Annotated in this window: 56 protein-coding genes (2 of these 56 cut by a window edge); 27 read left to right on the top strand and 29 right to left on the bottom strand. The window is 54.2% G+C overall.

The window, feature by feature from the left end:
• Together nqrF and TA5113_RS04320 are read left to right on the top strand one after the other, a co-directional pair.
• A protein-coding gene (gene nqrF / locus TA5113_RS04325) for an NADH:ubiquinone reductase (Na(+)-transporting) subunit F (protein WP_058313468.1) crosses the window boundary here: on the top strand, positions 1-229 show its 3' end. The gene continues 995 nt to the left of window position 1, outside the view; the window shows 229 of its 1224 coding nt (coding positions 996-1224); its start codon lies beyond the left edge, outside the window; it ends in the stop codon at positions 227-229.
• 122 nt (positions 230-351) lie between these two features.
• A complete protein-coding gene (locus TA5113_RS04320; protein WP_058313467.1) occupies positions 352-1371 on the top strand; it encodes a LacI family DNA-binding transcriptional regulator in 1020 nt (339 codons plus the stop codon).
• On the opposite strand, the gene TA5113_RS04315 is transcribed toward TA5113_RS04320, so the two are convergent.
• The 5 genes from TA5113_RS04315 to TA5113_RS04295 all read right to left on the bottom strand — a co-directional run bounded on the left by TA5113_RS04315 (position 1368) and on the right by TA5113_RS04295 (position 7827).
• Entirely contained in the window at positions 1368-2294 is a 927-nt protein-coding gene (locus TA5113_RS04315) for a hypothetical protein (RefSeq protein WP_058313466.1), read from the bottom strand. The two genes, TA5113_RS04320 and TA5113_RS04315, sit on opposite strands and share 4 nt — an antisense overlap.
• Positions 2291-3301, bottom strand: a complete 1011-nt coding sequence (locus tag TA5113_RS04310; protein ID WP_058313465.1) for a glycosyltransferase family 32 protein — start codon at positions 3299-3301, stop codon at positions 2291-2293. The genes TA5113_RS04315 and TA5113_RS04310 overlap by 4 nt, the downstream gene beginning before the upstream one ends.
• A gap of 25 nt (positions 3302-3326) precedes the next feature.
• Positions 3327-5555, bottom strand: a complete 2229-nt coding sequence (locus tag TA5113_RS04305) for a glycosyltransferase family 2 protein (RefSeq protein WP_058316620.1) — start codon at positions 5553-5555, stop codon at positions 3327-3329.
• 34 nt (positions 5556-5589) lie between these two features.
• Positions 5590-6642, bottom strand: coding sequence for a glycosyltransferase family 2 protein (locus tag TA5113_RS04300; RefSeq protein WP_058313463.1), 1053 nt, complete (start codon positions 6640-6642; stop codon positions 5590-5592).
• A 114-nt stretch (positions 6643-6756) separates the two neighbouring features.
• A complete protein-coding gene (locus TA5113_RS04295) occupies positions 6757-7827 on the bottom strand; it encodes a zinc ABC transporter substrate-binding protein (protein WP_245627096.1) in 1071 nt (356 codons plus the stop codon).
• Between the two features lie 84 nt (positions 7828-7911).
• Here TA5113_RS04295 and TA5113_RS04290 point away from each other — a divergent pair, with 84 nt between their 5' ends.
• Genes TA5113_RS04290 through TA5113_RS04280 form a run of 3 tightly spaced genes read left to right on the top strand, consistent with a single transcriptional unit; the run spans position 7912 to position 9912 of the window.
• Positions 7912-8385: a Fur family transcriptional regulator gene (locus TA5113_RS04290; protein ID WP_058313772.1), complete on the top strand. Its 474-nt coding sequence runs from the start codon at positions 7912-7914 to the stop codon at positions 8383-8385.
• Entirely contained in the window at positions 8382-9122 is a 741-nt protein-coding gene (locus tag TA5113_RS04285; RefSeq protein ID WP_058313462.1) for an ATP-binding cassette domain-containing protein, read from the top strand. The genes TA5113_RS04290 and TA5113_RS04285 overlap by 4 nt, the downstream gene beginning before the upstream one ends.
• On the top strand, positions 9115-9912 hold the full coding sequence (locus TA5113_RS04280) for an iron chelate uptake ABC transporter family permease subunit (RefSeq protein ID WP_058316619.1): 798 nt from the start codon (positions 9115-9117) through the stop codon (positions 9910-9912). The genes TA5113_RS04285 and TA5113_RS04280 overlap by 8 nt, the downstream gene beginning before the upstream one ends.
• Here the strand turns inward: TA5113_RS04280 and TA5113_RS04275 are convergent.
• From TA5113_RS04275 to serB, 5 genes are all read right to left on the bottom strand, one after another.
• Positions 9893-10396, bottom strand: coding sequence for a DUF2478 domain-containing protein (locus TA5113_RS04275; RefSeq protein ID WP_058313460.1), 504 nt, complete (start codon positions 10394-10396; stop codon positions 9893-9895). The two genes, TA5113_RS04280 and TA5113_RS04275, sit on opposite strands and share 20 nt — an antisense overlap.
• Positions 10397-10459: 63 nt before the next feature.
• Positions 10460-11239: an isocitrate lyase/PEP mutase family protein gene (locus tag TA5113_RS04270; RefSeq protein ID WP_058313459.1), complete on the bottom strand. Its 780-nt coding sequence runs from the start codon at positions 11237-11239 to the stop codon at positions 10460-10462.
• Positions 11236-12297: a bifunctional transcriptional activator/DNA repair enzyme AdaA gene (locus TA5113_RS04265; protein WP_058313458.1), complete on the bottom strand. Its 1062-nt coding sequence runs from the start codon at positions 12295-12297 to the stop codon at positions 11236-11238. The genes TA5113_RS04270 and TA5113_RS04265 overlap by 4 nt, the downstream gene beginning before the upstream one ends.
• A gap of 106 nt (positions 12298-12403) precedes the next feature.
• A complete protein-coding gene (locus TA5113_RS04260; protein ID WP_058313457.1) occupies positions 12404-13162 on the bottom strand; it encodes a TSUP family transporter in 759 nt (252 codons plus the stop codon).
• Positions 13163-13165: 3 nt separating this feature from the next.
• On the bottom strand, positions 13166-14041 hold the full coding sequence (gene serB, locus TA5113_RS04255; RefSeq protein WP_058313456.1) for a phosphoserine phosphatase SerB: 876 nt from the start codon (positions 14039-14041) through the stop codon (positions 13166-13168).
• A gap of 237 nt (positions 14042-14278) precedes the next feature.
• On the opposite strand from serB, the gene TA5113_RS04250 reads away from it, so the two are divergent.
• From TA5113_RS04250 to TA5113_RS04240, 3 genes are all read left to right on the top strand, one after another.
• A complete protein-coding gene (locus TA5113_RS04250) occupies positions 14279-15424 on the top strand; it encodes a phosphoserine transaminase (protein ID WP_058313455.1) in 1146 nt (381 codons plus the stop codon).
• 94 nt (positions 15425-15518) lie between these two features.
• Entirely contained in the window at positions 15519-17114 is a 1596-nt protein-coding gene (serA, locus tag TA5113_RS04245; RefSeq protein ID WP_058313454.1) for a phosphoglycerate dehydrogenase, read from the top strand.
• A gap of 99 nt (positions 17115-17213) precedes the next feature.
• Complete coding sequence (locus TA5113_RS04240) at positions 17214-17837, top strand: hypothetical protein (protein WP_058313453.1); 624 nt, start codon at positions 17214-17216, stop codon at positions 17835-17837.
• Here TA5113_RS04240 and TA5113_RS04235 read toward each other — a convergent pair whose 3' ends face one another.
• The 5 genes from TA5113_RS04235 to TA5113_RS04215 form a co-directional block, all read right to left on the bottom strand.
• Positions 17838-18242 (bottom strand): gamma-glutamylcyclotransferase family protein, encoded by a 405-nt coding sequence (locus TA5113_RS04235; protein WP_058313452.1) that lies wholly within the window; start codon positions 18240-18242, stop codon positions 17838-17840. It abuts the gene before it with no gap.
• A complete protein-coding gene (locus TA5113_RS04230) occupies positions 18239-18691 on the bottom strand; it encodes a DUF4760 domain-containing protein (RefSeq protein WP_058313451.1) in 453 nt (150 codons plus the stop codon). The genes TA5113_RS04235 and TA5113_RS04230 overlap by 4 nt, the downstream gene beginning before the upstream one ends.
• 389 nt (positions 18692-19080) lie before the next feature.
• Positions 19081-20109: an L-threonine 3-dehydrogenase gene (tdh, locus tag TA5113_RS04225; RefSeq protein WP_058313771.1), complete on the bottom strand. Its 1029-nt coding sequence runs from the start codon at positions 20107-20109 to the stop codon at positions 19081-19083.
• A gap of 26 nt (positions 20110-20135) precedes the next feature.
• A complete protein-coding gene (locus TA5113_RS04220; protein ID WP_058313450.1) occupies positions 20136-21323 on the bottom strand; it encodes a glycine C-acetyltransferase in 1188 nt (395 codons plus the stop codon).
• 394 nt (positions 21324-21717) lie between these two features.
• Positions 21718-22281 carry a helix-turn-helix domain-containing protein gene (locus tag TA5113_RS04215; RefSeq protein ID WP_058313449.1) on the bottom strand — a complete coding sequence of 188 codons (564 nt, stop codon included), beginning with the start codon at positions 22279-22281 and terminating at the stop codon, positions 21718-21720.
• 120 nt (positions 22282-22401) lie between these two features.
• Between TA5113_RS04215 and TA5113_RS04210 the strand changes: the two genes are divergently transcribed.
• Entirely contained in the window at positions 22402-23577 is a 1176-nt protein-coding gene (locus tag TA5113_RS04210) for an acetyl-CoA C-acyltransferase family protein (protein ID WP_058313770.1), read from the top strand.
• Here the strand turns inward: TA5113_RS04210 and yaaA are convergent, their stop codons facing one another.
• The 3 genes from yaaA to TA5113_RS04195 form a co-directional block, all read right to left on the bottom strand.
• The gene (yaaA, locus tag TA5113_RS04205) at positions 23578-24354 is read right to left on the bottom strand and encodes a peroxide stress protein YaaA (RefSeq protein WP_058313448.1); all 777 of its coding nucleotides are present in this window, start codon (positions 24352-24354) and stop codon (positions 23578-23580) included. It abuts the gene before it with no gap.
• A gap of 31 nt (positions 24355-24385) precedes the next feature.
• The gene (recQ, locus tag TA5113_RS04200) at positions 24386-26425 is read right to left on the bottom strand and encodes a DNA helicase RecQ (RefSeq protein ID WP_058313447.1); all 2040 of its coding nucleotides are present in this window, start codon (positions 26423-26425) and stop codon (positions 24386-24388) included.
• A 77-nt stretch (positions 26426-26502) separates the two neighbouring features.
• Positions 26503-26784 carry a YggT family protein gene (locus TA5113_RS04195; protein ID WP_058313769.1) on the bottom strand — a complete coding sequence of 94 codons (282 nt, stop codon included), beginning with the start codon at positions 26782-26784 and terminating at the stop codon, positions 26503-26505.
• Positions 26785-26914: 130 nt separating this feature from the next.
• Here TA5113_RS04195 and TA5113_RS04190 point away from each other — a divergent pair, with 130 nt between their 5' ends.
• The 5 genes from TA5113_RS04190 to arfB all read left to right on the top strand — a co-directional run bounded on the left by TA5113_RS04190 (position 26915) and on the right by arfB (position 31480).
• On the top strand, positions 26915-27451 hold the full coding sequence (locus TA5113_RS04190) for an acyl-CoA thioesterase (RefSeq protein ID WP_058313446.1): 537 nt from the start codon (positions 26915-26917) through the stop codon (positions 27449-27451).
• Positions 27452-27545: 94 nt separating this feature from the next.
• Positions 27546-28934, top strand: a complete 1389-nt coding sequence (locus TA5113_RS04185) for an MFS transporter (RefSeq protein ID WP_058313445.1) — start codon at positions 27546-27548, stop codon at positions 28932-28934.
• An 80-nt stretch (positions 28935-29014) separates the two neighbouring features.
• Positions 29015-29830, top strand: a complete 816-nt coding sequence (mepA, locus tag TA5113_RS04180; RefSeq protein WP_245627103.1) for a penicillin-insensitive murein endopeptidase — start codon at positions 29015-29017, stop codon at positions 29828-29830.
• Entirely contained in the window at positions 29803-30693 is an 891-nt protein-coding gene (locus TA5113_RS04175; protein WP_058313443.1) for an esterase-like activity of phytase family protein, read from the top strand. The genes mepA and TA5113_RS04175 overlap by 28 nt, the downstream gene beginning before the upstream one ends.
• A 367-nt stretch (positions 30694-31060) precedes the next feature.
• Positions 31061-31480: an alternative ribosome rescue aminoacyl-tRNA hydrolase ArfB gene (arfB, locus tag TA5113_RS04170; protein WP_058313442.1), complete on the top strand. Its 420-nt coding sequence runs from the start codon at positions 31061-31063 to the stop codon at positions 31478-31480.
• Between the two features lie 36 nt (positions 31481-31516).
• Here the strand turns inward: arfB and TA5113_RS04165 are convergent, their stop codons facing one another.
• The 3 genes from TA5113_RS04165 to TA5113_RS04155 form a co-directional block, all read right to left on the bottom strand.
• Positions 31517-33181, bottom strand: a complete 1665-nt coding sequence (locus TA5113_RS04165; protein WP_058313441.1) for a putative glycosyltransferase family protein — start codon at positions 33179-33181, stop codon at positions 31517-31519.
• Positions 33182-33250: 69 nt separating this feature from the next.
• Positions 33251-33955 carry a winged helix-turn-helix domain-containing protein gene (locus TA5113_RS04160; protein WP_058313440.1) on the bottom strand — a complete coding sequence of 235 codons (705 nt, stop codon included), beginning with the start codon at positions 33953-33955 and terminating at the stop codon, positions 33251-33253.
• Positions 33927-34205, bottom strand: coding sequence for a hypothetical protein (locus tag TA5113_RS04155; RefSeq protein ID WP_245627095.1), 279 nt, complete (start codon positions 34203-34205; stop codon positions 33927-33929). Before TA5113_RS04155 ends, TA5113_RS04160 begins: the two co-directional genes overlap by 29 nt.
• A gap of 191 nt (positions 34206-34396) precedes the next feature.
• Here TA5113_RS04155 and TA5113_RS04150 point away from each other — a divergent pair, with 191 nt between their 5' ends.
• The 3 genes from TA5113_RS04150 (at position 34397) to TA5113_RS04140 (ending at position 36867) form a co-directional block, all read left to right on the top strand.
• Entirely contained in the window at positions 34397-34834 is a 438-nt protein-coding gene (locus TA5113_RS04150; RefSeq protein WP_058313438.1) for a hypothetical protein, read from the top strand.
• 139 nt (positions 34835-34973) lie between these two features.
• Entirely contained in the window at positions 34974-35606 is a 633-nt protein-coding gene (gene rnhB / locus TA5113_RS04145; RefSeq protein ID WP_058313437.1) for a ribonuclease HII, read from the top strand.
• 151 nt (positions 35607-35757) lie between these two features.
• Positions 35758-36867, top strand: a complete 1110-nt coding sequence (locus TA5113_RS04140) for a site-specific DNA-methyltransferase (RefSeq protein ID WP_058313436.1) — start codon at positions 35758-35760, stop codon at positions 36865-36867.
• 217 nt (positions 36868-37084) lie between these two features.
• Here TA5113_RS04140 and TA5113_RS04135 read toward each other — a convergent pair whose 3' ends face one another.
• Positions 37085-37696, bottom strand: a complete 612-nt coding sequence (locus tag TA5113_RS04135; protein ID WP_058313435.1) for an enoyl-CoA hydratase/isomerase family protein — start codon at positions 37694-37696, stop codon at positions 37085-37087.
• On the bottom strand, positions 37693-38445 hold the full coding sequence (locus TA5113_RS04130) for an SDR family oxidoreductase (protein ID WP_058313434.1): 753 nt from the start codon (positions 38443-38445) through the stop codon (positions 37693-37695). Before TA5113_RS04130 ends, TA5113_RS04135 begins: the two co-directional genes overlap by 4 nt.
• Positions 38446-38574: 129 nt before the next feature.
• Here TA5113_RS04130 and TA5113_RS04125 point away from each other — a divergent pair, with 129 nt between their 5' ends.
• From TA5113_RS04125 to TA5113_RS04115, 3 genes are all read left to right on the top strand, one after another.
• Entirely contained in the window at positions 38575-40083 is a 1509-nt protein-coding gene (locus TA5113_RS04125) for a DUF2125 domain-containing protein (protein WP_058316618.1), read from the top strand.
• Positions 40084-40205: 122 nt separating this feature from the next.
• Positions 40206-41552 (top strand): TldD/PmbA family protein, encoded by a 1347-nt coding sequence (locus TA5113_RS04120; protein WP_058313432.1) that lies wholly within the window; start codon positions 40206-40208, stop codon positions 41550-41552.
• Positions 41539-42321 carry a 3'(2'),5'-bisphosphate nucleotidase CysQ gene (locus TA5113_RS04115; RefSeq protein WP_058313431.1) on the top strand — a complete coding sequence of 261 codons (783 nt, stop codon included), beginning with the start codon at positions 41539-41541 and terminating at the stop codon, positions 42319-42321. The genes TA5113_RS04120 and TA5113_RS04115 overlap by 14 nt, the downstream gene beginning before the upstream one ends.
• On the opposite strand, the gene TA5113_RS04110 is transcribed toward TA5113_RS04115, so the two are convergent.
• On the bottom strand, positions 42318-43061 hold the full coding sequence (locus TA5113_RS04110; RefSeq protein WP_058313768.1) for a glutamine amidotransferase: 744 nt from the start codon (positions 43059-43061) through the stop codon (positions 42318-42320). The two genes, TA5113_RS04115 and TA5113_RS04110, sit on opposite strands and share 4 nt — an antisense overlap.
• A gap of 204 nt (positions 43062-43265) precedes the next feature.
• Here TA5113_RS04110 and TA5113_RS04105 point away from each other — a divergent pair, with 204 nt between their 5' ends.
• Positions 43266-44426 (top strand): 3-deoxy-D-manno-octulosonic acid transferase, encoded by a 1161-nt coding sequence (locus TA5113_RS04105; RefSeq protein WP_165589379.1) that lies wholly within the window; start codon positions 43266-43268, stop codon positions 44424-44426.
• On the top strand, positions 44426-45424 hold the full coding sequence (gene lpxK, locus TA5113_RS04100) for a tetraacyldisaccharide 4'-kinase (RefSeq protein WP_058313429.1): 999 nt from the start codon (positions 44426-44428) through the stop codon (positions 45422-45424). The genes TA5113_RS04105 and lpxK overlap by 1 nt, the downstream gene beginning before the upstream one ends.
• Before the next feature lie 50 nt (positions 45425-45474).
• Here the strand turns inward: lpxK and TA5113_RS04095 are convergent, their stop codons facing one another.
• Together TA5113_RS04095 and TA5113_RS04090 are read right to left on the bottom strand one after the other, a co-directional pair.
• A complete protein-coding gene (locus tag TA5113_RS04095; RefSeq protein WP_058313428.1) occupies positions 45475-46131 on the bottom strand; it encodes a thioredoxin domain-containing protein in 657 nt (218 codons plus the stop codon).
• A gap of 14 nt (positions 46132-46145) precedes the next feature.
• Positions 46146-46646: a DUF721 domain-containing protein gene (locus tag TA5113_RS04090; protein ID WP_058313427.1), complete on the bottom strand. Its 501-nt coding sequence runs from the start codon at positions 46644-46646 to the stop codon at positions 46146-46148.
• An 86-nt stretch (positions 46647-46732) separates the two neighbouring features.
• Here TA5113_RS04090 and mutY point away from each other — a divergent pair, with 86 nt between their 5' ends.
• The 4 genes from mutY (at position 46733) to TA5113_RS04070 (ending at position 51637) form a co-directional block, all read left to right on the top strand.
• The gene (gene mutY / locus TA5113_RS04085) at positions 46733-47794 is read left to right on the top strand and encodes an A/G-specific adenine glycosylase (RefSeq protein WP_058313426.1); all 1062 of its coding nucleotides are present in this window, start codon (positions 46733-46735) and stop codon (positions 47792-47794) included.
• Between the two features lie 61 nt (positions 47795-47855).
• A complete protein-coding gene (locus tag TA5113_RS04080; RefSeq protein WP_058313767.1) occupies positions 47856-49004 on the top strand; it encodes an alkane 1-monooxygenase in 1149 nt (382 codons plus the stop codon).
• Between the two features lie 156 nt (positions 49005-49160).
• On the top strand, positions 49161-50483 hold the full coding sequence (locus TA5113_RS04075; RefSeq protein WP_058313425.1) for a mechanosensitive ion channel family protein: 1323 nt from the start codon (positions 49161-49163) through the stop codon (positions 50481-50483).
• The gene (locus TA5113_RS04070; RefSeq protein WP_058313424.1) at positions 50480-51637 is read left to right on the top strand and encodes a TIGR03862 family flavoprotein; all 1158 of its coding nucleotides are present in this window, start codon (positions 50480-50482) and stop codon (positions 51635-51637) included. The genes TA5113_RS04075 and TA5113_RS04070 overlap by 4 nt, the downstream gene beginning before the upstream one ends.
• A gap of 66 nt (positions 51638-51703) precedes the next feature.
• On the opposite strand, the gene holA is transcribed toward TA5113_RS04070, so the two are convergent.
• Genes holA through leuS form a run of 3 tightly spaced genes read right to left on the bottom strand, consistent with a single transcriptional unit; the run spans position 51704 to position 55771 of the window.
• Complete coding sequence (gene holA / locus TA5113_RS04065; RefSeq protein ID WP_058313423.1) at positions 51704-52729, bottom strand: DNA polymerase III subunit delta; 1026 nt, start codon at positions 52727-52729, stop codon at positions 51704-51706.
• A complete protein-coding gene (gene lptE / locus TA5113_RS04060) occupies positions 52726-53223 on the bottom strand; it encodes an LPS assembly lipoprotein LptE (protein WP_058313422.1) in 498 nt (165 codons plus the stop codon). The genes holA and lptE overlap by 4 nt, the downstream gene beginning before the upstream one ends.
• On the bottom strand, positions 53210-55771 hold the full coding sequence (gene leuS / locus TA5113_RS04055; protein ID WP_058313421.1) for a leucine--tRNA ligase: 2562 nt from the start codon (positions 55769-55771) through the stop codon (positions 53210-53212). Before leuS ends, lptE begins: the two co-directional genes overlap by 14 nt.
• Before the next feature lie 181 nt (positions 55772-55952).
• Between leuS and TA5113_RS04050 the strand changes: the two genes are divergently transcribed.
• On the top strand, positions 55953-56797 hold the 5' portion of the coding sequence (locus tag TA5113_RS04050) for a glycosyltransferase family 4 protein (protein ID WP_058313420.1). The gene runs 415 nt beyond the window's last position; 845 of the gene's 1260 nt are visible here — the first part of the coding sequence; it begins with the start codon at positions 55953-55955; its stop codon lies beyond the right edge, outside the window.

Raw genomic sequence — 56797 nt, 5'->3', positions numbered from 1 at the left:
CGAATGGCACGTGGCGCTTTCTGACGCGCTTCCAGAGGACGATTGGGGCGGCCTGACAGGCTTTATCCACAACGTTCTGCACGATGAATATCTCAAAGATCACCCGAACCCTGAGGACTGCGAATACTACATGTGTGGTCCACCCATCATGAACTCGTCGGTCATCAACATGCTCTTGGAATTGGGCGTGGACCGGGAAGACATCATGTTGGATGACTTCGGTGGCTAATAACAAAGGGTCAGAGCATTGCTCTGGCCCATTTTTCTTTTTAAGCCCTTAAAGGCGCGTGCCGCTTGAAAAAGGCGAAATGCTCACGATAACATAGCGCTAACAGTCAAAGGATTATTTTAGTGGCCACAGACGACAACCGTTCCCTGACATTGCGCGATGTATCCGAAGCTTCTGGCGTCTCAGAAATGACCGTGAGCCGGGTTTTGAGAAACCGGGGAGATGTGTCTGATGCGACCCGCCAGCGGGTTTTGAAAGCTGCGAAAGAACTGGGCTACGTGCCCAACAAGATTGCCGGAGCACTGGCGAGCCAACGTGTGAACCTAGTGGCAGTCATCATTCCGTCTCTTTCGAACATGGTGTTTCCAGAAGTGCTGAGCGGCATCAGCGAAGTGCTGGAAGACACGGAACTTCAACCTGTTGTCGGCGTGACCGATTACCTTCCTGAAAAAGAAGAGAAGGTGCTGTATGAGATGCTGTCATGGCGCCCGTCCGGCGTGATCATGGCAGGTCTTGAGCACACCGATGCGGCCAAAGCCATGATGCGCGCTGCTGGCATTCCAGTGGTAGAAATCATGGACGTGGATGGTAAGCCAGTGGATGCGGCTGTGGGCATTTCACACCGTCGAGCGGGCCGTGAGATGGCGAAAGCAATTTTGAAGGCTGGTTATGAGAATATCGCCTTCTTGGGCACCAAGATGCCGCTCGATCACCGTGCCCGTAAACGGTTTGAGGGCTTCACCGAGGCGCTGGCCAAGGGTGGCGTCGAAGTGATGGATCAAGAATTCTATTCGGGCGGCTCGGCACTGGCGAAGGGCCGAGAGATGACCGAAGCGATTTTGGAACGTTCTCCTGAGATCGACTTTCTTTATTACTCCAACGACATGATTGGCGCAGGTGGTCTCCTTCATCTGCTGGATAAAGGGGTCGATGTGCCGGGCGAGATTGGTCTTGCGGGTTTTAACGGCGTTGAATTGCTTCAGGGCTTGCCGCGTCAGCTGGCCAGCATGGATGCGTGCCGTCGAGAGTCTGGGCGTAAAGCCGCAGAGATCATCGCGGCGCGGGTCAAAAATGAGCCTTGTGACCAGATTGTCGAGCTGACGCCAAAGATCGCCTTCGGAGACACGCTGAAGCGCCGTTAACGGCGCTTCCGACGTTTCTTTAGCTTTGCCTTCGCATCATTCAGGGCCTGTCGGAAACGCGGGCCGCGGCGGCGGTTGAGCAATGCTTCGCAGAAATAGGCAATCCGGCGCGGGTTGTCCTTCTGCTCTAGCGTTGTCAAAAACTCACGCATGTAGCGCCCGCTTTTGCGGCGTTCTCGCATCAACGCGTAGAACCGGTTTCGATCAAGTGTGCCTTCCACGCAGCCATCAATGATGTCTTTGAGAACACCCATCTGCAGCCAGAGTGACGCCATCCGATGCCCAAAAAAGCGACAGCGGAATTTGGTGAGGTTCTCTCCTCCAAATAGCGTTGCATGCATCGCGTCTTGCGGCATGCGCGGATCATAGAAAAGATAGGCTGCTTTGGCTTTGTGAAGGTAGTCCGGGGCGTAGCCGTAGCGGGAATTGAAGTCCCGCCGCCAAGCTTTCACATAGCGGTATTCCCACGGCGCAATTTCGCGGCAGAGGGTGGCCTGTGGTGAGATTAGGATAACTGTCGCGCCCGGAGCGGCAGAACTAAAGCCAGCCGCTGCATATGCACCCATCGATGCCCCATAGAACACCACTTGTTTGAAGCGATCAAAGAAGCCTTCGTCGCGCAGTCGGTCAAAAAAATCAAAGACGGCTTCATCGCGGTACCACGTCCAATCATGAGCCATCAGCCCAAGCATCGACCAACCCCGCCCAGTCACAAACCCATAACCCCAAGGCATGCGGTCATCGGTGAAGTTGTAAACATGGTCGAGGTTTTCAAAGGTGACGATGAGTGTATCACCGCCTTCGACGAACAAAGCTGTGTGTTGATCACCTAGGTCTTCATAAAACCCTTTTTCGTCGCCGAGCTTCCGCAGTGATTGGCGCCAATCGGATTTAGGGATTTCAACCGGTGTTGCTTCATTCATGAGCGTTGCTCCTGAAACAGCTTTTGAGCGTTGCGCACCAGCGTCGTGCGCCATTCACGAATTTCGTGCGGTTCCACGTTGTTGTTTTTGGCGAGCTGCGCAACGGGTTCGTCGCCTTTCAAAGCCTCGATCGCCAGAATTGCGCGGAAACGAGGGTCGTCACTTGAGCCAAAGAGTTTGGTGGTTTTCGGCTGGATGGGTGCGTCCTTGGGATCAATCTCGTGCTGCTTTAGCATCCGGTCGAGGAACGACCCACGGCGTGGCTTGTTGTTTTCATCATCACGCAGACGTGGTTTCAGGCGTCTTGCCCAAAGGTGCACCCCGCGGGTTTTGTCAGTGAACTTTTCTTCCGGATTGTGGCGACTGATGATGAAATGATTGCGGTCTTTGAATGTGACCGCAAAGAACGCCTCTGCTTTCTGTGCATGTTCAATCTCACCGGATTGATTAAGGAACCAAGTGACTGCTTTGGGCCCCGTGAACCCCCAATCCTGCTGCGTCATATGAACAGGCCGACCCGCATCCCGCTCGGCTTCTAAAGCGGCTTGTTGATGAGGTTTCAGCCAGCGTCCGATTGCATATTCATCGTCAAAAAAAGACATGAGGCTATCAAGAGCCGGGCTGTCTTTTGGCAGGCCGAGAACCGCGTTGCAGACGAGGTTGTGTTTCTCCCATCCAAAGACATGTTCCTTGTCGTAATCAAAGGGCTGATAGCACAGCACGTCACAGTCCACCCAAATCTTGTTGGTGTTCTTAAGCAGGTGCAGGCGCCACAGATCCGCATGAATTGCGGGGCTGCCGGTAATCGCGTGACGATACATCGGGTCGGCCGGGAATATTTCTGACGCGTCTCCCGCGTGCACACCCTTGGGCAGGTTCGGGATTGGTGCATAGCTGTAGAGCGTGATGTGGTGGCCCTGATCGGCAAAGGATTTCAGGCAAAGCTGTTCAAGCCAAGACAGCTCTCCGCCAATCCAAAGGCTTGCGATTTCCGGTAGTTTTGCCATTGCCTCTGCCCCTCGTTAATGCCCGTCAATGAGCCGTTGTTTTTTGCCGCTCGACGGTGAAAAAGAAATCTTCCGGATGATCTGCTAAGGCGACCTCGTCAGGTACGACATCCGGTCCCGCCAAGAACACATTGGCCCCAAAATGAGGGAGCAGTTTTGATAGCCGCTCCATACGTTCGCCGGTCAGATCTTTGTAGAATTTTGCGTAGTTTTCCGTCGCCTTGAGCGCATCGATTTTTTCTCGATGTGCCAAGACGCATTTCTCGTGCATTGCCGCGATTTCCGGATCTGCAAGCAAAGTGTCCATTTCCGCTTGAAGTGCTGGCAACATGCGTTTGATCGAGTGATCTTCGTCGATGTTGTGGTTCATCCGGAACCAATAGGCGAGGCCTTGGTCGCGATCCACGTGGTTCACCCGGCCGCGGTCTCGTTTCACAAGGAAGCTTTCCGCGGAACGCACAGCGTAGTGATTTAAGCTCACCAGATCATAACCGACGGTGGTTTGAGTAGAGCGCCAGGCATTGCGGAAGAATTCTTTGGGCATAGGGTTGCCCGAACCGTTTACCCACTTGATGTCTTCCCACAGCTGCGGGTTGAGACCCTTGGGGCGATGCACACCGAGCTTCTTAAACAGACCAATGTTGCGGAAGAGTGTCTTAAAGCCCCAAGCCTGATGAGGCTTACGCGTCATCTCATGGGCGCAGCGGGTGTAGTCGCCGATAATTGGGCGATCACTGAATTCATGGATATCTGAGTTGCCAAACAACCGCCACGTCAGCGAGATCATATTGGCGTCGTCCACAGCTTCAAACAGTGCTTTCAAAGTACCGTCGCCGGTCTTGATGTTGATGAACTCATCCACATCCATACAGATCACCCAATCTGCATTCTTGATGATGTCTTCCTTTTCGCCCGCCTGCAGAGCCGCGTGTTGTGGCTTCAGTCCAGTGTCACGGAATGGGTTGTCGCGGTGCTGGACGATGCCTTTGGCCTGCAGAAGATCATGGAATTCGTCGGTGCCATCCGTGCAGTCGTTGGTAAAGACCATGAAATTGTCCACACCAATGGCGCGGTGATAGGCGATCCACTCCAAAATGAACGGCCCCTCGTTCTTCATCGTCGTGATGATGGTCACTGAATTCTTGCTGGTATCGACGACCGGTGCTTCGAGCACGGGCATCCGTACAGGTTTGTGACCAAAGTACTTCTGCGACTGCTCAAGTAAGGACTCGTCTTCAATCAACGACGTTTTGGGCACGATCTGTGAAACGCTCTCCACTGGATGACGCAGTCCCATGTACCGCATAAAGCGCATAGCCTTTGCGCTATCAGCTTGCGCACCAGTGATGCGGATCAGTCGCCAAGTCACATCCCGCCCAGCAACCTTAGGCGCGACACACCAACGCATTTTCGTTTTGGTGGCGTCAAACTGTTTGCAGATATGATCCGCAAAATGCACCTCATCATCGTCGCGCCCCCGCCACGGGTAAACGTGTTGACCTTCCAATGCGACCACACCGGTTTTTTGAGCGCGATCAAAAACGGACTTCTTGCCTTGTTTAGGGAGAAGGTCGGTGACGTCCAATTGCGCAACCGCGCGTGCTTTGCCGAGGAAGCGATACCGTAGCAACTCGAATATCCCAAGTTGTCCTAGTGGGGATGTCCAAGGATCGGGATCGGGGATTTCCATCCTGTCCTTTCCCGGAGCGTCAGGGGCAGAAAACGGATGGTGTTCATGCGGCATATCCGGTTGCCCGAGCGGGGTGTTGAACTGCAGAAGCACAACAGTCTTGAGACCAGGGATGTCCGCCAGCCCCTGACGAAGCGCACGTTTATAGTCTCTAACTTGGCCAAATCGTGCCCGATCCACAATCAGAGCAGCTTCCAGCTCATGGTGTTCTGCGTGCCAGCGCAACCAGTCCAGCGTCACCGCCGCGCTTTGCCCGTTTCGGAAAGCAAGCGCAGTGTTTTGATGTTTGAATAGTCCAAGCCGGGGTTCGCTCAATTCGAGCGTTTGTTTGCGCCCTTCAAAGGAAAAGCGCGGTTGTTCGTCTCCGGTCGTGTCCAGAATAAGCGCATCGCCGACAGTTCGGCTTCGCTCAACTGAGGTGCCTTTGCCAGGAGAGAGTTCCTGCAGGTTCTGGTCGGCTGCAAAGAACACACGTCCACCATTTCCGGAAGCGATGGCATCCAGAACAATGGCCGATCCGATGCGCTGATGCGCGATGCGGATGTGATGAAAGGCTGCCGTCATTGGCTATTTTACCTGTCACGCCCTTAACCGGGCTTTAATTTTCACTGCTCTTCTGCGCCTCGTGATACCACGAGATCAGTTGTTTCTGCAAATTTTGTGGAACCACCTCACTGCTGCCTGCGGTGGCGATTTGTGTCAGCAGCTTGTGGGTGGCGGGATCTTTGATGAGTTCGGCGAAACGCGCGCAATGCCATTCGGCCGCTTCATCATGCAACGTGCGCACACCCGGCAAGCTCATCAGCTTTTCAAACTGCTCTTTTGTTGCGGGCCGCATGGCGTCGATGGAGGTATCTTCAACAGTGTTGAAATTCCGCTCTACCCAATAGTTCAGACCCACGTCTTTCTTGCGATTGGGCAGGCCGCGCGCGCGTTTGATGATAAAGCTCTGGGCTGACTTGATGGCATAGTGATTGACGTCTGCGAGGTCGCGCCCAACAGGGTTGCCGTAGGTCGAGATGCGATCTCCGGCCATAGCAAATTCTTGAGACAGAAAACGACCAGACCCATCCACCATAATCGGACGGCGGGCTTTCATGATGTCCTTTTGCTTTGGCCGGTGTACGCCCAGCATATTGAAAGGACCGGTCGTCTTGAAAAGGGTTTTCACAAGGCTCGCGGCAATCGGGTATTGTGCATCTGCTGGTATCGCGCGGGTGAATTGTTCGGTGACCGGTGCTTCGTTGAATTCAAAGACATTGTTGTGACCAAACAGCCGCCATTGAAGCACGATGGCGTCCGCTTCCGGGGACACGGCAGAGATCAAGTCAGTAAATTTATGATTGCCGACCCGAATGTTAACGAACTCATCGACATCCGAGACCAGAACCCAATCTGCCTTTTTGCGTAGCGGATGTTTCCAAGCCTCTTTGAGAGCTTGCCATTGGATGGATTGCCCGGAAGTTTTTTCGTGGGAAATATGGCGAACAATGCCTGCCATCTGCAGCGCTTTGAGCAGCTTCTCAGTGCCATCGCTGCAATCGTTGGAATAGATCAAGAAATCCGTCACACCGGCAGCGCGGTGGTGGGCGATCCATTCCAGAAGATATGGTGCCTCGTCTTTGACGGTGGTGATGCAGAGAATGCGCAAGGCTCGATCCTGTTTTTGAAGGAGAGCCTATCATGCTGCGCCGCCAATGACAGCAGCGCAGCATGGGAATTGTGAAAGTGAGTCCCGAATGCGACAGGGCCTCACTTTGGGCGATTACTTAATGCAATCAACAACCGCTTGCGCCATGCCGTTCAGCCATGCGGTGTAAAGCGCAGGACCTGCAGGGATGTCGGTTGCGAGCGGGTCCAGAATGCCACGGTTGGTGCCTTCTGGGGTGATCGCAGCGACCAGATCGTCGTTGAATTGTGGTTCTGCAAAGACGCAAGAGATGCCGTGTTCTTTGATCTCTTCTTGCAGTTCGACCAGACGGGCAGCACTTGGTGGTGTCGCATCAGACAGATGCAGAGAGCCAGTGGCTTGGATGCCGTAAGTTGCTTCAAAGTACTGGTAAGCGTCGTGGAACACCAGGTAACGCCCGTCGGTCATCGGTGCAAGTTTGGCCGCGATTGCTTCAGATGCCGCTGCGATCTCAGTCGCGCCAGCCGCTGCGTTAGTAGCATAAAGCTCTGCGTTCGCTTGGTCGTGTTCCGACAGTTCCTCGGCAATCACTTTGAGCCAGTTGATTGCGTTGTCTGGGGACAGCCAGGCATGGGGATCTGCGCCATCGTGGTCGTGCCCGTGATCGTCGTGACCCGCATGCTCTTCTTTGTGTTCGTCATGATGATCGTCATGGTCTTTGTGACCTTCTTCATGACCGTGTTCATCATGATCCGCATGATTTTCTTCACCGTGGTGATCATCATGACCGTGACCGTGGTCGTGATCCGCGTGTTTATCTTCATGCCCATGATCGTCATGGTCGCCATGTTCCCCGAAAACGACCTCTTCGCGGAAGTTCAATAGGTTGGTGCCTTCGGTGTGCAGCAGTTCGACGGAATGCGCGTCACGGGCCAAGTTTTCAACAGCGTCTTCCAGCCAAGGCGACAGCTCTTCGCCGACCCAGAACACGACATCTGCATCTTGCAGCGCCGCCGCCTCCGAAGGGCGCAGAGTATAGCCGTGAGGGGATGCCCCTTGCTGCATAATCATTGTCGGTTCACCAACACCTTGCATTACACGTGCAACCAAGGAGTGAATCGGAGCGATATCCGCCACCACATTTGGCACATCTGCTTGTGCCTGGGTTGCCATTAGGCCAATTGCCGTCATAGATCGAAATAGCATTGCGAACTCCGCGTTATTATATAACATCAGGAAGCCTCTACTGGATGTGTTATATTATATCAATAGCTATCGACTGGAGCGATGATGACGAGCAAAAATGTACATGACCATGATCAAAATTTCAGCGTCGACGAGGTCATTGATCTTGCTGACAAGCACTGTGAAGACAATGGCTTGAAGCTAACGCCTGCCCGTCGGAAGGTAATGGAGATTTTGTTGTCTGAGGATCGGGCCATGGGCGCTTACGAAATTCTGCCCCTACTGGAGAAAGCTGGGCTCGGCGGTCAGCCGCCTGTCGTTTATCGTGCATTGGAATTTCTTCAGAAACATGGATTCGTGCACAAGATTGAGCGTTTGAATGCATTTGTTGCCTGTACTCATCCTGGTTCCGACCACTCGCCCGCCTTTATGATCTGCCGAGATTGCAGCCTTGTCGTGGAAACGGAAAGCCACCCGGTGGATGGAATGAAATCTCAAGCAGCGGACAATGGGTTTGCGATTGATCATACGGTGATCGAACTCGAAGGTGTCTGCGCGGATTGCCAGCCAGAAAAATGACGCTTCTTTCGACAAAAAATATGAGCGTCCGACTCGGCGGGCACACGGCTTTGCGCAATGTGGATTTTTCAATTGCGTCCGGCGAGATTGTCACCATCGTAGGGCCCAACGGTTCCGGGAAATCGACCTTGTTGAAAGCGTTGATAGGGGCCGTGAAGCCAACACAGGGCAGTCTAGAGCGTAGGCCCGGCCTGCGGATCGGTTACGTTCCTCAAAAGCTTCATATTGACCCCACCTTGCCGATCTCGGTGCGCCGGTTTCTGTCTTTGCCAAAGAAAAACTCTGATGCGGAAATCAATGCCGCGCTCGCCCGAGTGGGCGCATCGGACTTATTGTCGAAACAGATGTTTGCGCTTTCTGGCGGGCAGTTTCAGCGTACGTTGCTGGCCCGAGCTCTATTGGAGAAACCAGATATTTTCGTTTTAGACGAGCCGACCACCGGGCTTGATCAACCTGGATCTGCGGCGCTTTACAACTTAATCGAAGAATTGCGCCATGAAACCGGAGCTGCGGTTCTCATGGTAAGCCACGAGCTGCACGTCGTCATGAGCGCGTCAGATCGTGTGATTTGTCTGAACGGTCACGTGTGTTGTCACGGTACGCCGGATGTGGTTGCATCGGCCCCGGAATATCGGGCATTGTTTGGCACCGGGACCCAAGGCGCGCTTGCGCTTTATCGCCATGAACACAACCACAGCCATGACGGCGAAACGCACGCGGAACATTCCCATGTTTGATGATTTCCTTGTACGTGCCGCCTTCGCGGGGCTTGGAATCGCAATTGCCGCAGCACCTTTAGGGTGCTTTGTGGTGTGGCGTCGGATGGCGTATTTCGGCGACGCGACCAGTCATGCCGCGATTTTGGGAGTCGCACTGTCTTTGGCTCTATCAATCTCGGTTTTCACCGGTGCCTTAGCGGTTGCGCTGGTGATGGCGTTGACCGTGCACGCCCTGTCGGGGCGCGGTTATGCCATGGATACGCTGTTGGGTGTTTTGGCGCATTCCGCACTTGCTGTCGGCCTTGTTGCTGCGAGCTTTTTGCAAGGGGTGCGCATCGATCTTATGGCCTATCTGTTTGGTGATATCTTGGCCGTCTCAAAAAATGATCTGCTGATTATTTGGTGCGGGGCAGCTTTGGTGGTATCGCTGATGGCTGCGCGTTGGTCTGCTTTGCTGACGGCAACGCTTAACGGCGATTTGGCGATGGCGAGTGGTGTTGATCCAAAACGCGAGCAGCTGATCCTAACGGTTTGTCTTGCTGTTGTAGTCGCGGTTGCGATTAAGGTTGTCGGCGTCCTGTTGATTGTCGCGATGCTGATTATTCCTGCTGCAGGGGCGCGACCATTGGCAAGGAACCCAGAAAGCATGGCATTGATTGCAGCCGCGCTTGGCGGTCTATCTGCGATCCTTGGACTTCAGGTGAGCCTTGAATACGACACGCCGACAGGGCCAAGCATCGTCTGCGTTGCGGCAGGACTTTTTGTTCTATCGGTGACTTTTGGTCGTCTTACGCAGCGGGCGCGCTAAACCAATCAGCGATGGAGTCTGGGTCCGGCTCAACAAACGTTGCATGGCCGTCCGTGAATTCTTCAAACGCGTCTTTGTTGAGACCGTTTACCCCGCAAAGCACCGGTACACCCAAGGCGATCGCTTGACCTATCGTGTCGCGAAATCCGCGCCCGCTTGCTTCGTGTTTGCCAAATTTGTTGATGACCAGAAGTGCCGCGTTTGTCCCAAGTCGATTGCTGACTTCGGCCACCGCTTGTTCAAGCGCTTCGGGATCTAGGCGGCATCCCTGAGAGTTGGGGCCAAGGTCTTGGGAAATGCGAATGGTTGGGCCGTCCGGCAGCACTTCTACGTCCATATCGCATTTTGGACAGTCTTCACGGTCGGTATTAACCTGAACCACGCCGACCACATTTTGCCCTCGCGCCATTTCTGCTTTGGCAAATCGAAAAAGAACCTGATCTAGGTCACCTTTTCCTTCGGTCATTGTATAGGCAATTTTCATGGCATTGGGTCCGCTGCTTTGTCGCGACTGCGGACTCATATAAACCTGCAAACTGGGAATGCACTACCCCATAGTTTCTGCGTACCGTGTGGCAAGGTCGCGCATCGCTTGGCGGAACGGGTTCGGGCCGTGGCTGATCCGCGCCACGCCAAGGCTTGCCAGTGTCTCATGATCTGGGGCGGCTGGGGTCTTGAAAACATTGACTGGGATTTCTGCAGCCTCACACACGCGGCCAATCAGTTCGGGGTCGGTCAATCCGGGGACAAAGAAACCGCTGGCGCCAGCCTCGGTATAAGCTGCCAAACGTTCTAGAGCTTGCGGCATCAAACCCGAGTGCCAGTCCGTGTTTGATTCATGCAAGAAGAGATCGGTCCGAGCATTGATGAACAGCGGCACGCCAAATTCATCCGCAGTGGCGCGGGCTGCTGCGATGCGTTTCACTTGCATGTCTTGGGGGTGGAGCCCCTTGCCGCCGATCACTTGATCCTCAAAGTTAATCCCAACGATCCCTTGCTTCAGGGCAAGTCTTACATTTGTCGAAACGCCGGTTGGTCCGACGGCATAGGCCCCTTCGAAATCCAAAGACACCGGCACATCAACGGTTTCGCAGATGCGTTTTGCGGTCATCAGGGCAATCTCAAGCGGCAGCTTCTCGCCATCATCAAAGCCTTGCGCCGCGGCCACCGACCAACTTCCAGTCGCGACTGCCTTTGCCCCGGCCTCTTCAACGATCTTGGCGGACCCAGCATCCCAGATATTGTAGAGAACCAGTGGGTTGCCCGGCTGATGAAGATCCGCAAAGATTTGCGCTTTTTCTGCTTGATTAGACACTGTTTTTGTCATGCCGCCTTGTCCCGATAGGTGCGCTCTAATTCAATGAGCCGTTGTTTTCTCCAGAGTCCGCCACCGTATCCGGTGAGAGAGCCATCCATTCCTAATACGCGATGGCAGGGTACAATCAAGGCGATCTGGTTGGCGCCGTTGGCCCGGGCGACAGCACGCACGGATGCGGGGCGATCAACGGCTCGGGCCATGTCGGAATAAGTGCGGGTCTCTCCGGCTGGAATGTTCTGAAGTGCGTTCCAAACCTCTTGGGTGAATGCAGATCCGTGATACGCAAGTTTGACCGTGAATTCCCAGCGTTCCCCAGCGAAAAAGGCTGCAAGTTCCTTCTCGACCTGATCAGTGATGGCGAACCGCCCAAAACCAAGAGAACCTTTGGCGTATTTCTGGAGTTTCTTAAGTGACCCGGGCAGGGCCTTTCGGTCCACGAATTCGAGAAGATGAAGCGTGTGTTTGTCACAAACTGCCACCATTGGGCCAAGCGGTGTGTCTATCCAATCCGCACGTAGCAGCGCGTTTTGCTCGAAACTTGAAGGCGTCTGTCCCAAAAGCTTTGCGAAGGCTTTGCGGAAAGCGCTCGGGCTCTCAAACCCCGCATCCAATTGCGCCTCCAAGACCGGCCCACCTTTTGAGAGGGTCGTAAAACCTTCGCGAAGGCGACGTTGCCGTGCCATCTCTAGGAAGGTCATGCCAAAGTGGCGTTTGAATGTTCTTCGCACAGTGGAGGGATCCAGTTTCATGCGAACGAGATCGTCTTCGCTCCAGCGATAAACGGGACGTTCTTCTAGGGCCGCCAAAAGTAATTTAACCGTCGGGTCGGCATCCGCCATTGGGGCGAGCGGGTGGCAGCGTTTGCAGGGGCGGAAGCCCGCTTCGATGCAGTCGCCGACGGAAGAAAACCATTGGCAGTTTTCGGGCTTGGGCGTGCGGGCAGGGCAGGTGAGGCGACAGAAGATGCCGGTGGACGTCACACCGACACAAGCGCGGCCTTCATATGATGGGTCGCGATTATCAAGCGCGATATAGAGCGTGTCGTCGTCGGGTAAATCAAAGAACATATGCGCAGCTTAATCTGAGTCGCTGGGCTGTGGCGTCTAAAATCGGGCGCGGATGTTCGTTGGTAACAAGTTTTTTGGATTTTTTTTGCAAAAAAGAATGCGCGAGTCAGATCAAGTCCCAGAGGAGTTTGGCAGCCATGGCAAGGGTGGTGAACACAAGGAGGGGTTTGATCAGGCGTGCGCCGATCTTTTGAGCCAGCGAAGCCCCAAGGCGCGCACCAAATATTTGCGCGACTCCCATTGCGAGACCTGTCATCCAAAAAGGAGTGGCAACGAAGGCAAAGGCGAGCAGGGCGCCGGCGTTTGAGGCGCAATTTAACAGCTTGGTGTGTGCTGTGGCTTTGAGGATGCCGTAGCCAGCAAGGGACACAAAGGCGAGCATGAAAAAGCTACCGGTGCCCGGGCCGAGCAGACCGTCATAGGCTGCGATAAGCGGCACCATTGAAGCAGAAAAGACAAATGGCGACATGCGGCGCTCTTTGTCTTCATCATTCAGTCCGCGTTGAAATGCAAAAAAGAGCGCGACGCCGACAAGCAGCAGCGGAAGGAACCAGCGGATCAAGTCCGTTGGCAGCTGGGAGACAAGCAGCGCGCCGGCGATTGAAGCGATAAATGAAATGCATGCGGGCCGAAGCTGTTTTCTCAGATCGACGTGGCCACCTTTGGCATATGAATAAGCAGCGGTGGCAGCACCAAATAACCCTTGGATTTTATTTGTTGCGAGCGCAGTCAGAGGTGGGACCCCTGCGAGCAACATCGCAGGCAACGCGATAAGACCGCCGCCTCCTGCGATCGAGTCAACGAAGCCAGCAATAAAGCCTGCGGCCAGAAGGATAAGCAGGATCTCAAAGCTGACTTCAAACATCGACTAGGTCACGAACTCGGATTTTGCATAACCCTGAATATACAAGAGTGCGGTCAGGTCGCCATGGTTGATGCAGATATCGCATTTTTCTTGCAGGGCTGGCTTGCCGTGTAGCGCGACACCAGTGCCCGCGTTTTCAAGCATCAAGAGGTCATTCATTCCGTCACCCACGGCCACCACATCTTCGCGAGTGATACCGAGCCGGGCGGTGATATCGTCCAATGTTTCCAGCTTTGCTTCGCGACCCAAAATAGGGCGGATGACTTTCCCGGTAAGGGTGCCGTCTGCGATTTCCAATGTGTTGGCGCGGTTTTCGTCAAAACCCAGCTCGGATGCCACTTTGGCAGTGAAGGCCGTGAAGCCACCGGACACCAGTGCGCCATATCCACCATTTGCCTTCATGGTTTGCACCAGCGCGCGGCCGCCAGGCATATATTCGATCCGGGTTTTGAGAACATGATCGATGATGCCTTCCGGGAGGTCTTGCAAAAGCCCAACGCGCTCATCAATCGCGCCTTCAAAGTCCAGCTCGCCATTCATGGCCTTGGCAGTGATATCCGCCACACGCTCGCCGACACCCGCTTCCGCCGCCAACTCGTCAATGCATTCCTGCTGAATCATGGTGCTGTCCATGTCAGCAAGCAGCATCTGCTTTTTGCGACCTTCGGCAGGTTGAATGACGAGGTCGATCTTCTCAGCTTGTAGTGACGTCCACACATCCTCGGCGTTGTCTGGTCGGTGCGCTAAGGAAAACTCTGCCGCTTCTCCGGTCGCCAGCCATTGTGCCTCGCCACCGCCCCACGCATTGCGCAGGTTTTCAACTGTGGCCGCGTCCAATGATGGCGCGGCTGGGTTGGTGAGAAGCGTTACGATAAACATGTGAAAGATCCTGTTCGGCAGTCTTGTTGTCGCCCTTACCTCAGGAAAAACGCAATTACCACCCGGTTGGCGCAGAGAACGGATATGTTTCCGATCGTGAACGCGGCCGCCGAAAAAACGTGATCTCAGCTTCAAATCGCATCGTTTTCCCGGTTGTGCGAGTCGGATCAGGTCTCTATGTCCGGCGGTGGGACACCTCTCCCCAACGAGAGGCATTTATCTGTAAGGATAGCATTGATGGCTACTCAGCAACCGGCAACGCGGCCGGCAAACCCGCGTTTTTCTTCTGGCCCATGTGCCAAACCCCCGACATTCGAATTGTCTAAACTGGCCGACGCCGCATTGGGTCGCAGCCACCGCGCAGCTGTTGGTAAAGCCAAGCTGAAAGATGCCATCGAAGGCACGCGCGAGATTTTGGGCATTCCTGCTGATTACAAGATCGGCATCGTTCCTGCGTCTGACACTGGCGCGGTTGAGATGGCTTTGTGGTCCCTGCTGGGCGAACGCAAGGTCGAGATGCTGGCTTGGGAGAGCTTTGGTTCTGGCTGGGTGACCGACGTGGTCAAGCAGCTGAAGATCGACGCTGAAGTGAAAACCGCAGACTACGGTCAGATCGTTGATCTCGCATCTATCAACTTTGCCAATGACGTTGTCTTTACTTGGAACGGCACCACTGCCGGTGTTCGCGTGCCAAATGGTGACTGGATTGCAGATGACCGCGACGGTCTGACCATCTGTGATGCAACCTCTGCTGCCTTTGCGATGGACCTGCCTTGGGACAAACTGGATGTGACCACCTTCTCTTGGCAGAAGGTTCTTGGTGGCGAAGCGGCACACGGTATCATCGTTCTATCTCCACGTGCCGTTGCACGTCTTGAGAGCTACACCCCTGCATGGCCATTGCCGAAAATCTTCCGCATGACCAAAGGCGGTAAGCTGATCGAAGGCATCTTCACTGGCGCAACCATCAACACGCCATCCATGCTGGCGGTCGAAGATTACCTCTTCGCGCTGGACTGGGCGCGTTCTGTGGGTGGTCTGGAAGGACTGATTGCGCGGGCAGATGCAAACGCGAAAGCCGTGTTTGATTTCTGCGATGCCAACGACTGGATTGCGAACCTCGCGGAAGATGATGCGACCCGTTCTAATACGTCCGTCTGCTTGAAATTCACCGACCCACGCATCCAAGATGGTGCAACTTTTGCCAAGGCCGTTGCGAAACGTCTGGAAGCGGAAAACATCGCGTTGGACATTGGTGCCTATCGTGATGCGCCAGCCGGTCTGCGGATCTGGTGTGGTGGCACGGTTGAGACTGCGGATGTTGAGGCCATGTTGCCTTGGCTCGCGTGGGCATTCGAAGCCGAGATCGAAGCACAAGCTTAAGGGATTGCCGGGCTGAAGCCCGGCCTACCCGAACATCACCGAATTGTAGGCCGGGCTTCAGCCCGGCAACCCGACACAACAAAGGACCAAACCCATGGCCCCTAAAGTACTCGTATCTGACAAACTGTCTGAAACCGCCGTTCAAATCTTCCGCGACCGCGGCATCGACGTGGATTTCATGCCGGACCTCGGCAAAGACAAAGAAAAGCTGGCTGAACTGGTTGGCCAATATGACGGTCTTGCGATCCGTTCCGCGACCAAAGTCACTCCGACTATCTTAGAAGCGGCAACCAACCTGAAAGTTGTTGGTCGTGCAGGTATCGGGACCGACAACGTCGACAAGGAAGCGGCAAGCAAAAAAGGTGTGATCGTGATGAACACACCTTTCGGCAACATGATCACCACGGCGGAACATGCGATTGCGATGATGTTCGCGGTTGCGCGTCAAATTCCAGAAGCGTCTGAGTCCACTCATGCGGGCAAATGGGAAAAATCCAAGTTCATGGGTGTTGAGCTGACCAACAAAACGCTTGGCGTGATTGGTGCAGGTAACATCGGCGGCATCGTCTGCGACCGTGCGCGCGGTCTGAAAATGAAAGTCATCGCGTATGATCCATTCCTGTCGGAAGAAAAAGCCGACAAAATGGGTGTCGAGAAAGTCGAACTGGATGACCTGCTGGGTCGTGCCGACTTTATCACGCTGCACGTCCCATTCATCGCAGGTGTGACTGAAAACATCCTGTCTGCAGAGAACCTTGCGAAGACCAAAAAAGGCGTTCGTATCATCAACTGTGCCCGCGGTGGTCTGGTCGATGAAGCGGCATTGGCAGAACTGTTGAAGTCTGGCCACGTAGCCGGCGCGGCGTTTGACGTATTTGCAGAAGAGCCTGCGAAAGAGAACCCGCTGTTCAACCTGCCAAACGTCGTTTGTACCCCTCACTTGGGCGCGGCGACAACGGAAGCGCAAGAAAACGTAGCGCTGCAAGTTGCCGAGCAGATGTCCAACTATCTGCTGACAGGTGCGGTAGAGAACGCGCTGAACATGCCATCCGTGACCGCAGAAGAAGCGAAAGTCATGGGTCCTTGGATCAAGCTGGCCGATCACCTGGGTGCCTTCGCAGGTCAGATGACCGACGAGCCGATAAAAGCAATCAACATCCTTTATGATGGTGTTGTTGCTGAAATGAACCTTGAGGCGCTGAACTGCTCTGTGATCTCTGGCATCATGAAAAAGGCCAACCCTGACGTGAACATGGTCTCTGCACCGGTGATCGCGAAAGAACGTGGCATTCAGATCTCCACCACCAACCAAGACAAGTCTGGTTCCTTTGACGGATACATCAAAGTGACGGTTGTCACTGATGATATGGAGCGCTCCGTGGCCGGGACGGTCTTCTCTGACGGCAAGCCGCGTTTCATCCAGATCAAAGGCATCAATATCGACGCCGAAGTTGGAGCGCACATGCTCTACACCACCAACGAAGACGTACCGGGTATCATCGGTACTTTGGGTCAGACCATGGGCGAAAACGGCGTGAACATCGCGAACTTTACTTTGGGTCGTTCCGAAGTGGGCGGCGGCGCGATTGCTCTGCTTTATGTGGATGAAGAGGTGCCAGCACCGATCCGCCAGAAGCTGATTGAGACAGGTCTGTTCAAGCAGGTGAAACCACTGGTGTTCGACGTTTAAGTTCTATCTTCAAAATCTTAGAAAGGCCGCCCTTCTCGGGCGGCTTTTTTCGTTCTATGGATGAGATACGAGTGAGTGTTTGCAAAGTACTTTTTAGTGATGTCGTTCTATAACCAAATCCTGTTTCACGCCCCTCATTGGTTCTTCCGTATCGCGCCGCTTTTGCTGCTGCCATTTGCGGTCTACATCAACAATTTCGGTTGGGTGCCACCAGAAGATCGCCACGTTGGAAACCTTGGGACCTGGGTGATCTACGCATTCTTGGTTGGCATCGCCATGTGGCATCAAGATCGTTTGAACGCGACCTTCAGCACGCATCCATTGTTTCTACCGGTGATTGGCATCTTCAATGGCTTCACAGTCGGGTTGGCGGTTGTTCTGGTCTTGGCGGGCAGTATTACACCTGATGGCGCTCTGATTGTTCTGATCTTTGTGGGAGGCCTATGGGGCCTATACGTGGTTTCTCAGAAAAGAGAAGCCTCTGCAGGAATGCCTTTGGATGAAAGCGCGCTGCGGTCCACGCTGATCAATCTCGGCCTTGCAGCGGGAGCGTTCTTTCTGACGGTGTCAGGCATCGTTTCTTCAAGCCTCGGCGCGGCGCTTGGGTTCCAGTTTTTGACCGCGTTACCGATCTATAAATCAATGGATATCCCAAAGCGCGAAGAAACCGTTCGTAACACGCTGTTCTTCATTGGCATATTCATACTTATTTTTGTGAATTGATTAAGGCGCGTTTTCTTGGGCAAACCTGCCAGACTTGATCAAAGGTTTGCCGGAAACGTCCCAATTATAGAAATAAACCCAAGCCTCGGTCTCTTGAGTGCCAAGCATGACTTTTGCAAGCGCGCGCTCATACTCATAAGGTTTGTCAAAACCTTCCCCGACGCCTTCATAAGCATCCAGCGCGGTCCACAGTTCCGTATTCGGAGGAAGAGCGAAGAGATCGCCATGCACCAATGAACCGTCTGAGCTGGGAACCAAACCTGGATACCAATCGATCTTGAAAAGCTTACCGGGGCACACCGCCTCGCCGAGAAATTCGGCTTCGTTTGCTAAGCGGATTGCAAGTGTGTTTTGCTGCCCGCGCAGCAAGGTTCCATAGACGAACACGTTTAGACACGCTTTCAAGGTTTGTCCTTTACGTCTTTCAATAAGCTTTCAAGGTGCTCGTAGCCGTAATTCTGAATATAGGCCATCAGATAGTTCTGCTCTTTCATACGGCGCAGGTAATACTCGAACATATCCAAAATTTCGTGTGTTTTGATGTTTCCATAGCTCCGCTGGATGGCAATAAATTCAAAGAAATTTAAATAATCAGCCAGCGCCTCGTGGTCATCGCTACCTTCATCGGTTTCAACGTCGGCCTTCAGTTTTGCGATTTCATCAGCGGGACGGTAATCGATGATCCTTCGCATATATTTAAAGCGATCGCTTTCGTAGAACTGAGAATAAAGGCGGTACATCCATTCGCTACGTCGGCGTTTGGATTCTCCCCAATAGGTCCAAAGCGCAAACAATCCGCCAAGGGTAATAGCGACGGGCTGAATGAAGGGTAGCAGTGTTGCAAGCGTGTCCAAGTCTGAAACCTCTAAGCTGAGTGATGCTTTGGTTTAGAAAGACGGGCTAACCGATCAAAGTCAAACGGCATCATGCGGCGGGAATTGTTTAACCTGGCTTTAACCAATCATCCCGTTTTACGCCGCAATTGGCGCAAGCTTTTGCACCAGCTGGCCGAACAGGTTCCTTTGGTGGGGGCGTGTAGAAGCACAGGTGACACATGCAGAAAGCACGTCAAATGAAGACAGACATTCAAGTTTCCGGCGCGTTCGAGAAATTTGTATCCGCTCAGAAAGAGCAAACTCCAAGCGTTATCCGTTTGATTAGCGGGTTCGGAGATTCCACGTTGTTTAAAAAGTTCAACTACTGAACACAAAAATACGGCGGGCTTAGCCCGCCGCATTTGTTTTTAGCGCCAGTCCAAGACCACTTTTCCGGATTTGCCAGAGCGCATGGCCTTAAATCCTTCCTTAAATTCGCTGACATGAAACTCGTGGGTGATGACCTTGCTCACATCCAGTCCGTTTTGCAGCATTGCGATCATCTTGTACCAAGTCTCAAACATCTCGCGGCCGTAGACGCCTTTGATGGTGATGGCTTTGAAGACGATCCGGCTCCAGTCCACCGGAGATTTTCCAGGAGGAATGCCTAGCAGCGCGATCTTGCCGCCCATGACGGAGGCTTCGACCATTTGATCCAATGCTTGTTGGCTACCGGACATTTCCATGCCAACGTCAAAGCCTTGGTTCATTCCAAGTTCTGGGATGACGTCCCCCAAGTCTTCCTTGGTCACATCAACAGGGCGCACATTTGGGACAACATGTTCTGCAAGCTTCAAGCGATCTGGGTTTATGTCGGTGATGACCACGTTGCGGGCGCCCGCATGTCTGGCCACTGCGGCCGCCATAATTCCGATGGGACCGGCGCCGGTGATCAGAACGTCTTCGCCGAGCAGGTCAAAGCTAAGTGCCGTGTGCACGGCGTTGCCAAGCGGATCCAAAATCGCGCCGATTTCATCGGGGATATTGTCAGGCAAAGGCACTACGTTGAATGCTGGCAGTTTGACATATTGTGCAAACGCACCTTGAACGTTTACGCCGACGCCACGCGTACCTGGATCTAGGTGGAATTTTCCGGACCGGCTTTGGCGGCTGTCATATTCGATCAGATGCCCTTCTCCGGAACAGCGCTGGCCTATTTCCAGACCGCTGACGTTCTTGCCGACTTCGACGATTTCGCCGGCAAATTCGTGGCCGGTAATCATCGGTGTTGGGACGGTCGCCGAGGCCCAGTCATCCCAGTTCCAGATATGAATGTCCGTCCCGCAAATCCCGGTCTTGTTGACGCGAATTAGGACTTCGTTGTCGGCGATCTCGGGAATAGGGGCTTCAACCATCCACAACCCTTCTTCTGGGCGGGATTTCTCCAACGCGCTCATTTGGTTGGGGCGTGCGAAATGTGCATTCATGAGATCACTCCTATGTCTCTGCCCACTTTGCCAAAGGCAGCGAGGGCACGGTCGAGTTCGTCCTTGGTGAGAGCGGCATTCATCTGGGTGCGAATGCGCGCTTGTCCGCGGGGCACAACGGGGAAGAAGAAGCCGGACACATAGACGCCTTCTTCAAAGAGCTTGGCGGCCATGGCTTGGGCGAGTTTCGCGTCTCCAAGCATGACCGGTATGATTGGATGGTCGCCTTCAAGAAGCTCAAAACCCAATTCAGAAAGGCCCGCACGCCAGTATGCTGCGTTTTCAAACAGCTGCTTGCGCAAGCCAGCGCCCGCTTCGACAAGGCGGATCGCTTCCAGGCCAGCCATCACGATGGACGGCGGCAGAGAATTCGAAAAGAGATACGGACGCGCCCTTTGGCGCAGCAGGTCAATCACGGGCTGAGGCCCTGCAATATAGCCCCCAATCGCGCCGCCAAGCGCCTTTCCAAGGGTGCCAGTGAGAATGTCCACGTCGACCCTGAAATGGTCCGGCGTTCCCGCGCCGTTTGGCCCCATGAAGCCGGTCGCGTGGCAATCGTCTACCATCACCAACGCGTCGTATTCTTTAGCGATACGGGTGATCTCTGGTAGGTTCGCGAGGTAGCCATCCATGGAGAAGACACCATCTGTGGCAACCATAATGTGGCGCGCACCTGCATCGCGGGCTTCCTTCAATTTCGCTTCAAGATCCGCCATGTCATTGTTCGCGTAGCGATAGCGCTGGGCCTTACAAAGACGGATGCCGTCAATGATTGAGGCGTGGTTCAGGCTGTCCGAGACAATCGCATCTTCTGGGCCAAGCAGTGGCTCAAATAAACCCCCATTGGCGTCAAAACATGCTGCAAACAGGATGCTGTCATCCTTACCAAGAAATTTTGCGAGCCGTTGCTCCAACTCACGGTGAATGTCTTGAGTGCCGCAAATGAAGCGCACGGATGCCATCCCGAACCCCTTTGGGTCCATCGCGTCTTTGGCGGCTTTGATCAGGTCAGGGTGATCCGCCAAGCCAAGGTAGTTATTGGCGCAAAGGTTAATCACATCGCGGTCACCGACCGAAATTTCCCCTGCCTGAGGGGAGGTGATCATTCGTTCGCGCTTCATCAATCCCTCAGATTCGATGTCATCCAAAGTGGCGTTGATATGGGCGATGAAACGGTCAGACATGTGCTTCTCCTAGGTCCTCAAAAAAGCGGTTCCATCTAAATCTACCATAAAGGACAGATTTCCTAAATATGGGAAATCCATAATTGCAGAAAAAATCCGCAATACTGGAAATTCGGCGGTGTTTCACAGACTATGCGGATCGCAGATCCTTTTTTCATACTGAGGAAACGACGGTTTCTTTGCGTGTTCGCGACATTCGGAATTATGAAACGGCAAATCCTCCACTATAAGCGCCAAAATTTCCTATCGGAAACAAGTTAAGCGGCACACAAAAGTATACTTCTATCAACAAGTTAGAGGGTTTTGGGGTGCGTTTTTAGCACACAATTGTGCACATGGTCCGGCATCGCTGCTGCGGAGCGCTCAGGAAAGGAATTGGAGTTCTCGTGAGAAGTTAAGCGTTCTGAACAACCAGAAGCGCGCGCGCGGGGCCGCTTATCGCTTCGATGCGATGTGGCACATCCGCTGCATAGCGCGCTGTGTCGCCAGCATGAACTTCTTCAGTCGCGTTGCCGGAAACGACTCGCACGCGGCCCTCAATCACCGTCAGATGCTCTCGTGTGCCGCGGGTATGCGCATTGCTCTCCAGTTGTCCATCGCGCACGAAGCGCAAGTCATACAGCTCGTGGTGGCCCGCGTCTTCCGGCGGAGAAAGAATGCGGATGTTACAGCCTTCGCCGCGGTTTTCGATTGAAGGTGTGTTTGCGGCCCGCAGCACCTCGACCCTATCGGTGACTTCGCCGTCTTCCAAAAGACCGGCAAAATCCACCTGCAAGGCGCGGGTTAGGTTCCAAAGTGTCGCGATGGTTGGGCTGCTTTCACCCCGTTCGATCTGACTGACCATCGAACGAGAGACACCGGACAGTTTCGCAACCGCATCCAAAGACAGGCCTTGAGCGCGTCGCGCTTCTTTGAGGCGTGCAGGAAGCAGGTTGAGAATTTCATTGTCCGTATTCATGCCCAATGACCTGCCCCTTTCGTTACGTCCTGTCAACTCGCCGTGGCGTCAGCCTTTGATATTTTCGTCAAAGCTGCGAGCCTTAGGGGCAAAGCATCATCTGACATGCAGGAGGATCACATGACTGGGATTGTCATTTTGGACGGCGCGCGGACCGCGATTGGCACCTTTGGCGGCAGCTTGGCAGGGGTAACGCCAATCGATTTGGGCACTGTAGCGGCAAAAGCTGCGATTGAGCGGTCTGGTGTTTCCGCAGATAAGATCGGGCATTCGGTGTTCGGTCACGTCATTAATACAGAGCCTCGTGACATGTACCTGTCTCGCGTTGCATCCATGCAAGCCGGGCTTTCAAAAGAAACACCGGCCATGAATGTGAACCGCCTTTGTGGATCGGGCTTGCAGGCAATTGTGTCGGCGACGCAGTCCTTGATGTTAGGCGATGCAGACTTTGCATTGGCCGGTGGGGCCGAAAACATGAGCCGCTCGCCGCACATCATTCCCGATCAGCGTTGGGGCGCGAAGATGGGCGACATCCGCACGTTGGATATGATGCTGGGGGCATTGAACTGTCCTTTTGGCACCGGCCATATGGGCATCACAGCGGAAAATGTGGCGGAAGAACATGATGTCAGCCGCGAAGACATGGATGCCTTTGCGTTGGAAAGCCAAGAACGCGCAGCCCGCGCAATTGAGGCTGGGTATTTCAAGGATCAGATCGTGCCGGTTGAGGTGAAAAAGCGTCGTGAGATGGTGGCATTTGACACGGACGAACATCCGACGGCCTCAACCGCAGAGTCTCTTGCTGGGCTTCGAGCTGTCTTTAAGAAAGATGGTCGCGTCACAGCCGGTAATGCGTCAGGTATCAACGATGGCGCGGCAGCGCTGGTTTTAGCGCGCGAAGACGCTGCCGAAAAAGCGGGTTTGAAACCCAAAGCCCGTGTGCTTGGTTACGCCCATGCCGGTGTGCGCCCAGAGGTGATGGGGATCGGACCGGTTCCCGCGGTGCAAAACCTGTTGGAGAAGACCGGATTGAGCGTAGGTGACTTCGATGTTGTCGAGTCAAACGAAGCCTTCGCGGCGCAAGCGATTGCGGTGAACAAAGAGCTGGGACTGGACCCTTCGAAGGTGAACCCAAATGGCGGTGCAATTGCCTTGGGCCATCCGGTTGGGGCAACCGGTGCAATCATAACCGTTAAAGCGCTTTATGAGCTTGAGCGGATCGGCGGTGGCAAAGCCTTGATCACCATGTGCATCGGTGGCGGCCAAGGCATCGCGATTGCGATCGAGACCTGCTGATCACTTTGTTTCTGGGTAGTCCCGCAAGAAGACCCATTTGTCGCCCTCGCTCATATCCGGTTGGTAGGCGTATCCGCCAAGGTCGAAGTCTTTCAGGTTTTCGGCCTCGGTGATCCGCTTCTGAATCATAAACCGTGCCATGCTTCCACGGGCTTTCTTGGCGAAGAAACTGACGATTTTCGGCTTACCGTTTTTAAGTTCCATAAAGACAGGCGTGATGACACGTAGCTTTAGCGCCGTGGGATCGACCGCGCCGAAATATTCTTGAGAGGCGCAATTTACGAGCGTGTCCGTACCAAGGTCTTCGGCTTGGGCGTTGAGGTTTTTAGAAAGCTCATCACGCCAGAATTCGTAGAGGTTCTTACCCCGGCGTGTTTTCAAACGGCTGCCCATTTCCAAACGGTAGGGTTGGATCGCGTCGAGGGGACGGAGAACGCCATAAAGACCTGAAAGAATGCGCAAGTGGTCTTGTGCCCAAGTGATCTCTTCCGGATCGAGCGTCTTTGCCTCCAAGCCTACATAAGTGTCACCTGCAAAGGCATACATGGCCGGGCGGGTTGCGAAATCGTCTGGCTCCATTTCAAACGCCTTGAAGCGATCCCGGTTGAGCTTTGCCAGATCAGGGCTGAGATGCATCAGTTTCTGCAAATCGCCGAGAGTTAGATTGCGCGTTGTCTTCACCAGTTTTTCGGCTTCATCATGCAAAGCGGGCGTGGTGGTGTCTTGAGCCACAGGGTCCCAATCCAGACGTTTTGCTGGGGAAACGACAACTAACATTTCTGCTCCTTCACCTCTTGTTCCGCGTTATCTAGTCCGCACTTTGCAAGACGTCCAGAAAAGCCGAACCAAACCGCTCCGCGCGCTTGTCACCGAGCAGTCTTTGCATGGCGCCCTCATCGCTCGGCCGCATTTCTGCGACCTTGGCAATCATCGATGCGGAACAGGTCAGCGGCTTGTCGATACCCTGTGGCCCCCGAGCGAGACCTGCTTGCGCTTCAAGCAGTTGGTCATAGAGACCGGCGGCCTTTCGACCTGCAAGCTTGCGTCGACTTGGATGCAGGGCTTCAGCTTCCCCATTGATTACCGAAAGGAAATCATCGCCGTATCGCTCAAGCTTTTTCGCGCCTACGCCACCAACACGGGCCATGTCATCCAGATTTGTGGGACGCGTCTCTGCCATCTCAATCAAAGTACGATCATTGAAGATGACATAGGCAGGGACCTTTGCGGCTTCCGCCAAAGCACGGCGTTTGGCTTTCAGCGCTGATAAAAGCGGCGCATCCTCTTCATTCACCAGCGCCTTCACTGCCGGACGGCGGGTGGCCTTGCGGATGCTGTCTTTGCGTAAGTCGATCGATGCTTCGCCGCGCAAGATTGGCAAGGCATCGTCCGTCATGCGCAGGGCCCCGTGGCGTTCCGGGTCGGGGCGGATCAAATCGTGCCCCATCATCTGCCGGAATACTGCTTGCCATTGGCGTTTGTCATATTCCTGACCAACGCCAAAGGTTGGCAGGCTGTCGTGACCTTTCTGGCGCATCCGCTCGGTGTCATTGCCAAGCAGAACGTCGATCAAGTGGCCGGTGCCGAACCATTCCCCGGTGCGCAGGATCGCGGACAGGGCCTTGCGGACGGCTTCGGTTCCGTCAAAGATTTCCGGCGGGGTGTCGCAGAGATCACAATTCCCACAGGTCTCGCAGCTGGTCTCGCCGAAGTATTTGAGCAGAGTTGCGCGGCGACAATGAAGCGCTTCGGCAAGCCCAAGAAGCGAATTGAGGCGCGCGTGATCCGCGGCGCGGCGTTCCGGCGGCGCAAGTCCTTCGTCGATTTGTGATCGACGCAGGCGAATGTCTTCGGGACCGAACAATGTCAACGTTTCGGCAGGCGCTCCATCGCGGCCCGCGCGGCCGATTTCTTGATAGTAAGACTCGATGGATTTCGGCAGATCCGCATGGGCAACCCAGCGAATATCCGGCTTGTCGATCCCCATTCCGAAGGCCACCGTTGCCACGACGATCAGACCGTCTTCGCGTTGGAAACGGGTCTCCACGAAACGTCGATCTTCGGGGTCCATACCGCCATGGTAATGCAGCACATTGTGACCCTCATCCCTCAGCGCTTTGGCAAGCGCCTCCGTCTTTGCGCGTGTGCCACAATAGACAATGCCCGATTGGGTTTTGCGCGCCGCCGCAAAGTCGAGGATTTGTTTGCGCGGACTGTCTTTGGCAGCAAAGGCGAGGTGAATGTTCGGACGATCAAACCCATGTAAGAAATTCTGGGGCGCTTCACCGTCAAACAGCCGCTGAACGATCTCATCGCGCGTCTCTGCGTCTGCGGTTGCAGTGAAGGCTGCAAGAGGAACGTTAAGAGAGCGGCGCAATTCACCAATGCGGAGGTAATCGGGACGGAAATCGTGGCCCCATTGGCTGACACAATGCGCCTCATCGACAGCGATCAATGACACGCCAATGCGGCGTAACATGCCAAGCGCCGCTCCAGAGGCGAGCCGTTCGGGTGCCATATAAAGAAGCTTCAATCGGCCCTGTTCAATGGCCTCCCAAACCTCTTCTGTTTCCTCATCGGTATTCCCTGAAGTAAGCGCACCAGCCTCAACACCCGCTTCGCGCAACGCGCGCACTTGATCACGCATTAAGGCAATCAACGGAGAGATGACCACCGTGATCCCATCAAGCATTAAGGCAGGGAGTTGATAGCAAAGCGACTTACCGCCGCCCGTTGGCATGATCGCCAGCACGTTCTCGCCAGCGGCCACAGCATTCACGATATCTTCTTGGCCCGGGCGAAACCCGTCAAACCCAAAGATGTCGCGCAACAGCGATGCGGCGGCCATGAAAACGTCCTGTTATGAGATCTGCTCTTTAACAGGAAATGAATCACATACCGCCACTTGCAGCAAGGTTAATGGGCTTAGAAAAACACCATTGGGACAACAAAATCGCGCAGCCAGATGATCAGGATAAAGACCACCAATGGCGCGAGATCGAGCGGGCCGGTGTTTGGCAGGATGTTACGCACCGGGCGGTAGATTGGCTCAAGCAGGCGGTTCAGCCCGTACCAAATCTGCGCTACGAACTGCTGATGCAAGTTCAGCACATTGAAGTTGATCAACCAGCTCATGATGATGTGGATCAGCATGATGAAGAATGCTGCGTTCAGCACAAGCATAAATAGGGCACCAATTGCGGCCACGATGATCACTCCTGTTGTCTCACGTGCCCAAACAGTTAAGCGTCACGGCGGTAAATCACAAGGTGCCGCGCGGTCAATATTGACGAAGGGGTGTGTGGGGCAGATCTCCTTGGGACAAAGGAGATTGCCCGTGTATCCATTTTTAAGAATGTTCTGGGGTTTGCATCGTGCGAAATCGATGCCCCGCATGGGCTTGTTTGATACCCATGTTTCCGAACACAGGTGCTGGCCACAAGACATTGATATGTGGATGGAGCTCAATAACGGGCGCACACTTACGATGTACGACTTAGGACGAATTCCGATGACGGCGCGGTTGGGTGTGATGGATGTACTCAAGTCCGAGCGCTGGGGAATTACCGTTGCAGGTAGCGTGGTACGCTATCGCCGCCGCATTCGCCCGTTTGAAAAATTTGAAATGCGCAGTCGTGGCCTGTTCTGGGACGACAAGTTTTTCTACATGGACCAGACAATCTGGAAGAAGAACGGCGAGTGCGCAAACCATGCGGTTTTTCGCACGGCGGTAACAGACAGGTCGGGCATCGTTGCGCCAGACAAGGTGATGGCAAAGATTGGCAACACCGATCCCTCTCCGGAACCGCCGGAATGGGTCACGCACTGGTTGAAGGCAGAAGAAACGCGGCCTTGGCCGCCTGTAAAGACGTGATGTCCAGTATGACAAATGTCTAAGACTTAAGAGGAAATGCTTGCACGAACTCATGATCGCTGCCTAAGTCAGCATATCGGTCTGGGGGACAGAAATGACTGCAATATCATCCAAGCGCCGCATTTGGGGGTGGTTCTTTTTTGATTGGGCGAGCCAGCCTTATCATACGCTGCTTTTGACCTTCATTTTTGGCCCCTACATCGTGGGTATTGCAGCTGACGCGTTTATGACGAGCGGGGCCGCGGAAGGCGCGGCAAAAGCGCATGCGCAGACCATGTGGTCCACGATGTTGGCGATTGCAGGTCTGACGATTGGTTTATCGGCACCGATTTTGGGTGCATTAGCGGACACGACTGGGCGACGGCTGCCTTGGATCATCTTGTTCTCGGCGATGTATGTAATCGGCGCTACTGGCTTGTGGTTTGCGCTGCCTGACGGATCAAACTTGACGCAAATCTTAGTGTTCTTTGCAGTTGGGTTCATTGGAGCCGAGTTCGCGCTGATCTTTATTAATGCCCAGTTACCTAGCCTTGGAGACGACCAAGAAGTCGGCAAGATTTCTGGATCGGGGTTTGCTTTTGGTTATCTGGGCGGTTTTGTCTGCCTGGTGATCGGGCTTTTGCTTTTTGTCGAGCAAGGTGATGGAAAAACCATATTGGGTATCGATCCGGTCTTTGGTTTGGCTGCCTCTGAGCGGGAAGGAACGCGCGCGATTGGTCCGTTGACGGCCTTTTGGTTTGCGATCTTCATGGTGCCCTATTTCATGTGGATGCGGGACGAAGCTTCAAAAGCAGGGCGCCTGAGCGTAACGCAGGCATTAAAAAACCTCTCTGGGTCTGTTCGGGCCTTAGGCAAACGGGTCTCTTTAGCGACCTATTTGGGGTCTTCCATGTTTTACAGGGACGCGTTGGGTGGACTGTATGGGTTCGGCGGCACATATGCAGTCCTCGTACTAGATTGGACCGTTCCACAGATTGGCGTTTTTGGCATTATCAGCATTATCGCGGCAACTTTGTTTAGTTGGCTTGGCGGCAAAGCGGATTTCCGATTTGGACCGAAGCCTGTCATCATCTTCGCGATTTGGGTTTTGATTTTCGTCTGTCTCTTGGTTGTTGGCATGGACCGCACACAGTTCTATGGGATGCCATTGGCAGAAGGCTCAAACGTCCCTGACATCATGTTCTACTGCTGTGGTGTTCTGATCGGCGGCATGGGCGGCATCCTTCAATCAGCCAGCCGGTCATTAATGGTACGGCACGCCGATCCGGCCAGCGCGACCGAGAGCTTTGGTCTCTATGGCCTGTCCGGTCGCGCCACGGCATTTCTTGCCCCTGCATCGATTGGCGCCGTGACGGCGATTACTGAGAGTGCGCGCATTGGCATCTCGCCGCTGATCCTCCTCTTCCTTTTGGGTTTGTTTCTGCTACGCTGGGTGAAACCAGAGGGGGACCGAGCAGAATGGGACGTATCCTCGCAGTCTTAGGTATTACCGCGGCCCTGTTGGGCTGTCGGTCTGATACGGACACCAGCCAGACAGTCACGCGACAAGCCATTCCGACCTCAATGCAAGGTGTGGAGGCCAAGCAGCTTTTTGGGGCAAAGGCTCAAGGATCCCCGCAAGCTCCAGCGCCATATGGCAGCTATGCCAAAGGGTGCTTTGGTGGCGGTGTGATGTTACCAGAAACCGGCCCGACCTGGCAGGCCATGCGTCTGTCGCGCAACCGGAACTGGGGCCACCCTGAAACCATCGATTTCATCAAAAAGCTATCTGCGAAAGCGGCACAGCAACCCGGTTGGAAAGGACTTTATGTAGGCGACATCAGCCAACCTCGTGGAGGGCCGATGCTGACCGGGCACCGCAGTCATCAGATCGGGATGGACGTGGATATCTGGATGCGCCCGCCGAAAACGCTTTCGCTTTCTGAGAAAGACCGCGAGTTCATCAGCTCGATCAGTATGCGGCGCGCCAACGGGGCCTATGTGAACAGCGATTGGACGAAGCAACATCACGAGATCATCAAAGCCGCTGCCCAAGACCGACGCACGGCACGAATTTTCGTGTTTCCGGGCGCAAAGGTTCAAATGTGCAAAGATGAAAAGGGCGACCGCGCCTACCTGCGCAAAATCCGCCCATGGTGGGGACACCATTACCATTTCCATGTGCGCCTGAGCTGCCCCGAGAATGCGCCGGGTTGCGTGAACCAAGCCCCACCGCCCGCAGGCGATGGGTGTGAATCCGCCGAACAATGGGTGAGGGACATCTTGAACCCCCCACCACCAAAGCCTAGAGACCCAAATGCGCCAAAGCCAAAGCCGAGGCGGGAACTCACCATGGCGGATCTACCCAACCAATGCATTACCGTATTGCAGTCGCGCTAGCAGCGATCCTCTTTCTGACATGGCATGTGAGCGCGACGCCAAAGGGCGCGGCGCAATTCGTGTCAGCGGTGAAGTGGGACCAAAAAGAAGACTGGTTCGGTGGGTTTTCTGCCATTGAAGTCGCCGCGGATGGGGCAGGTTTTACGGCTCTCACTGATAGTGGCACTTTGGTGCAAGGCACGTTCCTGCGGCAGGACAATAAGATTAGCGTCATCAAAACCGCATCTCATGACGACGTGCAGGACAAAAATGGGCTGATCAAACAGCACTTTGATCGCGACACCGAAGGGCTGGCCATTCATCCAGATGGACGGCTGTTCATTTCCTTTGAAGGCCGCCATCAAGTCTTTGCCTATCGCCAGCCCGGTGACCGCGGGGTTAGCCTGAAGCGCCATGTTGATTTTGAGAAGATGGAAACTAACGGCTCCTTAGAAGCCCTGGCCATCGATCAGGACAACAATCTCTACACACTCGCAGAGACCCCAACGGACGCATGGACCGACCTTCCACTTTATCGGTTTTCAAAGGGGCGCTGGGTGCAAGCCTTTACCTTGCCAGAGCGGAACGGTTTCAGGCCAGTCGGCGCGGATTTTGGTCCTGACGGCCAGTTCTATCTGCTGGAGCGCAAGTTCAATGGCATCGGGTTTCGTACACGCGTGCGGCGGTTTGATCTGTCAGGATCAGAGGTTTCTGGCGAGGAGGTCCTTTTGCTCACCAGCACCGGCACACATGACAATTTGGAAGGGCTTGCCGTGTGGCGAGATCCTGAAGGCATGATCCGGCTGACGATGATTTCCGACGACAACTTTCTGTTCTATCAACGCACCGAAATTGTCGAATACGTGGTGCCAACCGCATCATAACCGAACTTAACCGCCTCCAATGTCACCGCTTTGTGAAGCGGATCTTAAGCGGTGGTTAATATTGTGGCCCCCCGCAGCATTTTGCGAAAGCTTCACAAAAAACCACATGATTTTGTTTTGACATCTCCAAAATCTGTGGCAGGCTGAAGGTACGCGAAATCATTGAAAGGAGGTGCCCATTGTCTAGAGAAGGAATGGAGAACGGTGTCGGAACAGTTTGGGAGGACTGCAGCTAGGGCAGCCCTTGGCTGGTGGAAAACCCAAATTGGTGATCGCCTAACCGGCGCACCTCCTCAAATCTCGAAGGGCTGTTCCCACGCGTGGAACAGCCCTTTTCGTTTGTCCGAAAACCCTGCATTTTACGCCCATGATTGTGATCAACGACGCCATAACCATTCAGGACTGGGAACTGACCGAACAGTTCGTGCGCGCCTCGGGGCCGGGCGGGCAGAATGTGAATAAGGTGTCCACGGCAGTGGAGCTAAGGTTTGAGGCGGAACGCTCGCCCAATTTGCCGGGTCCCGTGAAGAACCGATTGCGGCGACTGGCGGGGCGGCGTTGGACCAAAGAGGGCGCGTTGATCATTCAATGTGATGAGACTCGCAGCCAAGCCAGAAACCGCGAATTGGCGCGGGAACGGTTGGCGGAGTTGATTTCCAAAGCGCTGGTGAAGCCGAAACGACGGATTGCGACCAAGCCAACTTATGGCAGTAAGCAACGGCGGTTGAAGGCGAAAAAAGAGCGCGGCGAGGTGAAGGCGTTGAGGGGGAAGGTTCGGGACGAATAAAACCAAAATGCTTGGATTTATACCGTCTCGGATTTCTTAGTTCGTTCCTGTGATAGTGCGGTTATGGATCCAGCTTCTAAGATAGACCAGTAACAAGACAAAAATTGTCGAAATGCTTAGTATCATTCCGACTTTCTCGCTCCAATGCAGTTTGAGCGTCAAATGAATAACCCTTCCTTGGAAGCCACCTTCGGGCGGCATTAAGTCTATCGTGCCATAAAGCTTGTTGGGTACAACTTTGATATAATTGCCATCTTCAAGATACCCCGACCAAAGCGACCAATATTGGATCGGCAACTGTAATTTTTCATTATCGATGAGCGGCTGGACTGTTATTTTCCGCGCCGTCGCGTCGATATAATATTGGCCCACACTATTGATGTGGATTTGACTTTGGTTTGATGCGATTACCTCGTCCATTTTCATTCGCTGAGAGAAGGCTACGAACGGCGGTTCAACTTGCGTCGAAAGTGCTGCCAGCGTTTCAGGGCTCAAGTATTCGACCGCGCCGATTGTAGTGCTACCAGCGTCAAATCCTCGCCATGCGTTCTTATTCGTAGCGTGTACCGCCGACCAAACCAAGAAGACCGCGCCTGTGACGAGAAGGAGCGACGTGAATTTTACTATAGGGCGGGCCAAAGCAAAAATTGCACCGGTTGCCAGCGCGACTGCAAAGTCCAAGAATACTAATGATCTGAACGGAAATTGAACCTTACGAATTTCCCAGTTTCTCCAAAGCAATTCAGATGCCTCAGAATTGAGAAAAATTACAATCGTCGCCGGCGCGATTATCCAAATCCGTAATGAGCCCTTAGAAGCGAATGAACCAATTAGGAGAAGTGGCAAAGATACGGCGATGCAAGCAACGATTTGAACCATGAAGTTTGAATTCGGCTGGTCGAACTTACCACCGAATAACCAGTTCTCGGCGTGAAAGTATAATGTGTATAGCTGTTCGATTGACACAAGTTTCCTTAGCGCAACCGCGGGTAGCCAATAAAAAGCTGAAATTAGCAGCCCAATGGAGCCCCACTTAAATAAGGTTATAATAAAGGAGCGATAAGGACTTCCATTTTCGCTGGAATCGAATGCGGATATCACAGCTGCAACAAGTACAAAATGTGCGGCAAGGAAGGCCGTGGGGAGATGGCATAATACCAGGCCGGCAACTCCTATGGAAAATAGGTATTTTCGGCGGCCATTGGTTCTTATCTCCTCAAAACCATAAGCGGCTAGAGGAATGAAAGCATATGCACAAAATTCACCTATGGCCTGCCGGATGAACCAATCGATAATCAGATGATAAGGCAGTACAGAATAGACAGTTGCACCGATTACTGCGCCTGAGGTGTGCACAAATCTAGCTAAGAATTGATAACAAAAATAGCTACCTAAAAGCCAAAATATGACATTGCCAGCAACGATTTTTGTTTCGATTGAACAAGATTGGCAAATAGGATCTATAGACGATGCAATCAGCCAAAATGGAAGAGGGGCATAGAAAAAGAAATCGTACCCGCCCTGATTTCTCCAGAGGCCAGGAAGGTGTCTGGGAAGTGGGTTATTCCAATCAAATGTGTTGATATATTCCTGCGCCCAAGGATAATTGAAACTTGCGCTATGGCCGTTTGGTAGGCCTACCGCGAACAAGCCAATCAAAACTGTCAATAAAACCAGAAAAGCTGTAAATCGGACGACCAAGTTAGTCCCTCAGGAAAATTGATGATTATTGCTCAAGCTGACTATTTGGTTTGCTCTACCATTAGACTGTCAAAGCACCCGGATCACGTCTTTATCGATCCCCAACATGTAACCGCGCCTCGCGATGTTTTTGACCAATAGCTCGCTGACCATCTGGTTGCCCAGACTGTCCCGCAGCCGTTTGATCCGGGTTGCCCCGGCAGCTTCTTCGCAATCCGCTTCTGTGCGGCCTGATATGACTGCTTCAATCGCAACCCCGGTCAGCACCTCATCGTCCATCCGCGCTTCTGCGAGGACCGAAAGCGTCTCCATCGCCGCATCGGTGAGCTTGAAGCCCATATTGTTGAGGTAGACCTTCTTCTCATCCCGGCTGATCAGAAGCGAATTCACTTGGATGCCCGAGCGTTCAATCTGCGCCATGCGACGGTTCATGGTGATGAGCATCACAAGGAACACGAGCGCTGCGATCATCATGCCAGTGGCAAAGATCAACAACACAAAAATCACCATGCGATAGCTCGCCAGGATTTCCGCGAAGTTGGTGCCAGACTGCGCGATGATCTCAAGCAGTTTGAGTTCCGCCTGTTTGGTCAGGTCATCATTTTCCACGAACAACTGCTCGACCCGTGCATTAAACGCGTTGGCATCGGGCAGGGTGAGAAGAAGCAAGGCGCCCGCCCCAAGCAAAATGGCCACGATGGCGATGATGCCAAGCGTGACCACGCGGCTGCCGATCTGGCGGGCCTCAATAGCGGAGGTAGTATGCTCCTGCATCAGCTTTCTTTCCTTCAAGTCCGGATGCGTCAAAGACTGACAGAACATTTAGCAAAACCCAACCGTCCCGGCTGAGACGTGAAGAGATTTGAGTTTGCGCGTTTGCTTTGCTGCACGCCCCGTCAATCTGGGACACGCCGTAATGCAGTCGCAACGGATCGTTCTGTTTGGCTTTGTAATCCGCATAGCAATCTTGAGCCATAGCCGGTGCGGCAAGGCTCAGGCAAAGCGCGGAAAGCGTTATGATCATGGTTTTTCTCATGTCGATCACTCTGCTGTGAATTGGCGAGATATTCAATAACAACAGGCATTTCCGAGGGTGATATTCAATATCATAGGGACGTTATTGCGTGACTTTTGTGGGTCAGGTCAGGGTGAGGTTATCAGCTTCGCCAACACGGCGGACAAAGGAATCACACCTGACACGAAAGGCCATGCACCATGTCCACGAAGTTCATTAAATCCATCTTGATCGCGGCGGTTGCCGTAACAGGGATCACTGTTGCAACTGCATCTCCTGCCAAAGCGGGCAATGATGATCTCGCAAAGTTTCTGTTTGGCGCGACTGCGTTGATTATCATTGGTAAAGCGATCAGCGACTCTGATGCGCAGGCGTCAGAAAAATACCAGCCTGGTCGAAAATACACGCCGAAACCAAAACCACGCTTTTCCAAGGCACTGCCAGGGCGTTGCTTGCGTCGCCACCACACTTGGGATGGCCGTGTGCGCATGATGGGACGTAACTGTCTGAACAAGCATTACAGCCATGTAAATCGCCTGCCAGAGTCCTGCCGCACCCGCGTGCGCACCGACAATGGTGTACGTCGCGGATACCAGATGCGTTGCCTGCGCAACAAAGGCTTCTACATCGCGTCCTAAGCGTTTGAGGTCGAGCACAGGAACGGGCGATCCGCATCCCCCACTTTCGTCCAGGTTGGTCGTTCCGAAGAACCGGCGCTCCGTGTGTGGCGCCGGTTTTTTCTTGCGGGTTTTCCGGAACTGCGCTTTGTGGAACCCCATGAGTAAGCCTGATTATGAATTGGAGCAGCTGGCGATCTTTCGAGGGGCGACCTCGGTTGTCGGTGTTGATGAAGTCGGGCGTGGCCCTTTGGCCGGGCCGGTCATGGCGGCGGCGGTGGTGTTAAGCCCGGATCGTATTCCAGAAGGGCTTAACGACTCCAAAAAGCTCGGCGTTAAGCGTCGTGAGAGCCTTTATGAGCAAATCCTCGAAGTCGCAGATGTGGGCTTTGGCGAAGCAACTGTCGAAGAAATTGACCAGATCAACATCCTACAGGCGAGTTTGTTGGCCATGCGCCGCGCGGTACATGACCTCAAGTCCCCCGCCGACTACGCATTGGTGGACGGTAAATTCATCCCCAAAGGACTGAATATTCCCGCCGAAGGTGTGGTGAAGGGGGATGCAAAAAGTGTTTCAATTTCAGCGGCTTCGATTGTGGCGAAAATAAGGCGCGACCGTTTGATGGAGTCTTTGGCGCAACAGTTTCCCGGATATGGATGGGAAAGAAACGCTGGTTACCCTACGGTTGAGCACCGCGAAGCACTCAAAAATCTTGGCGTAACACCACATCATCGGCGTTCATTCGCCCCGGTACACAACATCTTGTATCAAGAGAAAAACATAACATCCTGATTCAAAATATAAATTGACCTCGATTCACGTTTCGTTGATCCTGTGGATAACCAAAGAGTACAAAAGTACCGGGTTACCAAAACATGAGCCGAAAAATCGGCCACACTAAAATATGAGCGGAAAAATCCGCCGTTGCTATTGAGGCAGTTACATGACGAAACCTAGGAAGAAGGGCGCGGCGGCGCTCCCTCTAAACACGATTCTTGATGGCGATTGCATTGAGGTGATGAATTCTCTGCCTGAGAATTCTGTCGACCTGATCTTTGCCGATCCCCCTTATAACCTGCAGCTGAAGGGTGATCTGCATCGCCCGGACAACTCCAAAGTAGATGCGGTTGATGATGAGTGGGATCAGTTTTCTTCTTTCGCCGCATATGACAAATTCACCCGCGAATGGCTGGCGGCGGCGCGTCGCCTTTTGAAGCCAACTGGCGCGATCTGGGTTATCGGCAGCTATCATAACGTGTTCCGCATGGGCGCCGAGCTGCAGAACCAAGGTTTCTGGATTCTGAACGATGTGGTTTGGCGCAAGTCCAACCCAATGCCGAACTTCCGCGGCAAACGTTTCACCAACGCACATGAGACCATGATTTGGGCGTCCAAGTCCGAAGGTTCCAAATACACTTTCAACTACGAAGCGCTGAAATCCTTGAACGAAGGCGTGCAAATGCGTTCTGACTGGGTGCTTCCGATTTGCACGGGTCATGAGCGTCTGAAAAACGAAAACGGTGAAAAAGCGCATCCGACGCAAAAGCCTGAAAGCCTGTTGCATCGCGTGTTGGTTGGCTCCACCAACCCAGGTGATGTGGTGCTGGATCCATTCTTTGGCACAGGCACCACCGGTGCCGTTGCGAAGATGCTGGGCCGCGAGTTCATCGGCATTGAACGTGAAGAAGAATATCGCAAGGTCGCCGAGAAGCGTATCAAGTCTGTTAAAAAATACGACAAAGAAGCGCTCGAGGTCTCTACATCAAAACGCGCGCAACCTCGTGTCCCTTTTGGTCAATTGGTCGAACGCGGCATGCTGCGTCCTGGCGAAGAGCTGACCTCTATGAACGGCCGCTACAAGGCAAAGGTACGCGCCGACGGCACATTGGTTGGCAAAGACGTTAAAGGGTCTATCCACCAAGTGGGCGCCGCCTATGAGGGCGCGCCGAGCTGTAATGGCTGGACCTATTGGACTTACAAGAAAGAAGGTAAAAAGGTTCCTATCGACCTTCTTCGCCAAGAAATTCGCGCTGAAATGGCGCGTCCGAACTAGCCTTAAAGAACACAGGAAAACCGTGGCGGGGTTGCCTCAGCGACCCTGACCATGACCCGATTTAATTGAGGTACCGCCGGTGCCTGTGGACTGACTTACACAAGGCACCATACCTTGCCCCGCCCTTTGGCGGGGCTTTTTTCATTTGAGATTTGGGGCTTTGCCCCCTTCGCCTATTGGCGAATTCCCCCAGGATATTTGCGCCAAAAAGAAAGCGTTATTGGCAGAGTGCTTTTATGCCTTGCGCGATTTCAGGGGTGGCGGCGAGTGTGTCTTCAGTCAGCGATCGTGCGGTATCCATGAGGTCTTCGGGTTCAACGATACGGTCGATTAGGCCGTAACGAAGCGCTTCTTCTGCAGTGATCTTTTGGCCGCCCATGAGAATGAGTTTGGTGCGCGCGGGGCCGATTAGGGCAGCCATGCGCTTGGGGTCAGAAGGTTGGGGAAGAAAGCCCAATTTCATAACCGGATAAAAGAACTTGGCGGTCGGCACAGCGATGCGTAGGTCGCAGGCAAGGGCCAGCCCATTCGCACCACCGGCAAGTGTGCCATTAAGCGCAGCGATCGTAAGACCTGGTAGGCTTGCAACCGCGGAAGACAGGCGCTCCCATACCGGGCTTATGGCAAGACCCGCACGAGCCTCATCCAAGTCAGCACCAGCACTGAAGACTTTGCCGGTGCCAGTGAAGATAATGGCGCGCGCCTCCGCCGCAGTTTCCGCAATGTCAGCCAGTTCTGTCAGCATCGCTTCGGTGAGCGAATTGGCTTTCGCTGGGCGGTCGATTGTCACGACCCAAAGACCATTGTGTTCTTTCGTCAGTTTAATCACAGGATGCCAGCTTTCTTTCGAACTTCTTCGTCGCGCAGTTTGATCTCATCGCCGCACCATGGGTCTGCCTCAGCGCTACACATCCACAAAAGTGCTTTCGCGGGCCATTCCGGTGGCACGTGATCTTCCCAATCAAGCTCTGATACGGGGTTCACGCCGCTCGCTTTAATGTCGCGCTGCATTTGGGTTGCGACAGTGCCGGGCGAAAGGCTGATCGCGCGGATCCCTTTGTCATGGGCTTCCGCGTGGATCGACTTGGTCAGCATAAGAGCGGCGGCTTTTGACGCGCAATATGCGCTCCAGCCTTCATATGCGTTGCTCGCGGCGCCGGAGCCAACGGTCAGGATTGTCCCGCCACCATTTTCGATCATGGCTGGCATGGCTGCACGCATCCCGTTGAAAACGCCTTTGACATTGACATCAATTAGATGACCCCAAGCGTCAGGGTCAGCGTCAGACAGGTGCGCGATTGGCTGCAATAGAGCGGCATTATTGACCAAAACATCGATCCCGCCGAAGGTACTTATGCAAGCGTTCACCGCGGTCTGCATTTCCCAAAAGCGGCTTACGTCGCATGGAATGGCCATGGCTTTGGGGCCGATCTCTGCGGTGAGATCAGCGATTGCGTCTTCGCTACGCGCCACCAGCACAACATTCGCGCCCGCATCGGCGAAAACCCGCGCGGCGGCGGCACCAATTCCCCGGCTTGCGCCAGTGATCAAAACAGTTTTGTCCTGTAAATTGGCCATCTGGGCCTCCTGAAATGGATTTGTGCCATTGGTAGCTATGGCGTTTCGCTTGGTCCAGCCCTTGCCTCTTGACCCTGCGCTCCAGAGCCCCGAAGTTAAATGGGAATTTTATTTTGGGAAGGGGTTTTCATGTCACGTTGGACTCAATTCGCTGGGGCCACCGCGCTGGCCTGCGTATTTTCTGCCTCCGCGAGTGTCGCGGATATTTCAGGCCAAGAGGTTTGGGACGATTGGAAATCCTATATGGAGGATTTCGGTTATACCATTACAGGAACTGAAAGCCGGTCCGGTGATACATTGACGGTTGCCGATATCGAAATGTCCCTTGATATCCCGCAAGATGACAGCTCGGTTTCTATGACCATGCCAGAGCTGACCTTCACCGACCAAGGTGACGGAACGGTTTCTATTGGGATGCCTGAGCAATCGGTGATGACGATTGATGGTCAATCGCCCGAAGGTGATGCGTTTAATGTGTCACTGGGCTGGAGTCTGACAGGCATGTCGACCATCGTTTCGGGCTCGCCAGAAAACATGACCTACAGCTACACGGCCGCTTCAATGGCGCTTGAGCTGCTTGAGCTTGATGCGGGCGAGGACACACCGGAAGACCTTCAGGCGGTTATGACGTTTGATAATCTAATCGGTCAATCCACTATGGCTTTGGGCGATGCGCGCGAAACACAACAGACTATGTCAGCGCAGGGTGTCACCTATGAGCTTCGCGTGGTTGATCCGACCGAAGATGCGAATGTGGTTATGACTGGAGGCATCGAAGGGCTTCAATTTGACGGGGGCGGAGTTATTCCGATCGGCGTTGATATGGAAGATCCCGCCGCTCTGTTCAAAAGCGGCTTCGCGATGGACGGGACCTTCCGTCAGGCCGGCGCTGATTTTCAGATGACAATTGTGGAAGACGGTCAGCCGACAAATATTGAAACATCAAACGGTGCCGGTGAGTTGAAAGTCGCCGTGTCGGAAGCCGGTCTTGAATATGCGGGTGGGGCTGCAGATCTTTCTGTGAACCTGGTGGGTGGCGAGATCCCATTCCCGATCTCATTCACAATGGAAGAGATCGGTTATGAATTTGTGATGCCAATGGCGGCATCCGAGCAAGAGCAGGATTTCGCGCTGGGTATGACGCTTGGCGGTTTGATCGTTCCCGATATGCTGTGGAACATCTTTGACCCATCCGCCATCTTGCCTCGCGATGCGGCAACAGTCAGCTTTGATATTGATGGTAAAACCCGTCTGTTCAAAGATCTGATGGATCCGTCTCTTGAAGAAAGTGAAGAGTTCCCTGGCGAGTTGACCGCTCTGACCTTGTCCGAACTCGTTGTCGAAATCGCGGGTGCGGAACTTACCGGCTCTGGTGATTTCACCTTCGACAACTCAGATCTAGAGAGCTTTGATGGCATGCCGCGCCCGGAAGGGGCCGCAGATTTCCGCCTGCTGGGTGGCAATGCTTTGCTCGATAAAGTCATCCAGATGGGTTTCGTGAGCCAAGAAGAAGCCATGGGGGCACGTATGATGATGGGTCTCTTCGCCCGTCCAGGACCTGCGGAAGACGAGCTGAACTCAACGATCGAAGTCAATGAGCAGGGTCACGTTCTTGCAAACGGCCAACGCCTGCGCTGACGCTTACCAGGTTTGAATGATGGGCCGCCCTTCATTGGGCGGCCTTTTGTTTTGTCGCAGCGCAACGCTTGCTTTGAGGGGTGGGGCAGTCTACCTCAAGGGAAACCAAATTCGGAGACGGGATGACCATCAATCTTGAAGACCTGACAGGCCAATTGATCGAAGCCGCAAAGCGTGCAGGTGCGGATGAGGCGGATGCAATGGCGCTGCAGGGAACCTCGGTCTCAATCGATGTGCGCGGAGGGGCTTTGGAACATGCAGAGCGTTCCGAAGGAACCGATATTGGTCTGCGTGTTTTGGTTGGCCAGCGGCAGGCAAATGTCTCTGCTTCCGATACAAGCGCAGAAACCATCCAAGTTATGGCCGAGCGGGCCGTGGCCATGGCGAAAGAGGCACCGGAAGACCCTTATATTGGACTGGCAGATCCATCGCAGCTAGCCAAAAACTGGGACGTCGAGGCTTTGGAAATCTTTGACGCAACACCGGAACCTGCGCCGGAAGCCTTGCAAGCGGATGCCGCAGCGGCAGAAGCGGCGGCACTTGCAGTAGATGGGATTTCACAGGTTCAGGCTGCGTCAGCAGGCTATGGAGAAACCCGTGTTCACCTTGCTGCCACCAACGGGTTTTCAGGTGCTTATGCGCGCACAGACCGCGGCACGTCCTGTGTAGCGATTGCTGGCACGGGCGCAGAGATGGAGCGGGATTACGATGGTGATGGCCGGGTGTTCCAAAGCGATCTACGCGCACCAACTGAGATTGGACGGACCGCAGCCGAACGCGCTTTGGCGAGACAAGGCGCGAAACAGCCTAAGACAGGCGCCTTTCCTGTTTTGTTTGATGAACGCATTTCCAGCTCGCTCATTGGTCACTTGCTTGGCGCGGTGAACGGTGCCGCAATCGCTCGCGGTTCTTCCTGGATGTTGGATGCGCTGGGCCAAGATGTTCTGCCAAAGGGCATCTCATTGATTGAAGACCCATTACGCCCGCGCGTCTCAGGCTCTCGTCCTTTTGACGCAGAAGGTTTGGCGACACGCAAGCGTGCCATTGTTGATGATGGCGTTTTGACCGGTTGGACGTTGGATTTAGCAAACGCTCGTAAGCTGGGGCTGGAAAGCTCGGCGAACGCGGCGCGAGGTGTCAGCGGTCCGCCGTCACCTAGCACTTGGAACGTGGCCCTCACCCAAGGCAAGAAGTCCCGAGATGAACTGATCAAAGACATGGGCACCGGGCTTCTGGTGACATCGATGATTGGCTCAACCATCAATCCGAACACTGGCGACTACTCTCGTGGTGCAGCTGGGCTTTGGGTGGAGAATGGCGAAATCACCCATGCGGTGAATGAGTGCACCATCGCGGGAAACTTGCGCGACATGCTACGTAGCATTGTTCCAGCCAATGATGCGCGTGAGCATCTCTCTCGCGTGGTGCCATCCTTGCTGGTCGAAGGGATGACCCTTGCCGGCCAATGATTATTCTGAAGATCTCAAACTTCTGATCGACGCGGCCCACGAGGCCGGTCGGATTGCAACGCCTTTTGCAAATGCGGATCCTGAAGTCTGGGATAAGCCCGATGGCGCTGGGCCTGTGACCGAGGCGGATCTCGCCGTGAACCGTATGTTGGAAGCAGAGCTTCAAGCGGCGCGGCCTGATTATGGTTGGCTGAGTGAAGAAACGCCTCCGAACAGCGAGCGTCTGGGAAAAGAACGGGTTTTTATCATCGACCCGATTGATGGCACACGCAGCTTTATCGAAGGCAGTAGCACCTGGGCTCATTCTTTAGCGATCGCTGAGAATGGCGAGGTCGTTGCCGGTGTTGTGTTCCTGCCAATGCGCGAGAAGTTATATACGGCAGCGCATGGTTTGGGTGCGCGGTTAAATGATGAATTGATTGCGCCAAGCAAAAAGAAATCGCTCCATGACGCCGAAGTCCTAGCAGCAAGACCTGCAATGGAAGCAAGGCATTGGACTACGCTTCCCAGCATCAAGCGTAGTCATCGTCCATCACTCGCATACCGTTTGTCACTGGTCGCGCAAGGTCGTTTTGATGCCATGCTCACCTTAAGACGCACGTGGGAATGGGACATTGCAGCAGGCGCGATCATCTTGGAAGAGGCTGGCGTAAGAGCAACGGATAAGACTGGTGCTGCGTTGATTTTCAACAACCAAGATCCCCGTGTGGCAGGCACCGTTGCTGCCAACCGTGCGTTGCATTCAGAGATCATTTCCGCATTGCGTTAACCGTCGCGCTGATAACGCTTCACGAAATTCCGCATAATTTGTTCCGGTGCAAAGACGTTCGCATCTTTGCACATTTGAATGAGTTCATTCGCGCGTTCCGGTTGGAAATAACCGTTGTGCTTATAAAGCAGAATGCGGAATTCAAAGACGTCGGCATCAGCCTCCGGATGGAATTGTGTCGCATAAACGTTCTGGCCGTAGCGCACCATTTGGTAGGGGCAGGTCGGTGCAGAAACGAGATGAACGCAGCCTTCAGGTAGTCGCTGCATTGCTTCTTTGTGCCCCACAAAAGCTTCGAATTCCGTCGGAACGCCATCCATAAGCGGGTCGGTTTCACCGTCATCTGTTAGGTTACAATAAGCCACGCCCACTGGCTCAGAGTAATTGTCCTTGTTCACGACTTTGCCAAGATGATGGCCCAAGACGCCAATCCCGTAGCAGCAGCCCAGGAATGGATAATCTCTCTCCGTAATTTCGGGCATCAGAGACAGGATCGCTTCCTCGATTTTTGCTTCAATCGGCGTTTTTTGTTCTGGTGTGTCGCTCACACAGCCCGGGCCGCCTCCAACGATGATCCCAGAGTAGTCGTCCAAGCTGAGATCGGCAGGGAGGCTTTCGTGATCCAACTGAATCCGATGTGTGTCCGCTTCGCTCAACCCTGATTTCTCTAGGATTGCGACGAATTCGTTGTCGCTGGCTTCGGGTTCCGGGCGCAATTGCAGGATCAGAAAGGGCTTCATCATTGGTCTCTGGGCTTAACTTTAGCCGTGGTGCCCGATTGGGCCCCTTAGGTCAACGGGCGGCATGCCCCTTGTGACTGCGAGGTGAAGCCAATAGTTTGACCCAGACAGGGCGAAATGCCCAAAACTATCGAGCCGATCCGAACCCTTATGGCACCATCGTTATCCCTGACAAGCTATCTTACGTTGGCTCGACGAGAACCATTGAGCTACGAACCTAAGCTTCTGCCACAGGCAGGGAGTGCGCTGATCTGGCTGCATTGTTCAGATCCAGAACGTGCGTTGGAATTGGTGCAACTGGGGCAGCGCCTTGCGGCTCAGCGCACCAAGGCGCAGTTATTGCTGACGCTGTCTGCAGACGTGACCGCGCCGGCAGGGTTGCCAGATGAAGTGATCTTAGATCACCCGCCGTCGGAAAACCCTAAGGACGTTTCCAAGTTCTTGAACCACTGGCAACCGGCATGCCTGATCTGGGTTGGTCCTGGTTTGAGGCCTTCGCTTTTGCATGGCGCGCAGAAACAAGGCTTTCCATCGGTGCTCGTGGATGCGGACGAGTTGAAAATCGAAGGCAAGACACGCTGGTTGCCGGATTCTTTGCGCGCGACCTTGCAGTTGTTTACCCGCATCTATGCCCGGGATGCAGCGAGTGGCTTCCGTATAAGGCGTATGGTTGGGATGTATGGCCCGGTGGAAGACAGCGGGGCGCTGCAAGAAAATAGCCCCGCATTAGCGTGTTCGGAAACGGATCTCGAGGACCTAGGCGAGGCGTTAAAGGGGCGTCCGGTTTGGCTTGCATCGCGCGTGCAGACAGGGGAATTGGACGCTGTGCTTGCCGCCCATAAAGCGAGCATAAAATTATCACCGCGGATGTTGTTGATCATCGTGCCTGATGATCCGTTGGATGCCGGTGCTGCATTGACCGCGTGCGAAGAGGGTGGATGGCGTGTAGCGCTTTGGGACAATGGGGAGATGCCCGACGAAAAAGCACATATCCTGCTTGCTGAAGATGCTGCGGAGCTGGGCGTGTTCTACCGGATTGCTCCGATGAGCTTTGTCGGTAGCTCATTGATCTCGGGCCAAGGTGGTCGCGATCCTTTTGAAGCCGCTGCGCTCGGATCTGCGGTGCTCTATGGCCCAGGGGTGCGAAACTATCTGGAGGCTTACTCGCGTTTGGCGCAAGCAGGCGCGGCGCGAATTGTGAAAGATGCCAATTCTTTGTCAGCTGCCGTAGCGGGACTTCTGGCACCTGACAAAGTTGCCAAGATGGTGCATGCGGGGTGGGAAGTAATCTCAGAAGGGGCATTGGTCACCGACCGGATTGTCGATCATCTCAATGACGCAATGGACGAAAGAGGTTCTCCGTAATGCGCGCACCCAGTTTTTGGAACAATCCGCAGAATGCGCCTGGGTGGCAGGCGAGGTTACTGGCGCCCGTTGGCTGCCTTTACGGGCGTGCCACCGCAAAGAGGGTTTCGAAGTCTGCGGATTTTGTCGCGGATATCCCGGTGCTTTGCATTGGCAATCTGAATGCCGGTGGTACAGGGAAAACCCCAACAACAATTGCGCTGCTTCAAAGGCTTCAGGCGCGCGGGGTCGACGCACATGTTGTAACGCGAGGGTACGGTGGTTCCCTAGAAGGCCCAATTCGAGTGGATGAGCGTACCCATAAGGCCGCGCAAACCGGAGATGAACCGCTGCTATTAGCGGCTTTTGCGCCGACCTGGGTCGCCAAAGATAGAACCGCGGGGGCGCGTATGGCGCAGGAAGCCGGGGCCGAGATCATCTTAATGGATGACGGGTTCCAAAATCCGACCTTACATAAGGACGCATCGATTATTGTGGTGGACGCCGCGCGCGGCTTCGGAAACGGGAGATGTATCCCTGCTGGACCACTAAGAGAACCCGTTGGCGCAGGCCTATCGCGCGCAGACTTGGTGCTTTCCATTGGAGATGCCCAATCCCAATCCGCATTTTCCTCTCGTTGGGGTGATCAGATTTCCACCCCTCAAGCCAAGGGTGCTTTAGAGCCCCTTCAGACAGGCATGGACTGGACAGGAACACCGTTCTTGGCCTTCGCCGGTATAGGTTATCCAGAGAAGTTCTTCGCGACTTTGCGTGGTCTCGGGGCCACGCTCGTTCAAACCCATGCGCTAGACGATCATCAACCGCTCACTAGTAGCCTGCTTGCCCGACTGGACGCGGATGCAGACCGCTTGGGTGCACAGCTTGTCACCACTGAGAAAGACGCAGTGCGACTTCCAATTGCCTACCGACACCGGGTTCTGACACTGCCGGTACGGCTTGAGTTAGAAGAATGGTCCCCGGTCGACCAACTCCTTGATAGACTTCTGGCCAAAAAATAACGCCCCCACGAAATGCAGGGACGTTCTTTTCTTTTCGTAATTTTTTGAGATTACAGCAGGCCGTCAAGCACGCCTTTGAAGTCCTCATAGGACATGTTGCCGTATTTTGTGCCATTGATCACAAAACTTGGCGTGCTGCTAATGTCATCCGCTGTGGCATTCTGTTCATACCACGCCACCAGAGCTTTGGCGTTGTCTTCATCCTGCAAGCAAGCTTGCAATTGTTCATCTTGAAGGCCCGCCAAACGACCAACTTTCCTGATCTCGTCGGCGATTGCGACTGGATCACCTGCGCGTGCCCAGTTGGATTGGCCTTTCATCAACAGATCAGTGATGCCAAAGAACCGTTCTTGACCGCCGCAACGGGCAATCATTGAGGCCCATAGACCAAAGCGATCAAAATAGATCTCGCGGAAAACGAACTTCACCTTGCCGGTGTCGATGTAGTCCGCTTTCAGTTGCGGATAGGTGTTCTCATGGAACGTTGCGCAATGCGGGCAGGTGTAGGACGCATATTCAATCACGGTAATCGGGGCATCTGCATTTCCGAGCACCATGTCTGGAATGCCAGATGTGTCAACGCTTGCGGCCTCGGTGGATTCGGTCGCGGTCTGTGCATTCGCAGGTTCACTGCCTTGTGTCAGGAAGTAAGCACCGCCAGCGACGGCTATTGCGATCACCACAAGAAAAGGGATCAAACGCTTCATTTTAGGGGTTATCCTTAGGTTTTTGATTTCGATAAGACATTTGAGGCCAGCTGTTCAAGCGCTTCTCTTAGGCCGCTGTCTTGAACAGGCGCGGCCATGTCATGGGCTTCTTTTTGAACTTCTGGGCTGGGTTTTGGTTTGGCTTTCTTGGGTTCCGGCGCAAACCGGGCGTGGCCCTCTGAAAACCCTGTCGGTGCGGTCTGAGTGATACGCATTTTGGTAATCGCGTTATAGCCATAGGCTGCATTCACGCGTTCGCGCAGCTTTTCTTTTTGCATCTCAAGCATCGGTGCTTGGGCCCCGGTCGTGAGCAACGTAAGCGTCGCTCCAAACCCCTGCCGTCCATATTTCACATCGACAGGTTTACAGATTGATGCAGTCTCTTCGCCCACGATTTCCGCCCAGTGAGTCAGCACACGTGTCACCGCAAACCCGCGGGTTTCACCCGTCTTGCGGATTCGATCCCTGAGTAGGGTAGACGTGCGCTGAAAGCCTTTGTAGGAGGATCTCCGCATCGGGGTCTTGCATCCTTTCGTTTCGCGCTATTGTAAAGCGCATTGACGCCATGACCAGAGCCAGTTTGTAGCAGAGGGTATAACAGTTGCGTGACCAGCCGAAAGCCGCTGAATTGTTGGACTGGTATGATCAGCATGCCCGGAAAATGCCGTGGCGCGTTGGTCCGGCGGATCGAAAGGCTGGTGTTGCGCCAGATCCTTACCGTATTTGGATGTCTGAAATCATGCTGCAACAGACTACTGTCGCCGCTGTTAAAGATTTCTTCCTGCGCTTCACCACACGCTGGCCGACCGTTCAGGACTTGGCAGCGGCGAAAGACGAAGACGTCATGGGAGAGTGGGCTGGTCTCGGCTATTATGCCCGCGCGCGCAATTTGCTGAAATGTGCGCGCCACGTTACGGATGAGCTTGGGGGCGTATTTCCGGACACCTATGAAGACCTCCTGAAGCTGCCAGGTGTCGGCCCCTATACGGCGGGCGCAGTGAGTGCCATCGCCTTTGATCAAGCTGCAACAGTTGTCGACGGCAACGTGGAACGGGTGATGTCGCGCCTGTATGACATTCACACGCCGCTGCCCGCTGCAAAACCGGAGCTGACCGAACGGGCGGCAGCCCTCACACCAAGCAAGCGCCCCGGCGACTATGCCCAAGCTGTAATGGACCTTGGCGCTACAATCTGTTCGCCGAAAAATCCGGCATGTGGCATTTGCCCATGGCGTAGCCCTTGCATTGCACGACGCCAAGGCACAGCGGCCGAACTGCCTAAGAAAACACCTAAAAAGCCCAAGCCAACCCGCGTGGGCACAATCTATGTGGCGCGCCGCGTGGATGGTGCGTTTCTATTAGAACGCCGCCCAGACAAGGGTCTCTTGGGTGGCATGCTGGGCTGGCCCGGGTCTGAATGGCAGGAAGCAAAGGTGGCCGAGCACCAAAAGCCTATAAGCGCAGAATGGAAGACATTGCCGACAGAGGCACGCCACACATTCACGCATTTTCACTTAAAGCTCACCGTGAAAACCGCCCTTGTGCCGATGGATCGCACTCCGAACCAAGGCGATTTCGTAGCACAGCAGGACTTTCGCCCAAGTGACCTCCCAACTGTGATGCGCAAGGCCTTTGATCTCGCTTTCGTCAAAGCCGGGAATTGATCCGCCGTTCATTGCATCGCATGATGCGGCAACGCGCGTGTTCGAGCAAAATGGGGCCGCCATGACAGATGACACAAATATAGGGCATAGCTCCGCTGCTAAACTCTGGGCAGCGATCCCGTTTTGGATGCCGCTCTTGCTGGTGCCATTGGTTTGGATCAGCGCGATTAACGGTGGCTGGTGGTTGGTTGCCGTGCCCATGGCGACCTGGAATCTGTTCACGCTTTTGGACGCCATTACAGGGTTAAATAAGGAAAACTTAGACCCGAACACGCCTGTCGAAGCGCTGTTCTGGTATCGGTTTGTTACTCTGATTTGGCCGCCACTGCAGTTTGTCACGCTTTTCGGTGTGATGATCTACGTGCTGTCATCGGACCATCTCAGCGGCAGCGAATTGGCGGCTTTGTTTTTTGGTATAGGAGTCATGACCGGCACCATAGGTATCAACTTCAGCCATGAATTGATGCATCAGCCCAACAAGTATGAACGTTGGCTTGGTGACATTCTGCTGTCCATGGTTCTCTATTCTCATTTCCGTAGCGAGCATCTTTTGGTGCATCACCGCTATGTGGGCACACCACGAGATCCAGTGACTGCCCGCTATAACGAAGGCTTCCACCGCTTTTTCCCTCGCGTGCTTGGGCAGTCGCTCTTTAGCGCCTTTGCCGCTGAAAAAGCGATGCTAAAACGGCGCGGGAAACATTGGTACAGCCCAATCAATCCATTCATGCGATATTGGGTTTTGCAGGGGCTGATGCTGGTGTACGCAATTGTGATTGGCGGTTGGACTGGCCTTGGATTGTTCCTGCTGCAAGCCGGTGTCGCCATTTGGCAATTAGAGTTGGTGAACTATGTCGAGCATTATGGCCTCACCCGAGAACATCTCGGAGATGGCAAATATGAACATGTAAAACCGCACCACAGTTGGAACGCCGCTCACAAAGCATCAAATTGGTTGCTGATCAATCTGCAACGCCATTCTGATCACCACTACAAACCTGATCGCCGCTTTCCGCTTTTGCAGAACTATCGCGACGATGAAGCGCCTCAGCTGCCATTTGGCTACCCGATTATGACCATGGCAGCGATGGTGCCTCCGATCTGGCGTCGCGTCATGAACCCCAGGGTGCGTGCGTGGCGCAAACAGTATTACCCGAACATAACCGACTGGTTGCCTTATAAGAACGCAACCAATCCACTGCCGCGCTAATCCTTCACCTTTGTAAAAATACTCTGGGGGAATTCGCCGAAGGCGAAGGGGGCAAAGCCCCAATTGTCTCGTGTGCAAAAGTACAGTTCTTCTTGAGCTTTCAGGGCGCATTGGGCAAGACAGGGCGGACGTGTTGCGATTAACGAGGGGCAGGCTATGGAAAATCAGCCAGAAATTGTGATGCAGATGTTGGACTATTGGAACCAAGGTCTGGCCATCGCAAAGAGCTGGGCGCTGAGCCCCGCCGCGTGGTCACAGTTTGGCCTGCTGGTTTGCGCTTTCCTTATTGCACTTTGGCTCAGCAAAAGACTTAGGCCGCTGCTGACGAAGTGGCTGACGCCGGATGCCGAAAGCCAATCCATTCTCGCAAAAGCGCGCCGGTTTGTTCTTCAATTTGTACCTCTTCTCCTCCCGCTCTTGGCTTTCGCGCTGACTGGTCTAGGAGAAAATATCACACGCAGCCTATTTGGCTCCGGCGCGGTTATCGCCTTTGGTAAGCGTGTCTTCCTCTTCCTCGCCGTACGCATTCTTGTGAAAGAAGTCGTCAAAGACGGCTTTATGCAGCTGTTGGGGCGGTATTTGCTGATCCCACTAGCTGCCATTTACGCGCTGGGCCTGCTCGGGCCCGTGATGGTGAAACTGGATGAAACTATCATTCCACTTGGCAACCTCAGCTTCTCATTGCTTTTCCTCGTGCGTTTTGTGGTCGTAGGGGGAGTCATTTTCTGGCTGGGCCGTTGGTCAAATACCCAATCGACAACCTTTATCAAAAACCAATCCGAGATGCGCCCGGCCATGCGAGAGCTGGCGTTAAAAGCCAGTGAGATTGCTATTTTCGGCGTCGCCTTCTTGTTGCTGATGAACATCATGGGCATCTCACTGACATCGCTTGCAGTGCTTGGTGGTGCCATTGGCGTGGGTCTTGGTTTTGGTCTGCAAAAGATTGCCAGCAACTTCATCTCGGGTGTGATCCTGCTGCTTGAAGGGCAGGCCACGGTTGGCGACTATGTTGAGCTTGATGGCGGCGAAGCGGGCACAATTGTTAAAATGACCGCGCGCGCGGCCATCTTAGAGACCTTTGATGGCCGTTGGATTGTTGTACCAAATGAAGACTTCATAACGACGCGGGTGGTGAATTACTCCGATAGCGGGTCTGCCAACCGCTATGAGGCGCCGTTTTCAGTGAGTTATGACACGGACATTAATCAGGTGCCGGAGATCATCGAAAACGCGGTTTCCAAGCTGGACTTTGTTCTAGATGATCCTGATGGCCCTGATTGCGAACTGCGTGGCTTTGGCGATTCTGGCATCGACTTCGCTGTGGAGTTCTGGGTCAACGGCATTGATGACGGTAAAAACAAGTTCACTCCTAAGGTTCTGTTCGCTGTGTGGAATGCCTTGAAAGAAAACGGCATTGAAATCCCATATCCGCACCGTGTTGTGGAATTCAAAGGCCAAGTGCCGCGTTTGGAAGAATGAAATCAGCCCTAATCATTGGTGCGGGCCCTGCGGGTCTCATGGCGGCTGACGCCATTTCCGCTGCTGGCTATCCGGTGAAGATCGCTGAGGCCAAACCAAGTGCAGCGCGCAAGTTTCTCATGGCAGGCAAATCAGGGCTAAACCTGACCAAAGACGAGCCATTAAAACAGTTCATGCAGGCCTATGGTGAGGCTCAAGGCCATCTCCTCCCAATGGTGACAGCCTTTGGTCCGCAAGATGTAAAGGACTGGGCACACGGGCTGGAACAGGAGTTGTTCACGGGCTCGACCAAACGCGTCTTCCCAAAAGTGATGAAGGCTTCGCCCTTGTTGCGCAATTGGTTAGGCCGACTAGAAGACCAAGGCGTTGTGCTGCTGAAACAGCATCGCTGGGTCGCAATTGACAACGGATATGTGTTCGAAACTCCAGAGGGCCGTCAGACATTAACCGCCGACGTGGTGGTGTTGGCTTGCGGTGGTTCAAGTTGGGCGCGTCTCGGTTCCGACGGGGCTTGGATCGATGTCGCTGGCTTGCCAATTGCCCCGATCAAACCCGCCAATATGGGTTTCGTGGTTCAGTGGTCCTCTCACATGACCAAGCATTTCGGTAGGCCCGTCAAAGGCGTCCGATTGATCGCCGGTGATCATGTTGGGCGCGGCGAGTTTGTGATCTCGGAAAGCGGCATTGAAGGCGGTGGGGTTTATGAAATCTCCAGTCCCCTACGTGACGGGGCAGAATTGAAGCTCGACTTATTTCCAGATCTGTCAGTTGACCAGATACGCTCGCGGCTTGCGGCACCGCGTGGCAAGCAAAGCCTGGCGAATATCTTGAGAAAACGATTGAAGCTCGATCCCATAAAACAGGCGTTGTTGATGGAATTTGGGCGCCCGTTGCCCGATGACTTAGCGCCACTTTTAAAAGCGCTTCCGATTGCGATCAAAGGTCCAAAGCCGCTGGATCAGGCGATCTCAACGGCGGGTGGGTTGCGTTTTGATGCGCTTGACGACGACTTGATGATCAAAGAACGCCCGGGTGTGTTTGCTGCGGGAGAGATGCTGGATTGGGAAGCGCCGACAGGGGGCTACCTTTTGACCGCGTGTTTGGCGACCGGACTTTGGGCGGGGCGGGCTGCCGTGCGACGGTTAGGAGCATAGGGGCTTTGCCCCTCTGGCGCGTTGCGCCATTCACCCCAGGATATTTTGGCCAACAAGAAAGCGGTTTTATCGTCTTGCAAGCATGGCAAGGCGCAAGAGTGCGCGTTCGACCAGAGCCATGGCGGGGGCGTTTTGACCTGCGCTTCGAAGTTGTAGGTCCGTGTCTGTTAGGATCGTCAGGGCTTGCTCGAGCTTTGGTGCTCCCCACCCAGACGCTTGTCGTACCATCCGGTCGCGTCTTGGGCCAAAAATTGGGGGGCGCATGCGAGAGATGCCTTGGGATGCTCCACCTGGGTCTGAAGCTGCTGTGTAGAGCGCGCGGAAGTGACGGGTTGCGCCGATGCAAAGGCCCACCGGCTGGGTGCCCTGTGCCTGCAGCTTGGACATGACCGGCCCGATTTCTTGGGCGCGCCCCTCGGCAACAATATTGAGCACGTCATCTAGGGCCGCTTCCGTTGACGTCGGTGCGCAGGCGGCGACATCGTCGGATGTGGCGGGACTGGTGTCACCAAATTTATAAAGCGCGAGCTTTTCTAGCGTCTGGCGGAAATCACCCGGATCAAGCTCGCGAGAGAGATTGGTCAGGTCTGTCATTGCGTCGCGATCAATTTGAGTGAGGCCCGCTTTTGCAAGTTCTGCTTCGATCTCTTCGCGGCTTGGAGGGTCATTGTAGATACCAACCGCATAGGCGTTTTTGTGGCCTTCAAAGGCTTTGCGGATCTTTGAGGATGCTTTGAGTTGACCCGCAGAGACAATGATTTGGGCATCACCCGGCACCCAATCTTCGAGCGCTGCAAGAATTGCAGGTGCTGCATTATCGTTGGCATCTTCGACAAAGGCAACGCGAGGCCCGGGGAAGAACGAAACAGACTTGATCGCATCCACCAATTGGGCCGGATCTTTGCGTAAGTCACCACCGGGAATGCGTGTAAGGCGCATTTCTTCTTCGCCTTGAGGTCCGATAAGTGCTGCGATGACTTCCTGACGTTTGAGAGCCACACGCATGGCGTCAGGGCCGAAGATCAATAGCCCGGTTTTGTCGGGGTCCGGTTTGCCGAAATAACGGCTTGCATCGCGCGCGCTTAGCTTCATGCGGGCAGTGCATCCGCTTGGGCGATAAGCTCAGTTGTGATCCGGTCAGCCAAGATAATCATCAAACGGCGACGCGCATCACGGCGTGCAGCGATTTCAGACACGGTGGAACCAGTCGTGGAGTAACCTGTGAAGCTGTCAACTTTGCCAGAGATCAGCACTTCTTTGCTGTCCAGATCCCTCAGCGCATAGGTGCCGGAACCAATCACTTCTTTGCGTGTGGTGCGGTTGTCAGAGGTCAGGGCGACACCTTCCTCGCGTATGTCGAGCGCGACAGAAAGGCCGAAGCGCGCATTGTTGGCAGCGCCAAGCCGGTGCTCGAGCTGCCGGACCAGCTCAAACTGATCCTCATTGTTTGGCGCGTCTACCAGCACGGTATTGCGCAGGTTCAAAGCGGCACCGCCCGTGCCATAAACTGGCTCAAAACCGCAGCCCGCCACAAACGGCAGGCCAGCGGCCATTAAGAGCAAAGAGCGGCGGTTAAATGACGACATTCACGATCCGACCGGGGACGACAATCAACTTTTTCGGCTGGGCCCCATCCAGCGCTTTGACAACAGCTTCCTGTGATAGCGCCAGTTTTTCAACCTCTTCCTTAGGCATGTCCTTTGGCACGCTGATTTCAGCGCGGCGTTTGCCGTTGATCTGGATCGGAAGGGTTACGTTTGCTTCAACCAACATTGCTTCGTCGGCGACCGGCCAAGCAGCGTCGACGATCAGGCCTTCTCCGCCTTGATGCGCCCAAATGTCTTCGGCCAAATGGGGTGTCATTGGCGACATCAATTTGGCAAGCGTCGTGATCGCTTCTTTTTGGGCAGCGGCACCTGCTTTGGATTTGTTCAGCACCGCGGTGAAACCATAAAGTTTGGCAATCGCGGCGTTGAAGCCGAAGCTTTCCACACCCAGAGTCACGTCGCGGATGGTTTTGTGCATTTCGCGCAGCAAATCCTCGTCGCCTTGGCCCTTGGCGTCCGGGTCCATCGCGCCGATTTTATCGCACAGGTTCCAAACACGGTTCAGGTGTTTGAATGCCGCTTCCGCGCCAGATGCTGTCCATTCAACGTCACGCTCTGGAGGGCTGTCAGACAGAACGAACCAACGGGCGGTGTCCGCGCCATAGGCCGAGATAATTGCCAACGGGTCAACAACGTTGTTCTTGGATTTGGACATCTTGGCGGATGGCACAACGTCCACTTCTGCCCCGTCTTCTTTCAAGAAAGCCTTGCCGTCGCGCAGGTCGACTTGCTCTGGGTAATAATAAATTGGACGACCATTTTGCTGATCACGCTTGTAAATCGCGTGGGTCACCATGCCTTGTGTGAAGAGCGCATCAAACGGCTCTTTAGACTTTTCAGGCAAGTGACCTGTGATGTTCATCGCGCGCGCAAAAAAGCGGGAATAGAGCAGGTGCAAAATCGCGTGCTCGATGCCGCCGATATATTGATCGACATTCATCCAGTAGTTGGCGTCTGCAAGATCGGTTGGCGTGTTGGCCTGAGGCGCGGTGAAGCGGGCGAAATACCAAGAGCTGTCCACAAACGTGTCCATCGTGTCGGTTTCGCGTTTCGCTGGTTTGCCGCATTTCGGGCAGGTGCAGTCGCGCCACGTTGGATGGCGGTCCAGCGGGTTGCCCGGTACAGAAAAATCAATCGGTTTGCCGTCTTCGTCATAAGGCAGCTCGATTGGTAGGTTCTCTTTCTTTTCAGGAACCACACCACAATCGTCGCAATGCACGACTGGGATTGGGCAGCCCCAATAGCGCTGACGAGACAGACCCCAATCGCGCAGGCGGTATTTGGTGACACCTTCACCCCAGCCAGCCTTTTCGGCCGCATCAACGGAAGCGTTGACTGCGTCCTCGCCGGTGGTTTCACCGCTTGCGCTGAAGCCTTTGACGTAGTTCACCTTGTCCGTTTTACCGGGCACATAAGCGCCGGTGACCGCGTCACCATTCGCTGGTTCGAACACTGGAATGATCGGCAAGTCGTATTTGGTGGCAAATTCAAAGTCGCGGTCGTCATGGGCAGGACACGCAAAAATCGCGCCTGTGCCGTAATCCATCAGGATGAAGTTCGCGATCCAAACTGGCAGCTCCCAGTTTGGGTCGAGCGGGTGTTTCACCTTGATGCCGGTATCAAAGCCAAGCTTTTCGCCGGTCTCAATGGCTTCTTCAGTGGTGCCACCCTTGCGGCACTCCGCGACAAAAGCCGCGACCTCTGGGTTTTCTTTCTCCAGCTGTTTCGCAATCGGGTGGTCTGGCGAAATACCGACAAAAGATGCCCCCATCAGCGTGTCGGGGCGCGTTGTATAAACTGTGATTGGGTCTTCGCCATCGGTGCGTTCAAAACCAAACTGCAAACCGCGTGATTTGCCGATCCAGTTTTCCTGCATAAGCCGCACTTTGGCGGGCCAGTTTTCCAGCTTGTCCAGATCGGCCAGCAACTCTTCGGACATGTCAGAGATTTTAAAGAACCATTGAGTCAGCTCGCGCCGCTCTACCAGCGCGCCAGACCGCCAGCCGCGGCCGTTTTCGACTTGTTCGTTGGCCAGAACGGTCATGTCGACCGGGTCCCAGTTGACGACGGCGTTTTTGCGATAGACCAGACCCTTTTCCAGCATATCCAGGAACAGAGCTTGTTGTTGGCCGTAGTAGTCCACGTCGCAGGTTGCAAACATGCGCGACCAGTCAAGCGAGAGGCCAAGGGGCTTCATCTGTTCGACCATCGTGTCGATGTTGGAATAGGTCCAGTCTTTCGGGTGACCGCCAGACGCCATAGCAGCGTTTTCTGCAGGCATCCCGAAAGCGTCAAAACCCATTGGGTGCAGCACGTTATGACCCGTGGACATCTTATAGCGCGCGATCACATCACCCATGGTGTAATTGCGCACGTGGCCCATGTGCAATTTGCCGGATGGGTAAGGGAACATCTCAAGCACATAATATTTTGGCTTGCTCTCATCGCGCACGGCTTTGAAAGTGTCTGCCTTATCCCAGGCAGCTTGCCACTTCGCTTCGATCTCGGCGGGGGTGTAACGCGTCATGCGGGGAAACCCTTTTCTCTTCTGTCTCTGGCCCGATCCTGATCTAATCCAGCGGGCTGGTCGCGAAGGTGATAGGGCGAGGCGACGACTTGGTCCAGTGCATTAAGGAAAAAATGCCGATTCCCGTGCGAATAAGAGGTGGCTATAACCACGGTATGGCGATTTCAGGGGGCGGGCAGTCATGAATATTCTTTTCATTCACCAGAATTTCCCTGGGCAATACAAAAACCTCGCTGCGGCATTGGCTGCCCAAGGTCATCGCTGCGTTGCACTGACTTTGCGCGTGAAAAAGCCAACGAAATGGCAAGGTGTCGATGTTTTGCCATACACGATCAAGCGCAAGCAGGGCGGCGGCACCCATCCTTGGCTGATGGATTTGGACACTAAAGTGATCCGCGCAGAATCCTGCATGATTGCAGCGATGGATCTGAAAGAACGCGGGTTTTCTCCTGACGTGATTGTAGCGCATCCCGGTTGGGGAGAGGCTATGTTCCTGCGCGACGTCTGGCCTAAGGCGCGTATCGGTTTGTACTATGAGCTTTTCTATCAACCGAGCGCGGATGATGTTGGATTTGATCCGGAGTTTCCAAATCCAGCGGGGGCATTTGATCCGCTCAGGTTGCGGCTGAAGAACCTCAACAATGCGCTGCATTATCCTCTCGGGGATATGGGGATAAGCCCAACACACTTTCAGGCGGGCACCTATCCAAAGAAGTACCAAGACCGAATCTCTGTGATTCACGATGGGATTGATACTGAACAGGCAGCTCCGAATCCTGAAGCGACGTTTAAAGTGTCAGAGTCCCTCACCCTGTCTTGTGCGGATGAGGTGGTCACCTTCGTGAACCGCAATCTCGAACCCTATCGTGGCTATCATGTGTTTATGAGATCGCTGCCAAAGCTTTTGGTCGAGCGCCCTAAAGCTCACATAGTCATTGTCGGCGGGGACGGTCATTCATACGGGACGGCCGCACCAGAGGGCCAAACTTGGAAGCAGATATTTATAGATGAAGTGCGGGGGCAGAT

Origin of the sequence: Cognatishimia activa (assembly GCF_001458335.1) — a bacterium.
In the GTDB taxonomy this organism is placed as follows: domain Bacteria; phylum Pseudomonadota; class Alphaproteobacteria; order Rhodobacterales; family Rhodobacteraceae; genus Cognatishimia; species Cognatishimia activa.
This window is presented reverse-complemented; position numbering and strand designations above follow the sequence as displayed.

What these genes read in the sequence shown, in the direction of transcription:
- TA5113_RS04315 (WP_058313466.1), bottom strand. Translation starts at nt 2,294, where the DNA reads ATGAATGAAGCAACACCGGTTGAAATCCCTAAATCCGATTGGCGCCAA.
- TA5113_RS04310 (WP_058313465.1), bottom strand. Translation starts at nt 3,301, where the DNA reads ATGGCAAAACTACCGGAAATCGCAAGCCTTTGGATTGGCGGAGAGCTG.
- TA5113_RS04305 (WP_058316620.1), bottom strand. Translation starts at nt 5,555, where the DNA reads ATGACGGCAGCCTTTCATCACATCCGCATCGCGCATCAGCGCATCGGA.
- TA5113_RS04295 (WP_245627096.1), bottom strand. Translation starts at nt 7,827, where the DNA reads ATGCTATTTCGATCTATGACGGCAATTGGCCTAATGGCAACCCAGGCA.
- TA5113_RS04290 (WP_058313772.1), top strand. Translation starts at nt 7,912, where the DNA reads ATGACGAGCAAAAATGTACATGACCATGATCAAAATTTCAGCGTCGAC.
- TA5113_RS04285 (WP_058313462.1), top strand. Translation starts at nt 8,382, where the DNA reads ATGACGCTTCTTTCGACAAAAAATATGAGCGTCCGACTCGGCGGGCAC.
- TA5113_RS04280 (WP_058316619.1), top strand. Translation starts at nt 9,115, where the DNA reads ATGTTTGATGATTTCCTTGTACGTGCCGCCTTCGCGGGGCTTGGAATC.
- TA5113_RS04275 (WP_058313460.1), bottom strand. Translation starts at nt 10,396, where the DNA reads ATGAAAATTGCCTATACAATGACCGAAGGAAAAGGTGACCTAGATCAG.
- TA5113_RS04270 (WP_058313459.1), bottom strand. Translation starts at nt 11,239, where the DNA reads ATGACAAAAACAGTGTCTAATCAAGCAGAAAAAGCGCAAATCTTTGCG.
- TA5113_RS04265 (WP_058313458.1), bottom strand. Translation starts at nt 12,297, where the DNA reads ATGTTCTTTGATTTACCCGACGACGACACGCTCTATATCGCGCTTGAT.
- TA5113_RS04260 (WP_058313457.1), bottom strand. Translation starts at nt 13,162, where the DNA reads ATGTTTGAAGTCAGCTTTGAGATCCTGCTTATCCTTCTGGCCGCAGGC.
- serB (WP_058313456.1), bottom strand. Translation starts at nt 14,041, where the DNA reads ATGTTTATCGTAACGCTTCTCACCAACCCAGCCGCGCCATCATTGGAC.
- TA5113_RS04250 (WP_058313455.1), top strand. Translation starts at nt 14,279, where the DNA reads ATGGCTACTCAGCAACCGGCAACGCGGCCGGCAAACCCGCGTTTTTCT.
- serA (WP_058313454.1), top strand. Translation starts at nt 15,519, where the DNA reads ATGGCCCCTAAAGTACTCGTATCTGACAAACTGTCTGAAACCGCCGTT.
- TA5113_RS04240 (WP_058313453.1), top strand. Translation starts at nt 17,214, where the DNA reads ATGTCGTTCTATAACCAAATCCTGTTTCACGCCCCTCATTGGTTCTTC.
- tdh (WP_058313771.1), bottom strand. Translation starts at nt 20,109, where the DNA reads ATGAGCGCGTTGGAGAAATCCCGCCCAGAAGAAGGGTTGTGGATGGTT.
- TA5113_RS04220 (WP_058313450.1), bottom strand. Translation starts at nt 21,323, where the DNA reads ATGTCTGACCGTTTCATCGCCCATATCAACGCCACTTTGGATGACATC.
- TA5113_RS04215 (WP_058313449.1), bottom strand. Translation starts at nt 22,281, where the DNA reads ATGAATACGGACAATGAAATTCTCAACCTGCTTCCTGCACGCCTCAAA.
- TA5113_RS04210 (WP_058313770.1), top strand. Translation starts at nt 22,402, where the DNA reads ATGACTGGGATTGTCATTTTGGACGGCGCGCGGACCGCGATTGGCACC.
- yaaA (WP_058313448.1), bottom strand. Translation starts at nt 24,354, where the DNA reads ATGTTAGTTGTCGTTTCCCCAGCAAAACGTCTGGATTGGGACCCTGTG.
- recQ (WP_058313447.1), bottom strand. Translation starts at nt 26,425, where the DNA reads ATGGCCGCCGCATCGCTGTTGCGCGACATCTTTGGGTTTGACGGGTTT.
- TA5113_RS04185 (WP_058313445.1), top strand. Translation starts at nt 27,546, where the DNA reads ATGACTGCAATATCATCCAAGCGCCGCATTTGGGGGTGGTTCTTTTTT.
- mepA (WP_245627103.1), top strand. Translation starts at nt 29,015, where the DNA reads ATGCAAGGTGTGGAGGCCAAGCAGCTTTTTGGGGCAAAGGCTCAAGGA.
- TA5113_RS04175 (WP_058313443.1), top strand. Translation starts at nt 29,803, where the DNA reads ATGCATTACCGTATTGCAGTCGCGCTAGCAGCGATCCTCTTTCTGACA.
- arfB (WP_058313442.1), top strand. Translation starts at nt 31,061, where the DNA reads ATGATTGTGATCAACGACGCCATAACCATTCAGGACTGGGAACTGACC.
- TA5113_RS04160 (WP_058313440.1), bottom strand. Translation starts at nt 33,955, where the DNA reads ATGCAGGAGCATACTACCTCCGCTATTGAGGCCCGCCAGATCGGCAGC.
- TA5113_RS04155 (WP_245627095.1), bottom strand. Translation starts at nt 34,205, where the DNA reads ATGATCATAACGCTTTCCGCGCTTTGCCTGAGCCTTGCCGCACCGGCT.
- TA5113_RS04150 (WP_058313438.1), top strand. Translation starts at nt 34,397, where the DNA reads ATGTCCACGAAGTTCATTAAATCCATCTTGATCGCGGCGGTTGCCGTA.
- rnhB (WP_058313437.1), top strand. Translation starts at nt 34,974, where the DNA reads ATGAGTAAGCCTGATTATGAATTGGAGCAGCTGGCGATCTTTCGAGGG.
- TA5113_RS04140 (WP_058313436.1), top strand. Translation starts at nt 35,758, where the DNA reads ATGACGAAACCTAGGAAGAAGGGCGCGGCGGCGCTCCCTCTAAACACG.
- TA5113_RS04130 (WP_058313434.1), bottom strand. Translation starts at nt 38,445, where the DNA reads ATGGCCAATTTACAGGACAAAACTGTTTTGATCACTGGCGCAAGCCGG.
- TA5113_RS04125 (WP_058316618.1), top strand. Translation starts at nt 38,575, where the DNA reads ATGTCACGTTGGACTCAATTCGCTGGGGCCACCGCGCTGGCCTGCGTA.
- TA5113_RS04120 (WP_058313432.1), top strand. Translation starts at nt 40,206, where the DNA reads ATGACCATCAATCTTGAAGACCTGACAGGCCAATTGATCGAAGCCGCA.
- TA5113_RS04110 (WP_058313768.1), bottom strand. Translation starts at nt 43,061, where the DNA reads ATGAAGCCCTTTCTGATCCTGCAATTGCGCCCGGAACCCGAAGCCAGC.
- lpxK (WP_058313429.1), top strand. Translation starts at nt 44,426, where the DNA reads ATGCGCGCACCCAGTTTTTGGAACAATCCGCAGAATGCGCCTGGGTGG.
- TA5113_RS04095 (WP_058313428.1), bottom strand. Translation starts at nt 46,131, where the DNA reads ATGAAGCGTTTGATCCCTTTTCTTGTGGTGATCGCAATAGCCGTCGCT.
- TA5113_RS04090 (WP_058313427.1), bottom strand. Translation starts at nt 46,646, where the DNA reads ATGCGGAGATCCTCCTACAAAGGCTTTCAGCGCACGTCTACCCTACTC.
- TA5113_RS04080 (WP_058313767.1), top strand. Translation starts at nt 47,856, where the DNA reads ATGACAGATGACACAAATATAGGGCATAGCTCCGCTGCTAAACTCTGG.
- TA5113_RS04075 (WP_058313425.1), top strand. Translation starts at nt 49,161, where the DNA reads ATGGAAAATCAGCCAGAAATTGTGATGCAGATGTTGGACTATTGGAAC.
- TA5113_RS04070 (WP_058313424.1), top strand. Translation starts at nt 50,480, where the DNA reads ATGAAATCAGCCCTAATCATTGGTGCGGGCCCTGCGGGTCTCATGGCG.
- holA (WP_058313423.1), bottom strand. Translation starts at nt 52,729, where the DNA reads ATGAAGCTAAGCGCGCGCGATGCAAGCCGTTATTTCGGCAAACCGGAC.
- lptE (WP_058313422.1), bottom strand. Translation starts at nt 53,223, where the DNA reads ATGTCGTCATTTAACCGCCGCTCTTTGCTCTTAATGGCCGCTGGCCTG.
- leuS (WP_058313421.1), bottom strand. Translation starts at nt 55,771, where the DNA reads ATGACGCGTTACACCCCCGCCGAGATCGAAGCGAAGTGGCAAGCTGCC.